Annotated in this window: 59 protein-coding genes and 1 pseudogene (2 of these 60 cut by a window edge); 28 read left to right on the top strand and 32 right to left on the bottom strand. The window is 62.9% G+C overall.

What is annotated here, in order from left to right; translation table 11 throughout:
- Nucleotides 1-1,185: the 5' portion of a histidine--tRNA ligase gene (gene hisS, locus X773_RS55970; RefSeq protein ID WP_023677126.1), read on the bottom strand. It extends 375 nt beyond the left edge of the window; only the first 1,185 of its 1,560 coding nucleotides appear in the window; it begins with the start codon at nt 1,183-1,185; the stop codon falls past the left edge of the window.
- Nucleotides 1,186-1,326: 141 nt separating this feature from the next.
- On the opposite strand from hisS, the gene X773_RS0138005 reads away from it, so the two are divergent.
- On the top strand, nt 1,327-1,851 hold the full coding sequence (locus X773_RS0138005) for a transposase (protein WP_198023559.1): 525 nt from the start codon (nt 1,327-1,329) through the stop codon (nt 1,849-1,851).
- Nucleotides 1,848-2,444: an IS5 family transposase gene (locus tag X773_RS77345; RefSeq protein ID WP_198023561.1), complete on the top strand. Its 597-nt coding sequence runs from the start codon at nt 1,848-1,850 to the stop codon at nt 2,442-2,444. The genes X773_RS0138005 and X773_RS77345 overlap by 4 nt, the downstream gene beginning before the upstream one ends.
- 325 nt (nt 2,445-2,769) lie before the next feature.
- Here the strand turns inward: X773_RS77345 and X773_RS55965 are convergent, their stop codons facing one another.
- The 5 genes from X773_RS55965 to X773_RS55945 form a co-directional block, all read right to left on the bottom strand.
- Nucleotides 2,770-3,615 (bottom strand): fumarylacetoacetate hydrolase family protein, encoded by an 846-nt coding sequence (locus X773_RS55965; protein ID WP_023677125.1) that lies wholly within the window; start codon nt 3,613-3,615, stop codon nt 2,770-2,772.
- Nucleotides 3,616-3,781: 166 nt separating this feature from the next.
- On the bottom strand, nt 3,782-4,513 hold the full coding sequence (locus tag X773_RS55960; RefSeq protein ID WP_023677124.1) for an SDR family oxidoreductase: 732 nt from the start codon (nt 4,511-4,513) through the stop codon (nt 3,782-3,784).
- 176 nt (nt 4,514-4,689) lie between these two features.
- Nucleotides 4,690-7,062 carry an aldehyde dehydrogenase family protein gene (locus X773_RS55955; RefSeq protein WP_023677123.1) on the bottom strand — a complete coding sequence of 791 codons (2,373 nt, stop codon included), beginning with the start codon at nt 7,060-7,062 and terminating at the stop codon, nt 4,690-4,692.
- 13 nt (nt 7,063-7,075) lie between these two features.
- A complete protein-coding gene (deoC, locus tag X773_RS55950) occupies nt 7,076-8,125 on the bottom strand; it encodes a deoxyribose-phosphate aldolase (protein ID WP_031211867.1) in 1,050 nt (349 codons plus the stop codon).
- Between the two features lie 162 nt (nt 8,126-8,287).
- A complete protein-coding gene (locus X773_RS55945; RefSeq protein WP_023677121.1) occupies nt 8,288-9,115 on the bottom strand; it encodes a ferredoxin--NADP reductase in 828 nt (275 codons plus the stop codon).
- Nucleotides 9,116-9,333: 218 nt separating this feature from the next.
- Here X773_RS55945 and X773_RS55940 point away from each other — a divergent pair, with 218 nt between their 5' ends.
- The 3 genes from X773_RS55940 to X773_RS76385 are packed head-to-tail and all read left to right on the top strand — an operon-like array spanning nt 9,334 to nt 13,476.
- Nucleotides 9,334-11,418 carry a hydantoinase/oxoprolinase family protein gene (locus X773_RS55940; protein ID WP_023677120.1) on the top strand — a complete coding sequence of 695 codons (2,085 nt, stop codon included), beginning with the start codon at nt 9,334-9,336 and terminating at the stop codon, nt 11,416-11,418.
- Nucleotide 11,419: 1 nt separating this feature from the next.
- Entirely contained in the window at nt 11,420-13,105 is a 1,686-nt protein-coding gene (locus tag X773_RS55935) for a hydantoinase B/oxoprolinase family protein (protein WP_023677119.1), read from the top strand.
- Nucleotides 13,102-13,476 (top strand): hypothetical protein, encoded by a 375-nt coding sequence (locus tag X773_RS76385; RefSeq protein WP_023677118.1) that lies wholly within the window; start codon nt 13,102-13,104, stop codon nt 13,474-13,476. The genes X773_RS55935 and X773_RS76385 overlap by 4 nt, the downstream gene beginning before the upstream one ends.
- 45 nt (nt 13,477-13,521) lie before the next feature.
- Here X773_RS76385 and X773_RS55930 read toward each other — a convergent pair whose 3' ends face one another.
- The 4 genes from X773_RS55930 to X773_RS55915 all read right to left on the bottom strand — a co-directional run bounded on the left by X773_RS55930 (nt 13,522) and on the right by X773_RS55915 (nt 16,850).
- Nucleotides 13,522-14,178: a methionine ABC transporter permease gene (locus X773_RS55930; protein ID WP_023677117.1), complete on the bottom strand. Its 657-nt coding sequence runs from the start codon at nt 14,176-14,178 to the stop codon at nt 13,522-13,524.
- Nucleotides 14,159-15,223, bottom strand: a complete 1,065-nt coding sequence (locus X773_RS55925) for a methionine ABC transporter ATP-binding protein (RefSeq protein ID WP_156937352.1) — start codon at nt 15,221-15,223, stop codon at nt 14,159-14,161. Before X773_RS55925 ends, X773_RS55930 begins: the two co-directional genes overlap by 20 nt.
- 133 nt (nt 15,224-15,356) lie before the next feature.
- A complete protein-coding gene (locus X773_RS55920) occupies nt 15,357-16,205 on the bottom strand; it encodes a MetQ/NlpA family lipoprotein (protein ID WP_023677115.1) in 849 nt (282 codons plus the stop codon).
- A 345-nt stretch (nt 16,206-16,550) separates the two neighbouring features.
- Entirely contained in the window at nt 16,551-16,850 is a 300-nt protein-coding gene (locus X773_RS55915) for a DUF1236 domain-containing protein (protein ID WP_023677114.1), read from the bottom strand.
- Nucleotides 16,851-17,054: 204 nt separating this feature from the next.
- On the opposite strand from X773_RS55915, the gene X773_RS55910 reads away from it, so the two are divergent.
- Nucleotides 17,055-17,771: a DUF1236 domain-containing protein gene (locus X773_RS55910; RefSeq protein ID WP_023677113.1), complete on the top strand. Its 717-nt coding sequence runs from the start codon at nt 17,055-17,057 to the stop codon at nt 17,769-17,771.
- A 105-nt stretch (nt 17,772-17,876) separates the two neighbouring features.
- On the opposite strand, the gene X773_RS55905 is transcribed toward X773_RS55910, so the two are convergent.
- On the bottom strand, nt 17,877-18,119 hold the full coding sequence (locus tag X773_RS55905; protein WP_023677112.1) for a hypothetical protein: 243 nt from the start codon (nt 18,117-18,119) through the stop codon (nt 17,877-17,879).
- 247 nt (nt 18,120-18,366) lie between these two features.
- On the bottom strand, nt 18,367-18,921 hold the full coding sequence (locus tag X773_RS55900; protein ID WP_023677111.1) for a DUF4142 domain-containing protein: 555 nt from the start codon (nt 18,919-18,921) through the stop codon (nt 18,367-18,369).
- 245 nt (nt 18,922-19,166) lie between these two features.
- Between X773_RS55900 and X773_RS55895 the strand changes: the two genes are divergently transcribed.
- Nucleotides 19,167-19,397 carry a hypothetical protein gene (locus X773_RS55895; RefSeq protein ID WP_156937349.1) on the top strand — a complete coding sequence of 77 codons (231 nt, stop codon included), beginning with the start codon at nt 19,167-19,169 and terminating at the stop codon, nt 19,395-19,397.
- Between the two features lie 75 nt (nt 19,398-19,472).
- On the opposite strand, the gene X773_RS55890 is transcribed toward X773_RS55895, so the two are convergent.
- The gene (locus X773_RS55890; RefSeq protein WP_023677109.1) at nt 19,473-19,784 is read right to left on the bottom strand and encodes a hypothetical protein; all 312 of its coding nucleotides are present in this window, start codon (nt 19,782-19,784) and stop codon (nt 19,473-19,475) included.
- Between the two features lie 309 nt (nt 19,785-20,093).
- Here X773_RS55890 and X773_RS74565 point away from each other — a divergent pair, with 309 nt between their 5' ends.
- Entirely contained in the window at nt 20,094-20,258 is a 165-nt protein-coding gene (locus X773_RS74565; protein ID WP_023677107.1) for a DUF3309 family protein, read from the top strand.
- 267 nt (nt 20,259-20,525) lie between these two features.
- Here the strand turns inward: X773_RS74565 and X773_RS55885 are convergent, their stop codons facing one another.
- Entirely contained in the window at nt 20,526-20,723 is a 198-nt protein-coding gene (locus X773_RS55885) for a hypothetical protein (RefSeq protein ID WP_023677106.1), read from the bottom strand.
- Between the two features lie 501 nt (nt 20,724-21,224).
- Here X773_RS55885 and X773_RS55880 point away from each other — a divergent pair.
- Together X773_RS55880 and X773_RS55875 are read left to right on the top strand one after the other, a co-directional pair.
- Nucleotides 21,225-21,956 (top strand): Crp/Fnr family transcriptional regulator, encoded by a 732-nt coding sequence (locus tag X773_RS55880; protein ID WP_023677105.1) that lies wholly within the window; start codon nt 21,225-21,227, stop codon nt 21,954-21,956.
- A gap of 169 nt (nt 21,957-22,125) precedes the next feature.
- The gene (locus X773_RS55875) at nt 22,126-22,653 is read left to right on the top strand and encodes a ferritin-like domain-containing protein (RefSeq protein WP_023677104.1); all 528 of its coding nucleotides are present in this window, start codon (nt 22,126-22,128) and stop codon (nt 22,651-22,653) included.
- 136 nt (nt 22,654-22,789) lie between these two features.
- Here X773_RS55875 and X773_RS55870 read toward each other — a convergent pair whose 3' ends face one another.
- On the bottom strand, nt 22,790-23,788 hold the full coding sequence (locus tag X773_RS55870) for an ATP-dependent DNA ligase (RefSeq protein ID WP_023677103.1): 999 nt from the start codon (nt 23,786-23,788) through the stop codon (nt 22,790-22,792).
- 30 nt (nt 23,789-23,818) lie between these two features.
- Complete coding sequence (locus X773_RS76380; protein WP_023677102.1) at nt 23,819-23,986, bottom strand: hypothetical protein; 168 nt, start codon at nt 23,984-23,986, stop codon at nt 23,819-23,821.
- A gap of 226 nt (nt 23,987-24,212) precedes the next feature.
- On the opposite strand from X773_RS76380, the gene X773_RS55865 reads away from it, so the two are divergent.
- On the top strand, nt 24,213-24,917 hold the full coding sequence (locus X773_RS55865) for an MgtC/SapB family protein (RefSeq protein WP_031194456.1): 705 nt from the start codon (nt 24,213-24,215) through the stop codon (nt 24,915-24,917).
- Between the two features lie 201 nt (nt 24,918-25,118).
- Entirely contained in the window at nt 25,119-26,381 is a 1,263-nt protein-coding gene (locus X773_RS55860) for a DUF763 domain-containing protein (protein ID WP_023677100.1), read from the top strand.
- A 10-nt stretch (nt 26,382-26,391) separates the two neighbouring features.
- Here the strand turns inward: X773_RS55860 and X773_RS55855 are convergent, their stop codons facing one another.
- From X773_RS55855 to X773_RS73670, 6 genes are all read right to left on the bottom strand, one after another.
- Complete coding sequence (locus tag X773_RS55855) at nt 26,392-26,835, bottom strand: PPC domain-containing DNA-binding protein (RefSeq protein ID WP_023677099.1); 444 nt, start codon at nt 26,833-26,835, stop codon at nt 26,392-26,394.
- A gap of 24 nt (nt 26,836-26,859) precedes the next feature.
- The gene (locus X773_RS55850; protein WP_023677098.1) at nt 26,860-27,012 is read right to left on the bottom strand and encodes a hypothetical protein; all 153 of its coding nucleotides are present in this window, start codon (nt 27,010-27,012) and stop codon (nt 26,860-26,862) included.
- A 201-nt stretch (nt 27,013-27,213) separates the two neighbouring features.
- Nucleotides 27,214-28,929, bottom strand: coding sequence for an HAD family hydrolase (locus X773_RS55845; RefSeq protein ID WP_023677097.1), 1,716 nt, complete (start codon nt 28,927-28,929; stop codon nt 27,214-27,216).
- Nucleotides 28,930-28,933: 4 nt separating this feature from the next.
- Nucleotides 28,934-29,905, bottom strand: a complete 972-nt coding sequence (locus X773_RS55840; RefSeq protein ID WP_023677096.1) for an SDR family oxidoreductase — start codon at nt 29,903-29,905, stop codon at nt 28,934-28,936.
- Between the two features lie 62 nt (nt 29,906-29,967).
- Nucleotides 29,968-31,065, bottom strand: a complete 1,098-nt coding sequence (locus X773_RS55835; RefSeq protein WP_023677095.1) for an NAD(P)/FAD-dependent oxidoreductase — start codon at nt 31,063-31,065, stop codon at nt 29,968-29,970.
- Between the two features lie 9 nt (nt 31,066-31,074).
- The gene (locus X773_RS73670; RefSeq protein ID WP_051406139.1) at nt 31,075-31,350 is read right to left on the bottom strand and encodes a hypothetical protein; all 276 of its coding nucleotides are present in this window, start codon (nt 31,348-31,350) and stop codon (nt 31,075-31,077) included.
- Between the two features lie 327 nt (nt 31,351-31,677).
- Between X773_RS73670 and X773_RS55830 the strand changes: the two genes are divergently transcribed.
- Genes X773_RS55830 through X773_RS55775 form a run of 12 tightly spaced genes read left to right on the top strand, consistent with a single transcriptional unit; the run spans nt 31,678 to nt 43,483 of the window.
- Complete coding sequence (locus tag X773_RS55830) at nt 31,678-32,268, top strand: cytochrome c3 family protein (protein ID WP_245274714.1); 591 nt, start codon at nt 31,678-31,680, stop codon at nt 32,266-32,268.
- Nucleotides 32,252-35,239: a TAT-variant-translocated molybdopterin oxidoreductase gene (locus X773_RS55825; protein WP_023677091.1), complete on the top strand. Its 2,988-nt coding sequence runs from the start codon at nt 32,252-32,254 to the stop codon at nt 35,237-35,239. The genes X773_RS55830 and X773_RS55825 overlap by 17 nt, the downstream gene beginning before the upstream one ends.
- Nucleotides 35,232-36,599, top strand: a complete 1,368-nt coding sequence (gene nrfD, locus X773_RS55820; RefSeq protein ID WP_023677090.1) for an NrfD/PsrC family molybdoenzyme membrane anchor subunit — start codon at nt 35,232-35,234, stop codon at nt 36,597-36,599. Before X773_RS55825 ends, nrfD begins: the two co-directional genes overlap by 8 nt.
- Nucleotides 36,596-37,123 (top strand): DUF3341 domain-containing protein, encoded by a 528-nt coding sequence (locus tag X773_RS55815; protein ID WP_023677089.1) that lies wholly within the window; start codon nt 36,596-36,598, stop codon nt 37,121-37,123. The genes nrfD and X773_RS55815 overlap by 4 nt, the downstream gene beginning before the upstream one ends.
- A 2-nt stretch (nt 37,124-37,125) precedes the next feature.
- Entirely contained in the window at nt 37,126-37,659 is a 534-nt protein-coding gene (locus X773_RS55810; RefSeq protein ID WP_023677088.1) for a cytochrome c, read from the top strand.
- The gene (locus tag X773_RS55805; protein WP_023677087.1) at nt 37,656-38,804 is read left to right on the top strand and encodes a hypothetical protein; all 1,149 of its coding nucleotides are present in this window, start codon (nt 37,656-37,658) and stop codon (nt 38,802-38,804) included. Before X773_RS55810 ends, X773_RS55805 begins: the two co-directional genes overlap by 4 nt.
- The gene (locus X773_RS55800) at nt 38,797-39,249 is read left to right on the top strand and encodes a hypothetical protein (RefSeq protein WP_023677086.1); all 453 of its coding nucleotides are present in this window, start codon (nt 38,797-38,799) and stop codon (nt 39,247-39,249) included. The genes X773_RS55805 and X773_RS55800 overlap by 8 nt, the downstream gene beginning before the upstream one ends.
- Nucleotides 39,246-39,995 (top strand): SCO family protein, encoded by a 750-nt coding sequence (locus tag X773_RS55795; RefSeq protein ID WP_051406138.1) that lies wholly within the window; start codon nt 39,246-39,248, stop codon nt 39,993-39,995. Before X773_RS55800 ends, X773_RS55795 begins: the two co-directional genes overlap by 4 nt.
- Nucleotides 39,992-40,963 carry a cytochrome c oxidase subunit II gene (coxB, locus tag X773_RS55790; RefSeq protein WP_023677084.1) on the top strand — a complete coding sequence of 324 codons (972 nt, stop codon included), beginning with the start codon at nt 39,992-39,994 and terminating at the stop codon, nt 40,961-40,963. The genes X773_RS55795 and coxB overlap by 4 nt, the downstream gene beginning before the upstream one ends.
- Nucleotides 40,960-42,597: a cytochrome c oxidase subunit I gene (gene ctaD / locus X773_RS55785; protein WP_023677083.1), complete on the top strand. Its 1,638-nt coding sequence runs from the start codon at nt 40,960-40,962 to the stop codon at nt 42,595-42,597. The genes coxB and ctaD overlap by 4 nt, the downstream gene beginning before the upstream one ends.
- Complete coding sequence (locus X773_RS55780; RefSeq protein ID WP_023677082.1) at nt 42,594-43,232, top strand: cytochrome c oxidase subunit 3; 639 nt, start codon at nt 42,594-42,596, stop codon at nt 43,230-43,232. Before ctaD ends, X773_RS55780 begins: the two co-directional genes overlap by 4 nt.
- Complete coding sequence (locus X773_RS55775; RefSeq protein ID WP_023677081.1) at nt 43,229-43,483, top strand: cytochrome C oxidase subunit IV family protein; 255 nt, start codon at nt 43,229-43,231, stop codon at nt 43,481-43,483. The genes X773_RS55780 and X773_RS55775 overlap by 4 nt, the downstream gene beginning before the upstream one ends.
- 47 nt (nt 43,484-43,530) lie before the next feature.
- On the opposite strand, the gene X773_RS55770 is transcribed toward X773_RS55775, so the two are convergent.
- The 3 genes from X773_RS55770 to X773_RS55750 all read right to left on the bottom strand — a co-directional run bounded on the left by X773_RS55770 (nt 43,531) and on the right by X773_RS55750 (nt 46,459).
- On the bottom strand, nt 43,531-43,818 hold the full coding sequence (locus tag X773_RS55770; protein WP_023677080.1) for a DUF768 domain-containing protein: 288 nt from the start codon (nt 43,816-43,818) through the stop codon (nt 43,531-43,533).
- Nucleotides 43,819-44,296: 478 nt separating this feature from the next.
- Nucleotides 44,297-45,697 (bottom strand): phospholipase D family protein, encoded by a 1,401-nt coding sequence (locus tag X773_RS55755; protein ID WP_023677077.1) that lies wholly within the window; start codon nt 45,695-45,697, stop codon nt 44,297-44,299.
- Nucleotides 45,698-45,760: 63 nt separating this feature from the next.
- Nucleotides 45,761-46,459 carry an endonuclease/exonuclease/phosphatase family protein gene (locus X773_RS55750; protein ID WP_245274713.1) on the bottom strand — a complete coding sequence of 233 codons (699 nt, stop codon included), beginning with the start codon at nt 46,457-46,459 and terminating at the stop codon, nt 45,761-45,763.
- A 368-nt stretch (nt 46,460-46,827) separates the two neighbouring features.
- Between X773_RS55750 and X773_RS55745 the strand changes: the two genes are divergently transcribed.
- A complete protein-coding gene (locus tag X773_RS55745; protein ID WP_245274712.1) occupies nt 46,828-47,169 on the top strand; it encodes a DUF427 domain-containing protein in 342 nt (113 codons plus the stop codon).
- Between the two features lie 31 nt (nt 47,170-47,200).
- On the opposite strand, the gene X773_RS55740 is transcribed toward X773_RS55745, so the two are convergent.
- From X773_RS55740 to X773_RS55725, 4 genes are all read right to left on the bottom strand, one after another.
- Nucleotides 47,201-47,617, bottom strand: coding sequence for an HD domain-containing protein (locus tag X773_RS55740; RefSeq protein ID WP_023677074.1), 417 nt, complete (start codon nt 47,615-47,617; stop codon nt 47,201-47,203).
- Nucleotides 47,618-47,743: 126 nt separating this feature from the next.
- Nucleotides 47,744-48,115 (bottom strand): avidin/streptavidin family protein, encoded by a 372-nt coding sequence (locus X773_RS55735; protein WP_023677073.1) that lies wholly within the window; start codon nt 48,113-48,115, stop codon nt 47,744-47,746.
- A gap of 75 nt (nt 48,116-48,190) precedes the next feature.
- Nucleotides 48,191-49,591 (bottom strand): PAS domain S-box protein, encoded by a 1,401-nt coding sequence (locus tag X773_RS55730; RefSeq protein ID WP_245274711.1) that lies wholly within the window; start codon nt 49,589-49,591, stop codon nt 48,191-48,193.
- A 93-nt stretch (nt 49,592-49,684) separates the two neighbouring features.
- Nucleotides 49,685-50,518, bottom strand: coding sequence for a Ku protein (locus X773_RS55725; protein WP_023677071.1), 834 nt, complete (start codon nt 50,516-50,518; stop codon nt 49,685-49,687).
- Nucleotides 50,519-50,628: 110 nt separating this feature from the next.
- Between X773_RS55725 and X773_RS55720 the strand changes: the two genes are divergently transcribed.
- Nucleotides 50,629-51,093 carry an NUDIX domain-containing protein gene (locus X773_RS55720; RefSeq protein ID WP_023677070.1) on the top strand — a complete coding sequence of 155 codons (465 nt, stop codon included), beginning with the start codon at nt 50,629-50,631 and terminating at the stop codon, nt 51,091-51,093.
- Nucleotides 51,094-51,147: 54 nt separating this feature from the next.
- Here the strand turns inward: X773_RS55720 and X773_RS55715 are convergent, their stop codons facing one another.
- Nucleotides 51,148-51,750 (bottom strand): alpha-ketoglutarate-dependent dioxygenase AlkB, encoded by a 603-nt coding sequence (locus X773_RS55715; RefSeq protein ID WP_023677069.1) that lies wholly within the window; start codon nt 51,748-51,750, stop codon nt 51,148-51,150.
- A gap of 129 nt (nt 51,751-51,879) precedes the next feature.
- On the opposite strand from X773_RS55715, the gene X773_RS55710 reads away from it, so the two are divergent.
- Complete coding sequence (locus X773_RS55710) at nt 51,880-52,095, top strand: KTSC domain-containing protein (protein ID WP_023677068.1); 216 nt, start codon at nt 51,880-51,882, stop codon at nt 52,093-52,095.
- A 161-nt stretch (nt 52,096-52,256) separates the two neighbouring features.
- A pseudogene (locus tag X773_RS78125) lies at nt 52,257-52,412 on the top strand (histidine kinase); the annotation flags it as partial.
- Nucleotides 52,413-52,449: 37 nt separating this feature from the next.
- Here X773_RS78125 and X773_RS55700 read toward each other — a convergent pair.
- Nucleotides 52,450-53,631: an acetate/propionate family kinase gene (locus tag X773_RS55700; protein ID WP_023677066.1), complete on the bottom strand. Its 1,182-nt coding sequence runs from the start codon at nt 53,629-53,631 to the stop codon at nt 52,450-52,452.
- Nucleotides 53,631-55,271 carry the 3' portion of a phosphoketolase family protein gene (locus X773_RS55695; RefSeq protein WP_023677065.1) on the bottom strand. The gene runs 771 nt beyond the window's last position, so the window shows 1,641 of its 2,412 coding nt (coding positions 772-2,412); its start codon lies beyond the right edge, outside the window; the stop codon is at nt 53,631-53,633. The genes X773_RS55700 and X773_RS55695 overlap by 1 nt, the downstream gene beginning before the upstream one ends.

The following is a 55,271-nucleotide window of genomic DNA, read 5'->3' as shown; positions in this document are numbered from 1 at the left end:
GATGACATCGGAAGTATCGAGCTTGCCGAGGTTCTTCAGCGCCGTCATCAGCCGCGAGACGCCGATCGAAAAACCGGTCGCCGGCACCGGCTCGCCGCGAAAGCGCGAGACGAGACCGTCATAACGGCCGCCGCCGCCAACCGAGCCGAAGCGCACGATCTGGCCGTCCTCATTGGGGATTTCGGCCAGCAGCTCGGCTTCGTAGACCGGGCCGGTGTAATATTCGAGGCCACGCACGACGGAGGGATCGATGCGGATGCGATCCTCACCGTAGCCGCTTTGTGCGACCATGGTTCTTATCTGCTCCAACTCTGCAAGACCCTCAACAAACGAGGCATTCGTTATGCCCAGATGTTCGAGTTTCCTTTCCTCGACAAGATTGCTGAGCCCTGGGGTGATAGATCCCAGTGTCTGGACAATTTGTTCGGGATCATGCTGCGCCATGACCGTGAAATAGCTGATCACAACATCGACTTGCGCGTTACCCAGCCCGGCACCTTTGGTAAAATCACCGCTCTCGTCCTTGCGCCCGGCGCCCAAAAGCAGACGAACCCCCTCGACGCCCAGCTTGTCCAGCTTGTCGATCGCCCGTAGCACCTGCAGCCGGCGGCCAGCGTTCTCGTCGCCGCCGAGGCCGATCGCCTCCAGCACGCCATCGAGCACTTTGCGGTTGTTGACGCGGACGACGTAATCGCCGCGCTTGATGCCGAGCGCCTCCATCACATCGGCCATCATCATCGCCATCTCGGCATCGGCCGCGACACCCGGCGTGCCGACCGTGTCGGCGTCGAACTGCATGAACTGGCGGAAGCGGCCGGGACCGGGCTTCTCGTTGCGGAACACCCAGCCGGAGCGATAGCTGCGATACGGCTTCGGCAGGCGCTCGAAATTCTCGGCGACGAAGCGCGCCATTGGCGCGGTCAGGTCGTAGCGCAGCGACAGCCACTGATCGTCATCGTCCTGAAACGAGAACACGCCCTCGTTCGGCCGGTCCTGGTCTGGCAGGAATTTGCCGAGCGCATCGGTGTATTCGATCAGCGGCTGGTCGACCGGCTCGAAACCGTAAAGCTCAAAGACCGAGCGTATCGTCGCCATCATCTTCTCGACAGCGCGGAGATCGTCGGCGCCGCGGTCGACAAAGCCACGCGGCAGGCGCGCTTTCATCTTTTCGGATTTGTCGGCCATGGGATGGGTACTTTGCTATGTAAACGGTGACTTATTTCGGGTCGGCGTGTCCTACCGATGCAGCCCGGAGAAGGCAAGGGTTTGCGGCTCTCCTTCTCCCCTTGTGAGACCTTTGCACAGAAGCCGATTGGTGATTCTGTGATGATGGTCGAAGCAGGGAGATTCGGGATGGCGGATCGTGTTCTGGGTCAGTTGAGTCTGGCGGACGGGCTGGCGGCGTCGGACGAGACGATTTTCGACCTGGTATCGAAGGAACTGGACTGGGCACCGATCCGAACATTGCTGGGTCAGCGCAGCGGTCCCGGCTCGGGCAACACCAGCTACCCGGCGGAGGCGCTGGTGCGCTGTCTTTTGCTGGGCGTGTGGCACGGGCTGAGCGATCCGGCATTGGAGGCTCAGATCCGTGACCGGCTGTCGTTTCGCCGCTTTGCCGGCTTCAGCCTTTCGGACCGTACGCCCGATCATTCGACACTGTGGCGCTTCCGCGAGGAACTGACGCGCGAGCGGCTGATCGACAAGGTGTTTGAGGAGATCAACCGCCAGCTGGAGACGAAGGGCCTGATCGTCAAGCGCGGCACCTTAGTCGATGCGACGTTCCTGCAGGCCCGTGGGCGGCCGCCCAAGCAGCCGAAGAAGGGCCACCAGGGCCCGGCCAAGCCGTCNTGATCGTCAAGCGCGGCACCTTAGTCGATGCGACGTTCCTGCAGGCCCGTGGGCGGCCGCCCAAGCAGCCGAAGAAGGGCCACCAGGGCCCGGCCAAGCCGTCGGCCGACAAGGACGCGCGCTGGGGCAAGAAGGGCAACAAGAGCACCTTCGGCTACAAGATGCACATCGGCGCCGACCAGGAGCACACCATGATCCGGCGTGTCGAGGTAAGCGACGCCTCGATCACCGACACCGAGGCGGCCGACAATCTGGTTTGCGGCGATGAGAAGGCGGCCTATGGCGATCAGGCCTACTACACCCATGCCAGGCATGATCGGCTGGCCAAGGCCGGGATCAAGGACCGGCTGATGCGGCGGCCCAACAAGCATCATCCCGAGTTGCCGGCGCGCCAGAAGCTGCGTAACCGGTTGATCGCCAAGGTGCGGGCGGCTGTGGAGCGGCCTTTTGCTGTGTTCAAGGAGCGCTACGGCATGCGGCGCCTGCGCTTCTTCAACCTCGCCGCCAACCGCACGCAATGCATACTAGCCGCCTGCGCCTACAATCTGCGGACCATGATCGGCGCCCTCTATCCACCTGGCGGAAAGCCGGCATGAGGAGGAGTCTGTCTAAAATCGGCGGATCGGCCGGTCATGCCGGTCGATGCCATACCAAGCCGTCGAAAACTGCTTTCCCGGCCTTCAAAAAAGCCCCATTAACTCACCAACCAGGATTTCGCTTCCCGTGCAAAGCCCTCCAGCGGGGAGAAGGTGGCCGAGCGAAGCTCGGTCGGATGAGGGGTGTTGGAAGGATCGCTGCCCTGAAAGCGTAGGTGCCTAAAATCCCCTGATGTTTTCACGCCTCGTTTCTTCCAGCACCCCTCATCCGTCTCGGCGCTGCGCGCCGATCCACCTTCTCCCACAAGGGGAGAAGGAAGAGCGCCTACAAATCCGCCTTGAACGTCTGCTTCTGGATGCCCAGCCCTTCGATACCGAGCTCGACCACGTCGCCGGGCTTCAGGAAGACCGGCGGCTTCATGCCGAGGCCGACGCCGGGCGGCGTGCCGGTCGAGATGATGTCGCCCGGGTGCAGCGACATGAACTGGCTGAGATAGGAGACGAGATAAGCGACGCCGAAGACCATGGTCTTGGTCGAGCCGTTCTGCATGGTCTTGCCGTTGACCGTCAGCCACATCGGGATGTTCTGCGGGTCCTTGATCTCGTCCTTGGTCACCAGCCACGGGCCGATCGGCCCGAACGTGTCGCAGGACTTGCCCTTGGTCCACTGGCCCTGGCGCTCGGCCTGGAAGGCGCGCTCGGAGACGTCGTGCGCGACGCAATAGCCGGCGACATAATCCAGCGCCTCGGCCTCGGTGACATACTTTGCAGTCTTGCCGATCACCACGCCGAGCTCGACCTCCCAGTCGGTCTTCACCGAGCCGCGCGGGATCAGCACGTCGTCATTCGGCCCGACAATAGCCGAGCTTGCCTTCATGAAGATGATCGGCTCCGGCGGCACGGTGGCGCCGGTTTCGGCGGCATGGTCGGAATAGTTGAGGCCGATGCAGATGAATTTGCCGGTGCCGGCGACGCAGGCGCCGATGCGCGGCTTGCCGGAAACCGCGGGCAGCGTTTTCGGATCGAGCTTCGACAATGTCTCGAGCGATGCCGGATCGAGCGTCTTGCCGGCAATGTCGGTGACATGGGCGGAGAGGTCACGGATCGTTCCATCCGCATCGAGCAGGCCGGGGCGTTCGCTCCCCGCCTCGCCATAGCGCAGCAGTTTCATGCAGTTTTCTCCCAGTTGCGACCAGAGGCCGTTTGCAAACTCGCTCCGCTGCGGCGAATGGCGTGGGTTTCGAGAACCGGAGCGGAGCGTACTTAAAGTACGTGAGCACCGGAAGCGCAGAAAGCCGCGTCAGGCGCCCGGCGGAGTAGGGTTTTCAAATGGCCTCTTAGATCGACCAGCCACCGTCGATATTATAAGCCTGCCCCGACGTATAGGTGGCGCCGGCGAGATAGACGGCGAGGTCGGCGATTTCCTCGGGCGTGCCGAGGCGGCCCATCGGCTGGCGGGCGATGAAGGCGGCGCGAGCTGCTTCGTAGTCGCCCTGCGCATGCATGCGGTCCTGCAGCGACGGGCTTTCGACCGTGCCCGGACAGATCGCATTGCAGCGTATGCCCTTGCCGACATAGTCGGCGGCGACCGATTTGGTCAGGCCGATGACGGCTGCCTTGGTCAGCCCGTAAACGAAGCGGTTCGGCACGCCCTTGGTCGAACTGGCCAGCGACGCCATGTTGATGATCGAGCCGTCGCCGCGCTCCAGCATGCCGGGCAGCACGGCGCGGATGGTGCGGATCATCGAGCGGACATTGAGATCATAGGCAAAGTCGAGATCGCCGTCCTTCATCTCGAGGATCGAGCCGGAATGGACGAAGCCGGCGCAATTGAACAGCACGTCGACGGCGCCGATCTCGGCAAAAGCGGCGTTCACCGCCTCGTCATTCAGCACGTCGAGCTTGCGGGTCTTGATACCGGGCGTCTTGCCGAGGTCGGCGAGCACCACCTCGTTAATGTCGGTGGCATGGACGACGGCGCCGACCTTGGCGAACGCCAGCGCGCTCGCCCGGCCGATGCCTTGCGCCGCCGCCGTGACGACAACGATTTTGCCTGTCAGATCCGCCATGCTTTTCTCCTCGCCCGTCTGTGGTCGTTCGGCTTTTACCGGCGCAAGGCCGGGACGCAATGTGCCAGCCGGGCACTACCATCCCGCCTGTTTCGATATTCGCCTGCCAGCCAAATGTTTTTTCTCGGTAAAGAACATTTGTTGGCCCGTCAAGCCCGGACGTCTCTCCGGGGCACTCAGTCGCCGTAGGGCACCCAGACGTTCTTGACCTCGATCGCTCGGCGCAGCAAGGCATCGCCGGCTGCTTCGTTCGACGCCCAGTCGAGGCTGTGGCCGTTGCCGGTCCAGACGCGTTTGAGATTGCCGATGGACTCGGCCTCGGCCTTGGCGCAAGTCTCGGCATCGGCGAACACCCAGAGCCCGTCGACATCGTCATGCTTGGCCAATACGCCGGCAAGCTCGGCGCTACTGCCGGTGACGATATTGATGGCGCCTGCCGGAACGTCGGAATATTCGACGACCTGGTAGAGGTCGGTGGCAAGCAGCGGGTATTTTTCGGACGGCACGGCGACCACGGTGTTGCCCATGGCGAGCGCCGGCGCCACCAGCGAGATCAAGCCAAGCAAAGGTGCGTTGTCCGACGCGACAATACCGACGACCCCGACCGGTTCGTGCAGTGCCAGCGTGACGGCGCGGGCCGGCGGCTGGTGGACGCGACCCTCGAATTTGTCGGCCAAGCCGGCATAGAGGAACAGCCGCTCGATCGACAGTTCGACCTCTTCACGCGCCGCCTTGGCGGTCGCGCCGGTAAGTTGGGTGAGGCGCACAGCAAACTCGTCGGCGCGGCCCGAAAGGTTTTCGGCCAGGTAATAGAGCACCTGGCTGCGGTTGTAGGCGGTCGCCTCCGGCCAGGCCTTGCAGGCGCGCGCGGCCGCGACGGCGTCGCGGATATCCTTGCGGTTGCCGAGACCAACCTCGCCGGCAAGCTTGCCCTTGGCGGTGGCGACGGCGAAGGAATAATTGCCGTCCGGCCGGACCTGCTTGCCGCCGATGAACAGCTTTGCCGTGCGGTCGATGGCGTCGCCTTCGGCCTGCTCGACAGGTTGCGCCGAAGACGTCGCCGGTTTGATAACCGGGCCGAGCGGCAGTTTTGCCGAGAGATATTCGAACATGCCCTCGCGCCCGCCTTCGCGGCCAAAGCCGCTCTCGCGGTAACCGCCAAAGCCGCAGGAGGCGTCGAACATATTGGTGCCGTTGACCCAGACGACGCCGGCCTTCAATTGCGGCGCGACGTGCAGGGCAAGATTGATGTTCTCGCTCCACACCGAAGCGGCCAGGCCATAGCGCGTGTTGTTGGCGAGCTCGACCGCTTCCTCGGTGTTGCGAAAGGTCATGGTGGCAAGCACCGGCCCGAACACCTCTTCCTGTGCCAGAATGTTAGCCGGCGAAACACCTGTCGCCAGCGTTGGCAGATGGTAATAGCCCGAGGAGGGGAGCGCCGAGTCCGGCTGCCAGCAGATTGCGCCCTGCTTGGCGCCCTCGGCGATCAGGCCCTTGACGCGATCGAGCTGGGTCAAATCGACCAGCGGGCCGATATCGGTGTTCTTGTCGAGCGGGCTGCCGACGCGCAGCCGGCTCATCCGCGTCTTGACCTTGGCGATGAAGGCATCGGCGATGCCCTCCTGCACCAGAAGGCGCGAGCCGGCACAGCAGACTTGGCCCTGGTTGAACCAGATGCCGTCGACCAGCCCCTCGACGGCGCTGTCGAGATCGGCATCCTCAAAGACGACAAAGGCCGACTTGCCGCCAAGCTCCAGCGACAGTTTCTTGCCCGAACCGGCGGTGGCTTTGCGGATGATCTTGCCGACCTCGGACGAACCGGTGAAGGCGATCTTCTGGATGCCGGGATGATTGACGATTGCCCCACCCGCTTCCGGCCCGCCCTGGACGATGTTGACGACGCCCTTCGGCACGCCTGATCGTTCACAGATCTCGGCGAACAGGATCGCGGTGAGCGGCGTGAATTCGGCTGGCTTCAGCACCACGGTGCAGCCGGCGGCGAGCGCCGGCGCGATCTTCCAGGCCAGCATCAAGAGCGGGAAGTTCCACGGGATGATCTGGCCGACGACGCCGACCCCCTTATGGCCTGAAAAATCCCTGTCCAGCGCCTGCGCCCAGCCGGCATGATGGATGAAATGGCGGATGGCCAGCGGCACGTCGATGTCGCGGCTTTCGCGGATCGGCTTGCCATTGTCGATCGATTCCAGCACCGCGAACAGGCGTTGGTGACGCTGCATGGCGCGGCCGATGGCGTAGAGCACTTTGGCGCGTTGATAACCGGTGCTGGCGCTCCATTTCGGCAGCGCTTTTGTGGCGGCCGAAACCGCCGCGTCGATATCGGCGGCACCGGCATCCGACACCTTGGCCAGCAGCTTTCCCGAGGACGGATCGCTGGTGTCGAAGGTTTTGCCTCCGCTGGCTGCCTTCCAGTCGCCGCCGATAAACAGCGCTTTGCCGAAATCCCGCGCGGCAAGCCACGCATCGGCCTCGTTGCGCGCCTCCGGCGCCGGGCCGTATTCCATGGCATGATAGCGTTCGAGAATGTTCATGGCGCGCTCCGAATCACGCCATCGCGTGGCGATGATTGGCCGAGTAGTGGCCGGTCAGATGATGCTCGAGCTGGCGCTCGATGTCGGTCAAAAGGCTCGATGCTCCGAAGCGGAACAGCTCCGGCTCCAGCCACGGCCGGCCCAGTTCTTCTTTCATCAGCACCAGCCAGTCGAGCGAGGCTTTTGCCGTGGAAATGCCACCGGCCGGCTTGAAGCCGATGAGATAGCCGGTTTCCTCGAAATAGGCGCGGATGGCGCGCACCATGGCAAGGCCGACCGGCAGCGTCGCGTTGACGCTTTCCTTGCCGGTCGAGGTCTTGATGAAATCTGCACCCGCCATCATCGCCACCATCGAGGCGAGCATGACGTTGCGCAGCGTCGCGAGGTCGCCGGTGCCGAGGATCACCTTCAGATGGGCCTCGCCGCAAGCGGCGCGCATCGAGACAATCTCGTTATAGAGCTCCTGCCATTTCGCCCCGAATACCAGGCCGCGCGGGATGACGACGTCGATCTCGTCGGCGCCGTCCCTTACCGATGCTTCGATCTCCTGCAGACGTGTCGAAAGCGGTGCAAGGCCGTGCGGGAAAGCCGTGGAAACGGCGGCGACATGGACGCCGCTGCCGCGCAGCGCTTCGACGGCAGTGGCGACGAAGGGCTGATAGACGCAGACCGCCGCCGGGCGGATCTTTTCACCAGTAATGCCGAGCCCCTCGGCAATGTCGCGACGGAACGGGTTGACCGCCTTGGCACAAAGCCGGCGCACGCGCTCTTCCGTGTCGTTCGAGTTCAGCGTCGTCAGGTCCATGCAGGCGACGGCGCGCAGCAGCCAGGCGGCCTGGTTATCGGCCTTGATCGAGCGTCTTTTGGTCAGGCTGGCGACGCGGCGTTCCAGCGCCGAGCGGTTGACGCCGCGCATCGATTCCATGAAGCCGAGATCGAGCCTCATGCCGGGATTGCGAGCAATGCCATGGGCTTGCGGGATTGGTGCATTGGCGGCGGCGCGTGCCGGCAGCGGCGTGACCTTCGATATGCCGACGTCGGTTTCGCGGATTGTGCTGCTCATCTCCTGCCCCTTGTTCAGCGACTTATGCCGAAGATAGACCGTGAAGCAGCGCTTCACGAGTCCTTCAAGCGGTCATAGCGGAAAAAGACAGTCAAGGCAGCCGATTTTTGACCGCATGATCAAAATCAGGGTCTCGAATCAGTGGACGCTGAACTGCGCGTCTCAGCCGACGAAGGCGCGCTCGACGACGAAGCTTGCCGGATGATGCAGCGAGCCTTCCTGGAAGCCGTGGCTTTCGGCCAGTTCCTTGACGTCCTTCAGCATATGCATCGAGCCGCAGATCATGATGCGGTCGGTTTCGGGATTGAGCCTGTCGATGCCGAGATCGGTGTAGAATTTGCCCGAGCCGATCAGCGCGGTGATGCGGCCCATGCGCTCGGAGGTCTCGCGCGTCGTCGAATTATACAGCGTGACGCGGCCGCCGGTCAGTTCGCCGATCAGCGGATCGTTCTCCAGTGCGGCCACCAGTTCCTGGCCGTAGGTGAGCTCGGCATTGTCGCGGCAGGTATGGGTCAGGATAACCTGCTCGAACTTCTCATAGGTATCGGGATCGCGCAGCAGGCTGGCGAATGGAGCAATGCCGGTGCCGGTCGAGATCATGAACAGGCGCTTGGCCGGCGTCAGCGCGTCGACCACCAGCGTGCCGGTCGACTTCTGCCGTATGATGACGGTATCGCCGATCTCGATTTTCTGCAGCTCCGAGGTAAGCGGGCCGTCCGGCACTTTGATCGAGAAGAATTCGAGTTCGTCGTCCCAGGCAGGGCTGGCGATCGAATAGGCGCGGAACACCGGCTTCTCGGCATTGGGCAGGCCGATCATGACGAACTCGCCGGAACGGAAGCGCAGCGATTGCGGCCGGGTGATGCGGAACGAAAACAGCCGGTCGGTATAATGCTTCACCGAGACGACGGTTTCGGCATAGACATTGGCCGGTATCGGGAACTGCAACGGCCGGGCGCCGGCAGTGTTGAACGCGGATATGGTGTTCATCAAACCTAACCTTCCGGGCCAGCTCAGCGCCCGCGCCAAATCTTCACCTGCGCGCCCGAACCGGTCAGGTTCCAGCGTGCCGTTTGCACACTCCGAAGCGGTAAGCTCTTGTGTCCGGAATTTATTAGTATACAAACGATATTTGCGTCAAGACGCCGCCGTAAAACAGCTTTCCAAACTGAGGCATGTAAGCAGTTCGGGCATTTCGGGTTTCGACAATGGAACAGAATTTTTCGGCGCAAGCTCTGGATTCGACGGGCAGCGTCGTCGCCGGTATCGATGTCGGCGGCACCTTTACCGACCTGCTTCTGATCGACGGCCGTGACGGCGGCCGGGTGCATATCGCCAAGACCCCGACGACGGTCGACAACCAGGCTTTCGGCGTCGTTGCAGCTCTTGGTGCCACCGGCTTTCCCGTCGACGGCATCGACCTCATCGTGCACGGCACGACGACCACCACCAACGCGGTGCTGGAGCGCCGGCTGGCCAAAACCGGCATGATCACCACGCGCGGCTTTCGTGACGTCATCGAGCTTGGCCGGCGGACACGGCCGCAAGCCTATGGCATGACAGGCACGTTCGTGCCGATCATTCCGCGCAATCTGCGGCTCGAAGTGTCGGAGCGGGTCGAGGCCTCGGGCGCGGTGCGCATACCGCTCGACGAGGCCGAGATGCGGGCAGCGATTTCACAACTGATCGCGGCCGGCTGCGAATCCCTCGTCATCCATTTCCTGCATTCCTACGCCAACCCGAGGCATGAGCGGCGTGCCGCCGAGATCGCGGCCGAGCTTTGGCCGAACGGCTACATCACGACAGGCCATGCGCTGCTTTCGGAAGCGCGCGAATTCGAGCGCGGCGTCACCGCTTCGGTCAACGCCTCGGTGCAACCGATCCTCGAACGCTATGTCGAGCGGCTGCGCAAGGAGCTGGCGTCAAAAGGCTACGCCCGCGACTTCCTGATCATGAACGGCAATGGCGGCATGATCTCGGCCCGCTTTGTCACACGTGAGTCGGCCAAGACCGTCATGTCCGGCCCCGCTTCCGGCGTCATTGCTGCCGCCTATACGGGAAAACGCGCCGGCTTCGAAAACCTGGTCACCTATGACATGGGCGGCACCTCGACCGACGTGGCGCTGATCCGCAACGCCGAGCCGGCGGTGTCGAACGAGATCGAGATCGAGTATGCGATGCCGATCCACGTGCCGATGGTGGCGGTGCATACGGTCGGCGCCGGCGGCGGCTCGATCGCCCGCGTCGATGCGGCCGGTCTGATCCAGATCGGCCCGGAAAGCGCCGGCGCCAATCCCGGCCCGATCTGCTACGGACGCGGCGGCTTGGAGCCGACCATTACCGACGCTAATCTGGTGCTCGGCAGGCTGGCGCCGAAGAAGCTGCTCGCGGTGGAAAACCCGGTCACCGTCGAACGGGTCACCGGCATATTCGAGGACAGGATCGGCCGCGCCACAGGCTTGTCCGGCGTCGAGGCGGCGGGTGCGGTGCTGCGGCTCGGCAACGTGAAGATGGCCGGCGCCATCCGCATGGTGTCGGTGTCGCGCGGCCACGACCCGCGCGATTTCGCGCTGTTCGCCTTCGGCGGCGCCGGGCCGCTGCATGCGACGGCACTGGCGCGCGAGCTCGGCCTGCCCAAGGTGCTGGTGCCGGCGCGGCCGGGCATCACCAATGCGCTCGGCTGCGTCGTCGCCGATCTGCGCCATGATTTCGTTAATACGGTCAACCAGCCGGTGGCCCGTCTCGATGAAATCCAACTCCACGAGACATTGGAACGGCACCGAAACGAAGGCGAGGAGCTGATCGGCAAGGAAGCGGTGAAGCCGGAAATGATCCGGGTCACGCATTCCGCCGACATGCAGTTCGTCGGCCAGACGCATATCATCAACGTGCCGCTGCCGTCGTCTGCGGTGACACGCCAGGTACTGCAGCAACTGTTCGAGAGTGCCTATTTCGCCCGCTTCAAGGTCGAGCTACCCGAGATCCGCGCCAATCTGGTCAACCTCAACACGTCGGTCACCGGCGTGCGGCCGGCAATCGATCTGTCCCGGCTGATCGACCCGGCTGGGCGCGCCAAAACGCTCGAAGAGGCGCGGCGCGAGATCCGGCCTGTCTGGTATGGCGGGCGCTGGTACGACACGCCGGTCTACAACAGAGAGAAGTTGCCGCTCGACGCAACAATCGAAGGTCCGGCGATCCTCGAACAGATGGACGCGACGACTGTGCTGGAGCCCGGCGACCGGGCGCGATCGGATGCCGACGGCAACATCATCATCGATATCGGCGAGGCCTGAGATGGAAAAACTCGACGCCATCACCCTTTCGGTCATCCAGGCGGCCCTGCAGCAGGTCTGCGACGAAATGGACCTGACGTTTTCGCGCGCCGCCTTTTCGCCTGTCATCGCCGAGGCCAATGACCGTTCGGATGGCATCTATTCGGCAGTCGATGGTTCGCTGATCGCGCAAGGCAGCCAGGGCCTGCCGGTGTTCGTCGGCGTCATGCAGTATTCGACCAAAACGGTGATCGAGATGATCGCCGACGGACGCTGCCTGCCGCCCGAGCCGGGCGATATCTACATCGTCAACGATCCCTATCTCGGCGGCACCCATTTGATGGATGTGCGCTTCGCCATGCCGGTCTACCGCGACGGCAAAATATTCTGCTGGCTGTCGAACACCGGTCACTGGCCCGACATCGGTGGTTCGGTGCCGGGCGGCTTCTCCGCCTCGGCAACGGCGGTGGAGCAGGAAGGCTTGCGGCTGCCGCCGGTGAAATTGTTCAAGAAGGGCGTGCTCGACCCTGAGATCTACGCCATCATCTGCTCCAACATCCGTGTCGCCGACCAGCGCATTGGGGACATCCGGGCGCAAGCGGCGGCACTGCTGATCGGTCAGGACCGACTGAACGGAATCCTGGATCGTTACGGAGATGAAACGGTCGTCGATGCGATCGCCGAACTGCGCCGCCGCGCCGCTGAACAGATGCGCGTCAACATATCGGCCATTCCCGACGGAATCTATCGCTCGCAGGCCTTCGTCGATTCAGACGGGGTGGTAAACGAGCCGCTGATCATCGCGCTGGCAGTCGAGAAAAAAGGCGACACGCTCAGCTTCGACTTCTCGGGCTCATCAAAGCCCTGCGCCGGGCCGATGAACAGCGTGCTGGCGACGACCTTGTCCTCGGTCTATCTCGCCATGCGGCACATTTTCCCCGACGTGCCGATCAGCGCCGGCGCCTTCGAGCCGCTGATCGTCAAGCGGCCGGAAGGCACCTTCCTCGACGCCAAATATCCGCGCCCGGTATCGGGCTGCGCGGCCGAGGTTTCGCAGCGCATTGCCGAGGCGGTGTTCGCTGCGATGGTGCAGGCGCTGCCGGACAAGGTGACGGCGGCTCCGGCCGGCTCCAGCGGCAATTTCGCGCTCGGCGGCAACGATCCGGCCCGCGGCCGCGATTATGTCATGTACCAGATCTCCGGCGGCGGCTATGGCGGCAATGCCGGTCACGACGGCCTGACCAATGGCTGCTCGACCATCGGCATTTCCAAGTCGCCACCGGTCGAAATCATGGAGCAGGCCTTCCCGGTGCTCTACCGCCACTACGCCCTGCGCGAAGGCTCGGGCGGCGCCGGCAAGCATCGCGGCGGTTTTGGCCTCGCCTATGAGGTCGAGATCCTGCGCGGCGACGCCCGCGCCTCTTTCGTCATGGATCACGGCCGCTTCGGCCCGCAAGGCGCGCTCGGCGGCAAGGACGGCGCGGTCAACACGGTCACCGTGTTCCGCGACGGCAAGGAACATGTGCCGCCGCACCTCTCCAAGGAACAGGACATCGCGCTGAAGGCAGGCGACCGCGTGCGCGTTAGCACGCCGGGCGGCGGCGGCTACGGCGATCCGTTGCAGCGGGATCCGGAATTGGTCGCTCGGGACGTCAGGCTAGAGTACTATACCGCCGAGCAAGCCAGGGACCTGTTCGGGATCAAATGAATCCACAAGACAAATTCAAATGCCGTGTCTGCGGCCTCGATCAATCTCCCGATCTGCCATGGGGCGAGAACGGCAAAGAACCCAGCTCCATCATATGTTCGTGCTGTGGAGTGGAGTTCGGCTACGAAGACGACGGCCTCGGCAATTGTTTGTCAATTCGCCGGCATTGGGTGGAGGTTCGGCGATGCAAGTGGTTCGCGCCGGAGGATCGGCCGCTCGATTGGGACATGCCCGCTCAAATCAGAGGTATTCCGTTAGCCTATAAAGGCGCAGAGGATGAGCAACTGATCCAACGATATCTGCAGGCCGGAGAGCCGCCGCTACAAGGCTTGGCGGCGCTGAGCGCGGTGGAGAAGCCGGACCGGCAGTGAGGGTTTTACCGGGTGCTGGCATATCGCCCAGACCGCTGCGCACCGCTATGCCCTGTGGTCCAGCCTCGCGACCAGCCGGTCGCCGGCCCACTGGATGCCGCAGACCAGGACGATCAGGACGATGACCACGGCGATCATGACGGACGTCTCGAAGCGCTGGTAGCCGTAGCGGATGGCGAGGTCGCCGAGCCCGCCGGCGCCGATGGCGCCAGCCATGGCCGAGGCGCCGATAAGCGTCACCAGCGTCACCGTGAAGCCGGCGACGATGCCGGGCAACGCTTCCGGCACCAGCACCTCTCGAATGATCGTCCAGCGGTTGCCGCCCATGGCGCGTGCTGCCTCGATCAGCCCGTGGTCGACCTCGCGCAGTGACACTTCGGCGATCCGGGCATAGTAGGGCGTCGCCGCGATCGACAGCGGCACAATCGCTGCCCAGGTGCCGATTGAGGTGCCGACGATCAGCCGCGTCACCGGGATCAGCGCAACCAGCAGGATGATGAAAGGCACCGAGCGGAAGCCGTTGATGACCGCTCCGAGCGCGCGGTTCATCCACAGGTTTTCGGCGATACCGCCGCGGTCGGTGGCGACCAGCGCCAGGCCGAGCGGCAGCCCGAAAACCAGCGAGATGAGGCCGGAGGCGGCCGTCATCAGGATCGTTTCCCAGATCGAACGGGCGAGAAGCTCAAACAGAACCGGCGACATGGCCAAGCACCTCCACCCGCGCTTGGCGGGCTTTCAAGAACGCGATCACCTCTGCCAGGTGAGCTTCATTGCTGCCGGCGACCGCCACGAACAGTGTACCGACAGGCTGCTGCTGGACGTGATCGATGCCGCCATGCACGAGGCGGAACGAGCCGGGAACTGCCGAGGCAAGATCGGACAAAAGCGGGCTTCGGGCGGCCTCACCCGCCACGTCGATCCTGAGGATCGCCTCCACGCCGGCGTTCTGCGTTAGCCGGCTTGCGATCTCCGCCGGCAATTGCGGCCGGATGCCGCCGAGCAGGCTTTGTGTGATCGCCGACTTCGGATCGGCAAACACCGACCACACCGGCCCTTGCTCGACGATCCGCCCAGCGTCGATCACCGCGACACGATCGGCGATCGAACGGATCACCTCCATCTCATGGGTGATGAGCAGGATGGTCAGGTCGAGCTGCCGGTTGATATCTCTGAGCAAGGCGAGGATGGAGCGCGTCGTCTCCGGGTCCAATGCCGAGGTCGCTTCGTCGGACAGCAGCAGCGCCGGGCGCGCCGCAAGCGCCCGGGCAATGCCGACGCGCTGCTTCTGCCCGCCCGACAGCGACGCCGGATAGGCTTTCGCCTTCTCCGACAGGCCGACGAGATCGAGCAGCTCGGCAGCGCGCGCCAGGCGTTCGGCCCTTGGCCGGCCTTCGATCTTGAGCGGCAGCGCTACATTGTCTTCGACCGTCTTGGCAGACAGCAGGTTGAAATGCTGGAAGATCATGCCGATACGCCGGCGCAGCGGTTGCAATTCGCGCTCGCCGAGCCGGCTGATGTCGCGGCCTTCGATGAAGACCTGTCCTGTATCCGGCCGCTCCAGGCCGTTCAGGCAGCGTATCAGCGTCGACTTGCCGGCGCCGCTCCGGCCGATGATGCCGAGGATCTCGCCCTGGCGCACGCTGAGCGATACGCCGTCCAGCGCCGCTGTCGCGCCGAAGCAGCGCTTCAGCTCGATGAGGCGCACGACATCGTTCGGTCCCGCGGAGCGGCCGCCGACGGGATGCATGACTTCGGTGACCGAGGCGAAATGCTGGTTCATGAAAGTTCCTGTATTCGTGCCCGCAAAACGCGATCGCGGTCCGCGTTGGAGCGCGGACCGCTTTATCATGCCGGGCTTCAGCGCCAAGTCGAGCTCGGTATCAATAGGCGCTGATGCCGGTTCCCTTGTAGACTCGGTCGAATTCGGCCTTCACCTTTTCGTTCTGGTAGGAGGCGACCAATGTCTTTACCCAGGGCTGGTTTTCATTGCCGGCCTTGACCGCGATGAAGTTGCGGTAGGGATTGTCGGCCACCGCCTCCTGGGCGATGCGGTTCTCCGGTGTGAGGCCGCTTTTAAGCGCCCAATCCGTGTTGACCACGGCCCCGTCGAGGTCTTCCACCGAGCGCCCGACAATCCCGGCGTCAAGCTCCTTGACGACCAATTTCTTCGGGTTTTCGGCAATGTCGGTCGTCGTAGCCAGAATGCCGGTGCCTTCCCTGAGCTTGATCAGACCTTCGCTCTGCAGAACGCGCAGTGCGCGGCCCTCGTTGGACGGGTCGTTCGGCACGCCAATGACGGCGCCTTCGGGCAGGTCGGCAATCTTCGTGTACTTCTTGGAATAGAGGCCGATCGGCCAGACCCCGGTATAGCCGACCGGGACGATGTGATAGCCCTGCGTCTTGATCTGGTTGTCGAGATAGGGCTTGTGCTGGAAGGCGTTGGCGTCGATTTCGCCACGCTCGAGTGCTTCATTCGGCTGGGTGTAGTCGTTGAACACCACGGTCTCGATCGTCAGCCCCCTCTCCGCCGCCTGGGCGGTGACGACGCGCCACACATCCTCGTCCTCGCCGCTCATGATGCCGACCTTGACCGCCGTCTTGTCTTCGGCGAACGACGGCGCAGCAAGGCCGACAATCCCAACCGCCGACGCGAAAAGTACAGCCAGACCGGCGCGCCGGTTTATACTTGCGGAGAGAAATGAGAGCAAAGTGTTGGTATTCCCAGACATGATCTATCCCGTCGGTTCTGAAGTCGTTGCGGCCAGGCGGAGTGCCAAGCCTTGCTGGCATCATCGGGAATGCTGACCGTCGGATCAAAGCACCGTATTTCCCGCGAAATGCGAAGCCAGGAATATTCTCTCAAAGTTTCGGGCCTGGCGAGCACAGGGCGTGCTGGGATCATGCGTTCTAAGCCAATGCTGGTTCAGAAATTGTCCGGACGTCGTCTCCGATATGAGGCCCGCCGTGCTTCGAAGCGGCGGGCCTTTCTGCGTCCGAATGCCCAACACGGGCAGCAGTGTGGGATGTCGACAATGCTGGACGCGCCGCATGTCCCTTCAAAGCGACGCGCTTGCTCACTCGATGACCTTTACAATCCTGCGCGTGCCAGGATCGACCAGGACGGTCCGATTGTCGACGACGACATAGCGGTATTTGACGTCGGGAACCTCATGAAGCTCGACGGTATCGGGCAGGGTCGAGCCGACATTGAGCTCCACGCCGGGAAGCTGCACGGACGCCAGAGGCTGCTTTTTCACATACTCGCGTACGATCGTCTCCTGCTGCGGTTCGATGACCACGTCCTGAGCGGCAGCGGCGCCAATACCCGCAAGCAGCAAGAACCCAGCCGCGGCTGCCGAAAGATGCATTCTCATGATCGTCTCCTTTCGTCGTGAGCCACCTCTGCGCTGCGCCGCGTCATGCTGTTCGCAGCGGGGTCGCTATAGGCCGGTAACGTCATCAGGTGGAGCTTGTTCCGCCACTCGGATCGCTTGCCGTTTCGCTCCATTAGTTTGGAACAAAGTTTTTTAGCCGCGGTTTTACGCGGTGAAGGGACGCGTTTTCCAAGGAGATCTCTCATGAAAGGCGTTCTGATCACCAGCATGCTAGCAATCAGCGTCAGCTGCGGGGCTGCACTTGCCCAGACGCAGCAGTCGACCGACGACCAGTCCGGCGCCAATTGTGCAGCCGGCACTGCCAATTGCCAGAACGGCGCCAAAATGGGCGAGCAGGCTCAGGGCAAGGCCAGCGCTGCAACTGATCAACAGGCGCAAGGCAACAAGAAGCTGAAGACCGATGAGCAAGCCCAGGGCAAGGCCGGCGCAACGACTGACCAGCAAGCCCAGGGCAAACCGAAACTGAAGACCAACGAGCAGGCTCAGGGCAAGGCCGGAACCACCACCACCGAGCAGGCCCAAGGCAACACGAAAATGAAGACCGAGGAGCAGGCTCAGGGCAAGACTGGGACCACGACCACCGAGCAGACTCAGGGCAATGCCTCGACGCAGACGCAAGACCAGAGTTCGACCGCTTCCATCAACAATGTGACCGTTGAACAGAAGACGGAGATCACGCAGGTCATCAAGGAGACGAACGTCCAACCGGTTTCCAGCGTCGATTTCGACATCTCTGTCGGTGTCGAGGTTCCGCGAAAGAAGGTCCGGCTGCATCGCCTGCCGGCGCGCATCGTCAAGATCATTCCGGCTTACGAAGGCTATGAGTATTTCGTGCTCGCCGACGGCCGGATCGTCATCGTCGACCCGAATACCTACGAGATCGTGATTATCCTGACCTAGTCGTGGCCAGACGGTCTACCGTGGGTTGATGCACCAAAAAAGCCCGCCGCGCAGCTCGGGCGGCGGGCTTTTCCGTACCCGGCTCCAGCGTCTGCAAATCGCAAATCAAGGTCCGTCCTCGGGGCGAGGAGTGAGCACGGTGTGATCGATGGTGTCGGGCAGGCAGGGACTGGGCACGCAGCTTGTTCGGACTGACGCGGTGGTCATGGCATCGATATCCGTAACCAGCACCATTCTCGCGTAGTGCCGCGGCCACAGCGGCTCTCCAAACAGGACGAAGACGCCGCCAATCATCAAGGCCAGCAACATGAGTGCCGTAACATTTGCAAATATCTCGCCGTAGCGCATGAAGGCAGCCTGTCCCGTTCGGAAAGCGATTTCAGCCTGTGACAGCGGCGACCAGGACGGCGCCGAAAGCCGGCGCTACTATCCTTGAGGCCCCGCGAATGCCGCCTTCCATTGGATCCTCCCCGAACAAGCCGGATAAATAACGGCACTCTCGGTGCTTTGTTCCCGGCCGTGTGGCCGGACGACAGCCGCGTCACACAGGCCGTGTGTGGGGCGGCCTTTCGTTTGCAAAAGGCACTCTTCGCTCTCATTGATGCGCGGCAGCGAGGTTCTTGACATGACGTTCGTGCATTTGCAGCACCGGCAGCGTCTTCTTGGCAAACTCCTTCATCGCCGGATCGTCGCCGGAATTCGCGTAAGCGGAAAACAGCGCCACCGCTTCCTTATGCGCCTGGGTCTGCATGTCGATATATTTCGATTGGAAGCTGTCCCCGCTGGCCTCCTTGAGTTGGTCGAGCAGCGCCTGGTGCTTGGTGTCCAGCGACGGGCCGGCTGGCGCGGTGGCCGAAGTCGTCTGACCCTTGCTGAGCGCCGCCTTGAAGTCCTCGCCGGCCTTGGTGTGGTCCGTGACCATTTGCGCCGCGAATGCCTTCACGTCGTCGGCAGTCGCCTGCGTCTGCGCAAGTCGGCTCGATTCGATTTCGAATGTATTGGCGATGGGCACGGTCTTGACGAACGTCGCGGTGTCAACCTTGCTCATGGTGTCGGTCGTTAGAGGCGTCAGCGTCGCCGATTGGGCAAAAGCAGCCAAAGGTGCGCCAGCCATCATCGCTGCCGCAGTGATGGATAGAAGGGTTTTCATGGGGGTTCTCCGAGGCTGATGTCATCCCTCCGATGGCTCAACGCGCAAGCTGCGGCGAGGTTGCCTGGTCGTGGCGGCCACAGCCGCCACCACGCCAGACAATGGTTTGGAAACGCAAAACAAAAGACGCCGGCTGCGTCCTGCAAAGTGCAACGCAAGCCACGAGATCGTACGGAATCGTACAAGCTCTTTCGCTTTGCGGCAGTCTTGCTATCGTTGGCTGGGAGAGATGGGTGGAGGCTTCCGTGGGGCAGATCAAGTCGCCGCTAGGAATCGGTATTGACACCGACGCTGCCGTTCATACCATCATGGCCGACTATCATTCCGGCGACATTCTCTCGACCACCGTCGTCATAGCCGATTTGCGCAAACGCTTTCCCTGGTTCCGGCAAACCGACGAGGAGCTGGTTGGCTTCATCGTTCGGGCGCTGGACGGTCGGGATATCGCGGTCAGCTTCGACCACCGCGGCCGCTAGGCTGATTTTACGGCAAAACCAGCCGGCCGCGGAGCTTAAGCTCCGCGGCCTCGTCAGGCTGTGATGACCGGGCGCTTACTTGCCGCAGTGGTTGTCGTTCACCGTCGGCGCCATCGTGCCCGGAGCCTTGCCGGTCGCATCGGGCAGAGCCCCTTGCGGGCCCGGCGGGCAATTCCGGTCGGCATTCGAATTCGTCGTTGAGAAATCGCGAATGCTATTGGTGATGGTCGAATCCGTGCCGGTGTCAGGGCCGCCATTATCCGGGACTACGATCGTCCGCCCGCTACCGTCGGCAGCGGCTCCGGAAGGGTCGCCGACGTTCTGCGCCATCGCTGACGTAGCCAGACCGATCGTAAGCGCCGAAGCTGCGAGAATTTTCGTGAGCATGATGCTTCTCCTTTTTACGAGGGTCGTCGCGTTGCGACTACGAAAACAACCGTTCGGGCGAGCGAAGGTTCCGACAAATTCCCCATGAAATTCAGCATGTTCTCAGGTGTTCAAGGCGGTCGCCATGTCATTCTCCGCGGGCATGCTTCTGTGGACTTTTCTAACGGCACAGCCCGGCATTTTGCTCGCCGCATGAGCGTACGCCTTACCGTTCCGCCGGAACAGGAATGCTTCTTGCGAGTTCATACCTTTGTACAATGCGACGCGCTGATGCGAATGGCGGCAGCGCAAACAAGGAGAGCAGACATCATGGGCCTTGGAACCATTCTCATCATAATCTTGGTCCTTGCCTTGCTTGGCGGCTTCAGCGGCTTGGGCGGCGGACCGTTCTACGGCACCGGCTATTACGGTGGTGGCGGCCTCGGCCTGGTGTTGCTTATCGTCATTATCCTGGTCCTGCTTGGACGCATTTAATGCATGTCGCGCAAAAGTGTGCAGCGGTTTTGTGATAGCGACATGCATAAAACAGGAACCTAAAGCGCATCGCATGAGGCCAGTCGAACGCGACGCGCCTTAGTGTCACGCTCGCGACAAAAACGCCTGCCGCTTGGCAACAAGCGCCGGGCGTTTTGTCGTGAAGAGACAAGATTTCCAAGATCCTTGGCCAACCAGGATCCCTGGCTAAAAAGGGCGACCCGGTGCCGAACCTTTCGGCACCGAGGACACCACCATAGCAGCAGCTTAGTGTTGGCGATCGGCGACCAGCGCTTCTTTCAGATCGGCGCTGAGCACACCCTCGTTGAACAGTGACATGATACGGGCGGCCAACCGCTCGCGGACAGGACTGTCGTCCGCAACGCCCAACTCACGGCAGCAGTCGTCGAGCGCTTTTTTCAGCACGCTCAGTTCGGCTGGAGTTGCTGCACCTTGCATCGACATGCCATCCTCCCTTGAAAAAGGGCGAAAGCGCGAAGCGTCTTTCAAGCGTCCACTCGCCATGTCTGTGTGGACGACTCCAATTCAATTAGCGCCGCTCTCGTCCAAACTCAATGTACGGAAATTACCAAACAGACAGTTTGGGAACGACTGCCTTGCACCTGCATTGTTGCTGCGATCCAACCCACCCCTCATTTGGATCATTGGGCGTAGCCCACGACGCCCGAATGGAGCCCGTTGCATCCCTCGCGACGGGCTCTTTCGCGTCCGGTGACCTCAATTGTCGTTTTCGTACCAAACCGTCTTTGGTACGTTTCCAACTCTAACGTTCAGTCGGATGTTTTCGTAGGCAAGCGGCAGGAGAAACTGTCGTGCATCGATTCATTTTTTTATTTAGTAGGCTCCATACCTTTCAGTGCTTATATGAGCGTTATCGTCCGCAGGTTATACCGGGCGCGGACGGCTGGGAGATAAAAAAGCTCTTGCCCTGTTTTGGGGCCAGCTATGTCTGATCCAGCAATTTCCAATAGAAATCTATACAGAAACAAGCTGTTGCGCCGGATGAGCGCCGGCGATTTCGCATCTCTCGAGCCGCACATCGAGCGCTGTTCACTGGAGTTACGGCAATCGCTCGAAGTGTCCGGATCGCCGATCGAGGCCATTTATTTCCTCGAGGACGGCATCGGTTCGGTGGTTGCGAAAATGCCGAACGGCAGCGATGCGGAAGTTGGCCTTGTCGGCTTGGAAGGTATGACCGGCTCGGCCCTGATAATGGGCGACGACCGTACGGTCCATGATTGCTATGTGCAGCTGGCGGGAGAAGCCGCCAGGATCGACGCCGAGCCGTTCAAGGCGGCGCTGACGCAAAGCCCGACGCTGCGGCTGTTCTTGCTGCGCTACGTGCAATACCTGCATGTCCAGACCGGCTATACGGCGCTGGTCAACGCGCGATCGAAACTTGAAGACCGGCTGGCGCGCTGGCTGCTCATGTGTGACGATCGGGTGGACGGCGGCCGGCTGACGATCACTCACGAATTCCTGTCGATCATGCTTGGCGTAAGGCGTCCGGGTGTCACGGTCGCGCTGCAGCTGCTCGAGGGGCGAGGGCTCATCCGGTCCCGCCGCGGCGAAATTATCATTCGCGATCGCGATGGTCTCGTCGCACTGGCGGATGGCGGCTACGGCCTGGCCGAGGCCGAATATACCCGCCTGGTCGAGCATATCGGCGAGCGCTGACGGCGCTTTCCTGGCCGATTGCTGCCGCAGGTCGAAGCCCCTTGCGACACTACACGGCGGGTCGGAAAAATTTTCAAAGCTCCCGGACCGTCAGGGAACTTGTTTCCCGTCGGAGGGTTATGGGACGCCTCTACTTTGCGAGGCGGCACCAACCATTCGGGAGAGGATCATGGCGACCACGAAAAAGGCCGCGAAGGCGGCAAGCAAGGGCCTTGAGGATCTGTTCCTCGACGGGCTCAAAGACCTCTACTACGCCGAGAAGAAGATACTGAAAGCGCTGCCTAAAATGGCCAAGGGCGCGGAGTCGGAAGAAGTGACCGCCGCCTTCGAGAAACACCGCATGGAAACCGAAGGACATGTCGACCGCCTGGAGGAGGTGTTCGAGAAGTTCGGCAAGCCGGCCCGTGGCAAGACCTGCCCGGCGATTGACGGCATTATCGAAGAGGGCTCGGAAGTGCTCGAGGAGTATAACGGTGCTCCCGCGCTCGACGCCGGGCTTGTCGGCGCGGCGCAGGCCGTCGAACATTACGAGATCGCTCGCTACGGCACTTTGATCGCGTGGGCGGAAGAACTCGGCAAGAGCGACGTTGTCGAGCTGCTCAGGGCAACTCTCAAGGAAGAGGTCGCGACCGACGAAGCGCTTTCCAAGCTCGGCGAAAGCGGTGTCAACGAACGCGCAATGCAAGAAGCCGCTTGATTTCAAAACCGCAACCGAGCCTCGGAAATGGTTGCCAAGGCTCGGTTGGCCGCGGGAAACCGGTGAATTCTGCATTGGTCCCTCATGAACGGTAGGGCGGGCAGCTAGAGCCTTGAAGCGGTGCCTCGGAGCGGATTCACTCGATCTGCTCGAACGTGCATTGCCGGGGCTCTTTGTCCGGCCGCCAGCGCAACAGCTTGGTTCCGTGCCGGAACCGGTCGCCTGTCACATGGTCGAACCGAACCTCGACCACCAGGTCAGGCTTTATCGGTTCCCATTGTCCGCTGCGCTCCGTGCTCCAGCGGCTTGGTCCGCCCGGCGCCTTGCCGGTGAAACCCGGTTTGGCCCGCAGTTTTTCCAGCCGCCTGGTCAGCGTCGCGCGGTCGTCCTTGCCGATGGTCGAGGTGAACCCGACATGGTCCAGCCTGCCTTCGTTGTTGTAGAGGCCGAGCAGCAGGGATCCGACTTCGTTGCTGCCGGCGAGATAGCGAAAGCCGCCGACCACACAATCCGCAGTGCGCAGCCGCTTGACCTTGACCATGGCGCGCTCGCCGGGCCGGTATGGCCCGGCGATCAGTTTTGCAACGACACCGTCGGTCGAGCCATGGCCGGCGCCTTGCAGCCAGCGCTCGGCGGCAGCGGCGTCATGCGTATATTTGGACAGGTGCAGTTCGGGCCGTGCCGCCGACGCGACAAAGGCCTCAATCGCCTGCCTCCTGGTGGTGAGAGGCTCTTCGATGATGATCCCGCCGCCGGGTTCGGCCAGCATGTCGAACAGGACCAGCATGGCAGGCGTCTCGAGGCTCAACTTGCGGATCCTGCTTTCGGCGGGATGAAGGCGCATTTGCAGGGCCTCGAACGAGGACGATCCGTCGACCTCGATGACGATTTCGCTGTCGGCAACAAACCGCCGCGACCTCACATCGCGCAGCACCGCGACCAGTTCGGGAAAATAGCGGCCAAGCGGCTTGCCCGATTTTGCACGCAGATCGACGGCATCGTCGCCCTTGAACACGAGGCAGCGAAACCCGTCCCATTTCGGTTCGTACTGCCAAAGCCCGTCGCCGCCAGGAATTGCGTCGGCGGCTTTGGCTTCCATCGGACGAAGGTCGAGCGGCAACGGAAATGCGGTCATGGCTGGTCCGCGCCGCCGCTGAGGCATTCGCTACCGCCGTCGGCCATTCCCCTGCGCCCCGCTTTCCCGCCTCGGCACCTTGCGGCCGGTTTGGTCGGGTGAAGGCGACCGCGGATCGACCTCGTCGGACCCACCGATCTCCTTGGTGATGCGATAGGCCAGATAAGCGACGGCTCCGGCAAGCAGCAAGCGGACCATGACTGCAAATCCTTCGTTGGCGTGAACCCACCAACCCGCAGGCCGAAGGTTTTGTTCCGCCGCGGCCCATCGCCGGGGTGGATCGTCGGCGGCGCAACCAAAATCCAAGCGCATCGTTTGTTGCTTATCGACGAAAAGAATTTGCGATGAAGACGCTCTCGCCCTTGTTCGCTTTGACCCTGGCGCTATTCTTGGCCAGCAGCGCTTGGCCTGACGGGTGACCGCGATGCTCCTCGTTGTTCCGGTCTGGCAGGACATCGCGGCACGACTGCTTCTGACCGCGCTCGCCGGCCTGTTGATAGGCCTCAACCGCGAGGCGCGCGGGCACGCGGCGGGGCTACGCACCACCGTGCTGGTCGGATTGGCCGCCGCCATCACAATGATCCAGGCCAGTATTCTGCTCGAGACCGTTGGCAAGCACCCGGATTCGTTTGCATCGATGGACGTCTTGCGCTTTCCGCTGGGCGTGTTGACCGGCGTCGGCTTTATCGGCGGTGGCGCCATTCTTCGCCGCGGCAATCTTGTCAGCGGCGTCACCACGGCGGCCACGTTGTGGGTGATGACGGCGATCGGATTGGCTTTCGGTGGTGGCCAATACGGCTTGGGCGCGGCCGGCACGGCGCTGACGCTGGCCACCTTGCTGGTCCTGAAATGGGTGGACCTTCGAATGTCGCGCGAACACCATGCCCAGTTGGCACTGACGTGGAAGGCCGCGGCTCGACAGGAGCTCGATGCGCTCATCGGGCCGCTTGGCTACCAGGCACGCCTCGTCGCAATAGAGAGGCGCCCAGATCTCAAGGACCCTGTGTTCTCGTTCGAGATCAGTTGGAGGCGGCCGGACACTGGCGCACCGCCAATGGATCTGCTGGCATCGGTGGGCGAGCATTGCGAGATCCAGAAGTTTGATCTCCTCAGCGAACCTGCCCGCTAGAGCGGTTCATCGTTTCACGGAAACGCCGAAACGCTCTATCTCTTTGTTTCTGCGCAATCCCGGACGGAAAACCGTTTCACACTTTTCCTGGAATTGCTCTAGCGGCTTGCAACGATCGCGGCCTGAATCAGGCCATAGCTTCTCCACACCCCTTTCGATACCTATCTGTCGAGGCAGGACTCAAGGAGCAAGCAAAAGAGCGTGGCACAGCGATCGGGAAGTGCTGATCTCCCACTTCACGGCGGACGCGTGCCGAAATGGCTCGGCGACCGCATGACGCGGCTTGGCGCGGTCATGTGCGAGGCGATCATCCACCATTACGGCCGCGATGAGTTGCTGCGCCGGCTGGCGCATCCGTTCTGGTTCCAGTCCTTTGGCGCCGTGATGGGGATGGACTGGCACTCTTCCGGCATCACCACCAGCGTCGTCGGTGCCTTGAAGCGCGGTCTGTCGCCGCTTTCCGGCGAACTCGGCATCCACGTTTGCGGCGGCCGCGGCGCGCATTCGCGCAAGACCCCGCACGAGCTTGCCCTGATCGGCGAGCGTGTCGGCCTCGACGGGCAAGGCCTCGCGACTGCCAGCCGGCTTGTCGCCAAGGTGGACAGCGCCGCGGTCCAGGACGGTTTCGATCTCTATCTGCACGGCTTTATCGTCACCGACGACGGCAAGTGGGTGGTGGTGCAGCAGGGCATGAACGGCGACAGCAAGGTGGCGCGCCGCTATCACTGGCTGTCCGAAGGCCTGAAGAGCTTTGTCGACCAGCCGCATGCTGCCATCGAGGGCGCCAACCAGGGCGAGATCGTCAACCTGACCGACCGGCGCGCTGAAGCGTCGCGCCAGGGACAACTGGACCTTCTGCACGACCTTGGACCGGATCGCATCGTGAGGGAGCTTGCCGCTTTGGAGCGGGGTTCGGCGCCAGCGCCGGAGCCGGCACAAAAGCTGCTGCCGCATCTGGTGATGCCGGCGCACCACGATGTGCGCGAAAGCGATGTCGTCATGCGCCGCCTGCACGGCAACATCGCCGCGGCGGCCGAGCGCGGTCCGACGGATTTCGCCGGGCTTCTCCTGGTGCCCAATGTCGGCGCGCACACGGTGCGGGCGCTGGCGCTGGTCGCCGAAGTCGTGCATGGCGCGCCGTGCCGTTTTTCCGATCCAGGCCGTTTCTCGCTGGCGCATGGCGGTAAGGACAGGCACCCGTTTCCGGTGCCGCTGAAGGTCTATGACGAGACGATCGGCGTGCTGAAGTCGGCTGTCCAGAAGGCCAGGCTCGGCCGTGACGAAGAGATCGGCGCGTTGCGGCGGCTGGACGACCAGTCGAGGCAGGTCGAGCGCTATGTCACCGGCCCAAGCCTGAAGGAAATCGTCGCCGGGGAGTTCGAGCAATCGCATCTGCTCGGCGGCCGCAGCGTCTTCGGTTGGGAGGTCGTACCCGAAACGGCCGCAGTCAAATCAACGAAGTGATCGGCTCGGATCAAGCCTCCAAGTCGATCAGGGCGACGCCGAGTTCGGGACGGTGCCTGCGGCGCAGATGGCCAGGCGTCTCCACCAATGTGACCTCGAGCGTCGGCCGCACGATGCCGTCCAGCAGATGACCGCCCCTCGTGGTGCCGTCACTCAATCCAAGGACTGCGTGGACGTGCAGGCTGGGCCTGCCGTCGTCGCCGATGGCAACATCGCCGATCGCGCTCAGCACTTCACACTGTTCCCGGACGGGGATTTTCCGGTAGGTCCTTTCTCCAGGGTCGAACCAGCCGACGGTTGCGCTTTCGAAAGCGCCGAGCGCGGTCAGCGACGCGCCGCCGACGCCACGGTCGACCGCAAACGAGGTCAGCTGCGCAAACGCCTCTTCGCCGGGATCAAGCACAACGACGAACGTTCTCTGTCCGGCGCTTTCGGCAACAAGCTGTGATTTCATGATTTCGCTCCAGCCGTCAGGAATTCAAATCCACCACACCAGCAATGCCAGCAAGACGAGACCCACTAGGCCGGCGATGAAAATGATCCGGCGCGCCCGCGTCCGCAGGATGATCTCGCCCTGCCGCGCCTGTTCCGCTGAAAAGACAGGACCATCCTTGTCCCAGTCGTTGCTCATCCATCGTCTCCTTTCGAGCAATTATTCAGCATTGAATAGATCTGGCGCCCGATAGAACACAATCTCGTTTGGCGGATGAGGTTCCACGATGGACCATCGACGGTTGGAACTGACTGGGACTCGGCCGTCTGCCGAGGTGGGACGGAGATCGACCACGAGGTGAACCCAGCCGGCTTGGGACCGGCTGGGCGCCGTTTGCATCTATTCCTTCGGCGCGGTCGCGGGCGCGGTATAGCGGCGGCGCACCGCGTCCAGGACGTGCTTGCGGCTCTCCTGCGCCGAAAGTGTGCCGTCTTTCTCCGCTTCGGCGGTTTCGCGCGCCAGTTCCTTGTCCCTGATCTGGTGGCGAAACCATTCGGAATAGTCGCCGGCGCGCAAATGATGTTCCCAGGTCCTGTCGTCGATGCCCTCGGCGATCTGGGCGAAAATCATCAGATTATGGGCGCGGAGGTTCATCGCATTGTCGGGGCCGCGGAAATAGAAGCTGCCCTTCTCGTCCAGCTGGCCCTCGGCATATTTGCGGCTGTGCCGCTTGAGCGACTGTCGCGGTTCGATCGGCTCGACCATGGCAGGTTTCTTGCGCGCCTGCGGCCGCCAGAACAGCACGCGCTCGTCTTTTGGAGAGTTCAGGTCCTTGTCCTTTGGCGGTTCGGTGCCGGTCTCGTGACAGAACGTCTTGATGACCTTTTTCGCCTTGGGGCCGAGTGCGATGACGGCGGTGACCAGCCGCAATGCCTCGGTTGAGATCGCGTCCGGATGAACCGTGATCAGGATCGTGCCCGGCAATTCCATGGCCAGCACCATTGGCGTGTCGTCGCGCCGCTTCGGCAAGAGGTGATGCGCCTCGTCGATGATCAGCCAGTGTGGTCGTGCCGTGCGGAAGCGAACACCGCCAAGGCCCGGCAGCAGGTCGGCAAAGAAGTCCGGCCGCTCGTTAACGCGCAGCGCCAGGCCATTGACGACCAGATTGTTGTCCGGCTTCTCCAGGAGATCGAGCAACTGCGTCTTCGTCGGCGCGTTCGAGCCGTCGCCCAGCCGGACGGCGCCTTCGAGACCGTCATAGTCGCCTTCCGGATCGAAGATGCAGAACTGGAACTTTCTCTCGACGAAGCGCTCCGTCAGTGCAGTCGCCAGGGTCGATTTGCCGATGCCGGAGCTGCCGGCGATCAGCACCGTATCGGTTGGCGACAGATACACCTCCTTGCCATCCTCCGAGCCAAGCAGAATGCCGTCGCGGTTCGGCACAAGCTCGCGATCGCGCTCGACCACCTTGGCGATCAGTTCCTCGACGCCTTTTCCGCGCGCGCCGCGTGTCACGAGATCCGCCGTATCCTTGACTGCCGGCAGTGCGTTGTCGACGGCCACGCTGAAGCCGCAGGCGCGCAGGAAGGCGTGGTCGTTTTCGGCGTCGCCGACACCGACGACGTTGTGCGGCGACAATCTGAGGTCCTGAAGCGCGGCTGTCAGCCCGGTCGCCTTGTTGATGCCACTGGGCAGGATCATCACCGCGCCCTTGTTGAAGATGATTTCCAGCTCCAGCCCCAATTTCTTGATGACCTCGAGCGCGGTAGCCTGATGCGGTTCCCAGGTTGCGACGATCGAGCGTCCGACCGAAAGCGGTTTGACACCGCGTTTCCTGAGTTTGGCGATGAACTCGGGGGCGGGCGGCGGGGATATCGTCCGCTCCTCCTCGCTGGCCGGCGTGTAGATCAGCGCCCCGTTTTCCGCGACCACCTTGTCGAAGATCGCGACTTCGGGAAAGACGCGTTTCAGGTCGGGCAGCTCGCGCCCGGTGACGAGAATGAGTTTGCGGCCGCTCTTCTTGAAGCGTTCAAGCGCCGCAAGCGTCTTCTCGGCAACGACCCCTTCATGCGCCAGCGTGCCGTCATAGTCAGTGGCCAGGGCAATGAAATACATGCCGTCAGTAGCCGCCCACGATCGGCAATATCTCGCCGGTGATGTAGCTCGAGCAGTGTGGCGAGGCGAGGAACACGTAGGCCGGCGCGATCTCCTCCGGCTGGGCCGGCCGTTTCATCGGCGTATCGGCGCCAAATTTCGAAACATCGCCGGCTTCCTTGTCCGAGGGGTTGAGCGGCGTCCAAACCGGGCCTGGCGCCACGGCGTTGACCCTTATGCCCTTGTCGACAAGGTTGCCTGAGAGCGCGCGGGTGAAGGCATGAATGCCGCCCTTGGTCATGGAGTAATCGACCAGTTGCTTCGAGCCCTCGATGCCGGTCACTGAACCGGTATTGATGATCGCCGAACCGGGTTTCATGTGCGGCACGGCCTCCTGCGCCATGTGGAAATAGCCGTAGAGGTTGGTCTTCAGCGTCGTGTCGAAATGCTCCTCGGTCAGCTCGCTGAAATCGCTGGAGTGGATCTGGAAAGCGGCGTTGTTGACCAGCACGTCGATCCGCCCAAACTCCTGCACGATCTCAGCCACCGCGTTGTGGCAGTGGTTGCGTTCGCTGACGTCGGCCTTGATCAGGATGCAGCGCCGGCCTTCCGCTTCGACGGCCCTTTTGGTATCTTTGGCGTCCCTATCCTCCGAGAGATAGACGATCGCCACATCGGCGCCTTCACGCGCATAGAGCACGGCCACCGCACGGCCGATGCCTGAATCGCCGCCGGTAATGACGGCCACTTTGCCGTCGAGCTTTTTCGATCCGATATAAAATGGCGCATCGTAAAGCGGCGCCGGCTCGATCGCCCATTCATGGCCCGGCTTCGGCTGGTGCTGCTCGGGGAAGGGCGGCTCCGGATATTTGCGGGCGCCGGCCTGCATGGCGCCTTTTTGCTTGCCATTGGATTTGGACTTGTCCTTCTCGTCGATACGGCGCTGGATATGCCGCTGCTTGGCGGCCTCGCCGGCGATTTCCGATTTTATCTGCATGGTCATCTCCCTGGCTTGAAACCCAACAACGCATGTCCAGCGAAAAGGTTGATGCGACCACGTCATTCCTTGAGCCCGGCGACACGCTCCAGCAGCGGCCGTTGCAGCAGCGGCAGATGGCCGACGACGCTGAAGGCCGCGTTCCTGACGCCTTGCATGATGCCGTTGTCCGATTGGGCCAGCGAGAGGATGCGCTCGCTGAGCGTGATCCACCGTTGCCCCACCGGGTGGCGTTCGCTTGTGTAGCCGGCAAGCGTGCCGTCGACGAAACGCCTGGCGAATGACGCGGCGTCCTCGATGCCGAGATTCATGCCGCGCGCGCCCAACGGCGAATTCACATGCGCGGCATCGCCTCCCAGGAAGACGCATGCGGTTTGATAACGCGGCGCCTGTCGTACCGGAATATGGAAGCGGTCGGTCCCCAACAACCGCGTGATCCGGTAATTGCCGGGGATGCGGGCCAGCGCATCCTCGGTGTTGGAGACCGCGCGATAGCGCTTCTCGCCGATCGGGATGATGAAACCGACGTCGCCGTTCCTGTGAAGAAATGCGTGGGCGGCCATCGGCTCATAGGGCCAATCGTCGATGTCGGCGTCGGCAATGCTCCATTGCCGCCGATGCGTGTAGCCATCGAAGCCGATGCTCATGGCATCACGCACCGTGCTTTGCGCACCGTCGGCTCCGAAGATAAGGTCGAAACTTGCCTCGTCACGGCCGTCTGGCGCCTCGATCCGCACCTCGGCCCGGCCTTTATGCTCGGCCATGCCGACAAATGTGCTTCGCCATTCGACGTCGATGCCAAATCCCTTGAGCGTATCGGTCATCAGCGATTCGGTGTCGCGCTGCGGCAGCGACAGCAGAAAATTATGGCGGTGCGGCAGGATCGAGAAATCGATCTCGCCGAGCGCTCGTCCTTCGAAGTAGAAACGGGCTCGGCGAATTTTCAATCCTTCGGCGAGCAATCGGGCAGCGACTTTGGACGGTTCAAGGATGTCGAGGCTGTGCGAACTGATGCCGACCGCCTTGGCGAGCGGCGTCGGGCCTTCCTTGCGGTCGATGATGCGAGGTGCAATGCCGCGCCTTGCCAGTTCGACTGCCGCCGTCAGCCCGGTCGGGCCGGCGCCGACGATCAGGATGGAAGCGTCCCGCGAAGCCGTCATCGTCTGGCGTCAGCTTTTAGGCAATGCGTAGGCAATGACGTCGGCAATGACGTCGTCGCCGATCCTGGTCTCCATGAAATGGTGTCCGCCGGGTGCAAGTGTCGCCAGCCAGGTCAGGACATAAAGCCATACACCGGCGGCATTGCCGGCAAGCAGCAGGCTGCCGGCGGCCAGCAGGGCGATCCCGGCGGGCAGATAGTACCAGGATCCGCCCAGCGCGATCAGCCAGGCACCGCCCCCTCCGATCGGCAGGCCGAGGATCGTCAGCAGCGCGCCGACGAACATCGTCCACCAGAAGGCAACGCCGGACCGGCGGCGAATGGGATGGGGTGGGGGATGGTCATGATGCTTATCCGGGTGAAACAGAACGTGACCTCATCCGAACGTATGGAGGGTTCGATGGTTTCCGGTCACCCCGACCTGATGGGCCAGGGCGGGGTAACCATTCTGTGATCTCCGCTGCTCCAGCCGGAACTTACCCACGCAGCCTTAGTTAGGCACTTTGGGGGGTGAATACGGTTTGCTGGATGCGAAATCGGCGAGTGGATGCCGCAGGTCTTTTCAAGGAGTGCCAACGGCATTTCACGCTTCGCTCTGTGGGGCGCGTGTTTCATGGCGATCTTTGCGGCTCTCGGCGGTACCGCCGTCTTGCGTTCGGACTTCGTCACCGGCGTTGGCCGGCCGTTGGCGCAACCAGTGCCGTTCAGCCACAGGCACCATGTCGGCGAGCTCGGCCTCGATTGCCGTTATTGCCATAGCGGCGCCGAGACTTCGTCATCGGCGGGTCTGCCGGCGACCGAGGTGTGCATGACCTGCCATTCGCAGCTGTTCACCAACGTGGACATGCTGGCGCCGATACGGGCAAGCCTTGCTTCCGGGCAGCCATTGCAGTGGCAGCGGGTGAACAGTGTCCCCGACTTCGTCTATTTCAATCATTCGATCCATATCGCTAAAGGCGTCGCCTGCGAGACGTGCCATGGCGAGGTCGACGACATGCCGCTGATGCGGCGGGCGCACGCACTATCGATGGAATGGTGCCTGGCATGCCATCGCGATCCCGAGCCTAATTTGCGTCCGCCGCAGGACGTGTTCCTGATGCACTGGAAGCCACCGGCCGGCATCGCCGAAATCCGCCGGTCACTCATCAGCCTTCTCGATATCCACCCCGAGACCATGACCGACTGTTATGTCTGCCACCGCTGACAAACCGATCGCGGCTCCAGACATGGCCGGCCTGCGCGAACGGCTTTCGCCCGGCCCGGAGCTGTGGCGAAGCCTCGACGAGCTCGCCGATACGCCGGAATTCCGCCGCTTCGTCGATGCCGAATTTCCCTCGATCGCCGAGCGCATCCCGCGGCTCGACCGGCGCACGCTGCTGAAGCTGATGGGTGCATCGCTGACGCTGGCCGGGCTTGCCGCCTGCAGCCGGGCCGAAGACATCCTGCCTTATATCCGCCAGCCGGAAAACATCGTTCCCGGCAAGCCGCTTTATTACGCGACCACGCTTTCGAGCGATGGCTACGGTATCGGTGCGGTGGTCGAAAGCCATGAGGGCCGGCCGACCAAGGTGGAAGGCAATCCCGACCATCCGGCCTCGCGCGGTGCGACGGACGCCATCATGCAGGCGGCGGTGCTGTCGCTTTTCGACCCCGATCGCTCGCGCATGCCGCTGAAACACGGCGAACCGGCGGCCTATGGCGACTTCCTTGCCGACATGGCCGAGCTCACCTCGCGGCTGGCCGGCTCAGGCGGTGCCGGCGCGGCGCTGCTGATCGAGGCGACGACCTCGCCCACCATGAAGGCGCAGCTCGAGGCGCTGCGCGCGCGCTACCCCAGGCTGAGGCTGTTCCAGCACGATCCCCTGGCAACGCCGTCCGGCGCCGAAGCCACGCAGACCCTTTTCGGCAGGGCGCTTGCACCGGTCTACCGGTTCGATCGCGCCGACGCGATTGTCAGTCTCGACGCGGATTTCCTGGGCGAGGGCCCCGGCCGTCTCGCTTACGCCCGTGACTTTGCCGCGCGGCGTCGCGTGCGCCGGGCGGACGATACGATGAGCCGGGTCTATGCGGTGGAATCGACGCCGACGATCACCGGCGCTGCCGCCGATCACCGCAGGCCGGTGCGGCCGAGCGAGGTCGAAGCCGTCGCCGCGGCGCTGAGCGCGGTGCTTGGCGGCGAAGCGGCGCCAAGCGCCTTGGCACTGGACCCGGCCTGGCTGGCTGCCACTGCGGACGATCTGAAGGCGGCCGGCCGCTCGGCGCTGATCGTGCCGGGCGTCCATCAAACACCGTTCGTCCATGCCGCGGCTCTTGCCATGAATGCGCGGCTTGGTGCGCTTGGCAACACCGTGGAACTGATCGAGCCGCCCGACGCGATGCCCATCGAGGGCGACCTCGCTGCACTTTGCCAGGCGATCGCCGCGCGAGATATCGACACCGTTGTCATACTCGGCGCCAATCCTCTCCACACCGCACCTGCGGGGTTCGATGTCCGCGACGTGTTTTCGCAGCTGAAGCTTCTTGTCCACTGGGGTCTCTACCGCGACGAAACCGCCTTCGCCGCACACTGGCATGTCCCTGCTGCGCATGATCTCGAAAGCTGGAGTGACCTGCGCGCCCATGACGGAACCGCGTCGATCGTGCAGCCGCTGATCAGGCCGCTTTACCAGGGGCGGGCGGTGCATGAAATCCTGGCCGTGCTTGGCGGTGAATTCGCTGTTTCTGCGCTGCCGCTCGTCCGCCGGACATGGGCACAAACGACTTGGGCGCAAGCACTGGACGATCCCGCGTGGCGAAAGGCGCTTCGCGACGGCTTTGTATCCGGAAGTGCCAGCACTCCAGTCGATGTTGCGATGCCGGCGGATTTGCGCGGCCTGAACCCGCGCGTCGAAGCGGCCAAAGGCGTCGAAATCCGTTTCGTCGCCGATCCCTGGCTGCGCGACGGACGCAATGCCAACTCGTCCTGGCTGCAGGAATTGCCGCGGCCACTGAGCAAGATCGTCTGGGGCAATGCAGCGCTGATATCGCCAGCGACGGCGGGGCGGCTTCAGGTGGAAAACGCCCGGGTCGTCAATATCGCCTCGAACGGCACGGACATCGATGCGCCGGTCTGGATCATGCCTGGCCATCCCGACGAGACCGTGACACTTGCTCTGGGCTTCGGCCGGAAGCTCGGTTCGGTGGCAGCACTCGCCGACGGCCACGACGCGTACAGGCTGCGAAGCCTCGAGGCTCCCTGGATCGTCTATGGCGCCACGGTCGCGCCGCGGGACGGCAGTGCGCGGGTCATCACCACGCAACACCATCAGGCGATGGAGGGCAGGGCGATCGTTCGCCATGCCTCGCTCGAGGCCTTCCGCAAAAATCCACACTTCGTGCGCGACGGCGCCCCGCCCGCGCCAACCGGATCGCTCTATCCCGACTGGCAATACAGCCAGGAAGCCTGGGGCATGTCGATCGACCAGTCGGCATGCATCGGCTGCATGGCTTGCGTTTCTGCCTGCCAGGCGGAAAACAACATCGCCACCGTCGGGCCGGACGAGTCGGCACTCGGCCATGAGATGCATTGGCTGCGGATCGACCGCTACTACTCCGGCCCGCTCGACGATCCCGACGTCTTTTTCCAGCCGGTGCCTTGCATGCATTGCGAGAAGGCGCCGTGCGAGGTCGTCTGTCCGGTCAACGCCACCACCCACACCCATGACGGGCTGAACGCGCAGGTCTACAACCGCTGCATCGGCACGCGCTACTGCTCGCAGAACTGCCCCTACAAGGTGCGGCGCTTCAACTTCCTGGACTTCCAGGAATTCGACAAGGATGCGGCCGGACCGGAACAGGCCGCGCACAATCCAGACGTCAGCGTCCGTTCGCGCGGTGTGATGGAAAAATGCACCTACTGCGTCCAGCGCATTTCCGAAAAACGCATCAAGGCGCAGATCGAAAACCGCCACATCGCCGACGGCGAAGTGGTGACCGCCTGTCAGCAGGCCTGCCCGACACAGGCGATCGTTTTCGGGGACCTCAACAGCAAGGGCGCCGCTGTCGTGCAGGAAAAAGCAGCGCCGCAACACTACGCCTTGCTCGAGGACCTCAACACGCGACCCCGCACCACCTATCTCGGCAAGATCAGGAATATCAACGGCCGTCTCTCGCCAGGCGGGAAAGCCGATGGCTGAGGCTATTGCTGGAAAACCGGGCGCACTGCCCGTTCTGCGCGGCCGGCACGACCTTCCGGAGATCAGCGGCCGTATCAGTGCGATCGTCCTCGACGGCAGGCTGCCGCGCTATTTCTGGACCGCGTTTTTCGCCTGCTTCGTCTTCGTCCTCATCTTTCTCTATTCGATTACCTATCTGATCTCGGTCGGCGTTGGCGCCTATGGCGTCAACATTCCGGTTGTCTGGGGCACGATGATTGGCAATTTCGTCTGGTGGATTGGCATCGGCCATGCCGGCACGCTGATCTCGGCGGTGCTTCTGCTTCTGCGCCAACCATGGCGCGCCTCGATCAACCGCTTTGCCGAGGCGATGACGCTGTTTGCCGTGGCAATGGCGGGGCTTTTCCCGATCCTGCATCTCGGCCGCCCGTGGTTCTTCTACTGGCTGCTGCCGCTACCCAACACGCATATGCATTGGCCGCAATGGCGCAGCCCACTGGTCTGGGATTTCGCGGCGATCGCCACCTATGCCAGCGTTTCGCTGATGTTCTGGTATATGGGCCTGCTGCCCGATCTCGCCGTCCTGCGCGACCGGGCGAAATCGCGCCCGGCGCAGCTGTTCTACGGGATACTGGCGCTCGGCTGGCGCGGTTCGGCCTTTCATTGGGCGCGCTACCAGACGGTCTATTTCCTGATGGCGGCACTGGCCACGCCGCTGGTCGTCTCGGTGCATTCGATCGTCTCGCTCGACTTCACCTTCGCCATCACGCCGGGCTTCCATTCGACTATCTTTCCTCCCTATTTCGTTGCCGGCGCGCTGCTGTCCGGCTTCGCCATGGTGCTTACCATCGCCATCCCGCTGCGCTGGGCGTTTTCGGTCCAGGATCTGATCACGCTGCGGCACATGGACAATGCCGCCAAGCTGATGATCGCCGCCGGCATGATCGTCATCTACGGCTATGCCTCCGAGGCTTTCTTCGCCTGGTATTCGGGCGAAACCTATGAGCGCACGATGATGTGGCAGCGCGCCTTCGGACCCTATGCGCCGCTGTTCTGGACCATGCTCGCCTGCAACGGCGCTGTTTTGCAATTGCTCTGGTTCCGGCGGGTGCGCCTCAACATGCCAGTGCTGTTCGCCATTGCCCTGATCATCAATGTCGGCATGTGGATCGAGCGCTACGTCATCGTCGTCACCGGGCCAAGCCGCGATTACCTGCCGTCGTCCTGGGGCGAACAATCACTGAGATGGCTCGACTTCGGCATCCTGTTCGGCTCGATCGGCACCTTCTTCGCATTGGTCTTCCTGTTCATCCGCGTCCTGCCGGCCATCACCATTTTCGAGGTCGAGGAGCTGGCCGGGGAGAGGGGCGGCGCAAGATGAGCCTTTACGGCGTCATTGCGGCTTTCGCCGATCCCGAAGCGCTGACCGAGGCGGTCCGCACCATGCGGGCGCGCGGCTACCGGCGCATGGACGCGTTCTCGCCGTTCCATGTGCATGGGCTGGCCGACATGCTCGGCATGCGCAAGACGCGCTTGCCATGGACCATCCTTGGCGGCGCCATCGTCGGCGCGGTGTTTGTCTATGGCCTGATCCTCTATTCGGTCGAGATCGATTTTCCGCTCAATGTCGGCGGCCGGCCGCTGCATTCCTGGCCGGCCTTTCTCGTCATCGCCTTCGAGGCCGCGATACTTGGCGCTGCGCTGGCCGCATTCTTCGGCATGCTGGCCGCCAATCGCCTGCCCGAATATTACCACCCGGTCTTCAACGCCACGAGCTTCACCTATGCGCGCGGCGGCAAGTTCTATCTGCTCGTCGAGGCCGCCGATCCGAAGTTCCGCAAGGGCGTGACCAAGGGCCAGCTGACACGGCTCGGCGCCGAAACCGTCGAGGAGGTGGAGGCGTGAACATGCGCACGATCCTGCTGTCGGCAGCCTTGCTGGTCGCCGGCTGCCGGCAGGACATGGAGGACCAGCCGCGCTACGATCCGCTCGAAAGCAGCAACCAGTTCGCCGACGGCATGTCGGCGCGGGCGCCGGTCGAGGACACGGTCGCACGCGATGCCGATCTTTCGCCGGTACCCGACACTTTTCCCTATCCGGTCACGATGATGCTGCTGCGGCGAGGCCAGCAACGCTTCGACATCTTCTGTTCGCCTTGCCACGGCCGCGCCGGCGACGGCCACGGCATGATCGTCGAGCGGGGCTTTCCGGCGCCGCCGACCTATCACCAGCACGCGTTGCGCAAGGCGAGCGACAGGCATTTCTACGACGTCATCAGCAACGGCTATGGCGCCATGTATTCCTACGCGGCGCGTGTCCCGCCTGCCGACCGCTGGGCGATCGTCGCCTATATCCGCGCCCTGCAATATTCGCGCGATGCACCAATTGCCGAGCTGCCGGAAAGCCTCCGTGCCGAGCTCAATGCGGAGCCGGATCGATGATGCGGGCGATGATGCGGCTTGCCACCGAACGTTTGATTTTGCCGGCGCTTGCCGTGGTCGCCGTCGGACTTGTGCTTTGCGCCACGGGATTGGCCTTCGACTTCAGAGCCATGTTGGCCGGCTGGCTGCCTGCGGCGCTCTTCCTGCTCGGCCTGCCGCTCGGCGCGCTGACCATCCTGATGGTGCATGGGCTGACCGGCGGCCGCTGGGGCGAGGCAATCCGCCAGCCGCTGCGCGCTCTCGTCGCGACGCTGCCGCTGGCGCTGCTTCTGCTGCTGCCGGTTCTGCTCAGGCTCGACCTGGTCTTTCCCTGGGCGAGTGCCGACGCGGCTGCATTGCCCGAGACGGTGCGCCAGAAATTCTCTTATCTGAACGTTCCGTTCTTTTTGCTGCGCTTTGCCGCCTGCGCCGCGATCTGGCTGGTGCTGGCGTGGCGCGTGCTTGACTGGACAACGACCGATAGCGGTCGTGGCAGCGCCGGCCGCGGCAAGGCCTATGCCGCTGGATTGATTGCGCATGGGCTGGCTGTGACGATTTTTGCCATCGACTGGATGCTCTCGCTGGAGCCGGAGTTCTCCTCGACCATCTATGCGTTGCTGGAAGCGTCGGCCGAAGTCGTCGGCGCTTACGCCCTGGCGATGACGGTACTGTGTGTTAACCGCTCGATCGAGGTCATGGCGGGCGGCGAGGAGGATGTCGCGCTCAGCGAGGATTTGGCCAACATGCTGTTCGGCTTCGTGCTGCTGTGGACCTACCTGTCGTTCATGCAATGGCTGGTGACCTGGGGCGGCGACCTGCCAAACGAGATCCGTTGGTACCTCATCCGCAGCAGCAATGGCTGGCAGTATCTGCTCTGGCTGCTGATTGCGCTGCAATTCGCGGTCCCCTTTGCCGGGCTGCTCAGCCGGGATCTGAAGCGCAGCCATGCCGGCCTGCTGTCGATCTGCGGCATCGTGCTGGCTGGCCACTACGTCGATGTCCTTTGGCGGATCAGACCGCCGTTGGCGGACGGCAATGTGATCGCATTCTGGTACGATCTTGCCGCGCTGGCAGGAGCTGGCGGCCTCTGGCTTGCGCTGCTGCTTTTCGTGCTTGGCCGGCCGGACCGGATCGCCCTCTGGTGCCGGAGGCCGGTCCATGGCTAGGGCAGCCCGCCATCCCGAAACGCGCGACGTCTGGCCGGGCGCGCTGCTTGCCTTCGCGGCCGGCCTGCTGCTGCTCCTGGCCGCAACAGTCATCGTCCTCGGGCTCGTCTTCGACACCAGGCCGTTCGGGCCGCTGCCGGGGCCATCATCGGTCGGCAACCGGGCCAGTCCAGCCTTGCAGCGCTTTCCAGAAGACGACCTCGCTGCCTTCCGCAAGGCGGAGGAGCAGGAGCTGAACAAGGTCGGCTGGGTCGACCGCACCGCCGGCATTGCCCGCATTCCGATCGAGGACGCCATGTGGGCGATCGTCAGCCATGGTTTGCCGAACTGGGGGCAGCCGGCGCCGGCCGCCGGCGCCGACTGCCGATTGGTCGAGGCCGAGATACCACGCGCGCCACAGGCCGCTCGCTGCCGGACCGCGCCAGGCCAGGGAGGCCGGCCGTGAAGGCCTGGCTAGCCGCTTTTTCCCTTCTCGCGGCACTGCCGGCCATGGCCTTCGCACGCCCGGCCTTCGATCCCGAGATCGGCGCGCAGCTCAGCCTCGACCGGGTGTTTCGCGATGCGTCCGGCGAGCAGCGCACGATCGGCCAAATGCTTGCCGGCCGGCCGGCGCTACTGATTTTCGGCTACGACAAATGCCCGAACCTTTGTGGTGTGACCCAACAGGCGGTCGCCTCGGATTTGAAAAAGACCTCGCTCGACCCCGACACCTATCGCGCTTTGTTCGTCTCGATCGATGCCGCCGACACGCCCGAAGATGCGGGCGATGCGCAAGCCACGGTCGCCGCGGCGGCCGACGCGAGGAACCTGTCGGCGTGGCGGTTCCTGACCAGTGCCGACGGCGCCGGCGGCGCCCTTGCCGCGGAAGCCGGCATCAGTTTCGACACCCGCGCCAGGATCGACCAATTCGCCCATCCGATCGCGGTCATCGCGCTGACGCCAAAAGGCCGGATAGCGCAGGTGCTGCCGGCGCTGAGCTTCACGCCGCGCGATCTTGAGCTTGCCCTTGTCGAGGCATCTTCCGGCAGGCTCGGCTCGATCGCCGATCATGTCTTCCTGCTCTGCGCCGGCTTCGATGCGTCCAAGGGGCGATATACGCCGGCGATCTGGGCTGCGTTGAAGCTCGCCAGCATCGTGATGGTGGTGGGGTTGGCGACGGCCATATTGCTGGCGCGCGGGAGGCGGGCGTGAGCTTCGGCATCCGGTTTTTCCCGCAGGAAGCCTCGTCCATCGCGGGCAGCGTCGATGCCTTGTTCTACACATTGCTGGCTTTCGCAGTCGCGCTCGGCCTGTTCCTGACCGTTCTCGTTGTCGGCTACGCCGTCAAATATCGTATCGGCTCCGCAGCCGACCGTACCGGGGCGCGTGCCCGCAGCCTGCCGCTGGAGATGGCGTGGACCATTGCCAGCCTGGTGATGGCCTTCATCTTCTTCGGCTGGGGCGCAGTCCTTTTTGTCCGGCGCGACCGTCCGCCACCGGACGCCGTCGAGATCGCCGGCCTCGGCAAGCAATGGATGTGGGAATTCCGCCATCCCGGCGGCCAGCGCGAGATCAACGAGTTGCACGTGCCGGTCGGCAAGGCGGTGGTGGTGTCGCTGGCATCACAGGACGTCATCCACTCCTTCTACGTGCCAGCCTTTCGGGTCAAGCAGGATGCCGTTCCCGGACGCACGGCCAATGTCTGGTTCATCGCCACGCAGCCGGGGCGTTATCACCTGTTCTGCGCCGAATATTGCGGCACGCAGCATTCCGAGATGGGCGGCTGGGTGACCGTGCTGGCGCCGGAGCAATATGCATCATGGCTCGGCAGTCAAGGTGAAGGCGAAAGCCTTGCCACGAGCGGCGGGAAACTGTTCCGCGCGCTCGGCTGCTCCGGCTGTCACGGCAATTTCAGCAAGGTGCGGGCGCCCGGCCTCGATGGGGTTTTCGGCCAGCCGGTGGCGTTGGCCAACCGGCAGACGGTCATCGCCGACGAACGCTATCTGCGCGATTCGATCCTTGTCCCGAACAAGGAAATCGCCGCCGGCTACCAGCCGGTGATGCCGAGCTTCGACGGTCTCGTTGACGAAGCCGAACTGCAGATGCTGATGGCCTATCTCAAATCCCTATCGCTCCAATCTCCCTCGTTCCCGGCGGCAAAAAACGAGGCGCCGCAATGAGCAGCGATTTGGCGTCGGCAAGCTATCTCGCAGAAGGTGCCGGGCCGCGCTCCTGGCTGCTGACAACAGACCACAAACGGGTGGCGTGGCTCTATTTCGTCTCGCTGACGGCCTTCTTCTTCCTCGGCGGAACCTTTGCCGTGCTGATGCGCATCGAGCTTGCGACGCCGGCCGGCGACCTGGTCTCCGACGATGTCTACAACCGGCTGTTTTCGCTGCACGGCATCATCATGGTGTGGTTCTTCCTGGTGCCGTCGATCCCGGCAACGCTCGGCAATTTCCTGCTGCCGCTGATGATCGGCGCGCGCGACCTCGCCTTTCCCCGGCTCAACCTGGCAAGCTGGTACGTCTTCATGTTCGGCAGCCTGTTCGCGCTCGCCTCGGTGGTTTTGGGCGGCGTCGACACCGGCTGGACCTTCTACACGCCGCTGTCGACGCTCTATGCCAACGGATTTGTCTCGACCGCGGCATTCGGCGTTTTCATCGTCGGCTTTTCGACGATCATGACCGGTATCAATTTCATCGTCACCGTCCACACCTTGCGAGCGCCTGGCCTCACCTGGTTCCGGCTGCCGATCTTCGTCTGGACGCTGTACGCCACCAGCCTGGTGATGGTGCTGGCGACGCCGGTGCTTGCAGCATCGCTGATCCTCATCGTGCTGGAGCGCGTCTTCGGCATCGGCATCTTCAATCCCGACCTCGGCGGCGATCCGCTGCTGTTCCAGCATCTGTTCTGGTTCTACTCGCACCCCGCCGTCTACATCATGATCCTGCCAGGCATGGGAGTGGTCTCGGAAGTGCTGCCTTGCTTTAGCCGCCGGCCGCTGTTCGGCTACAAGGCCGTCGCCCTGGCTTCGATGGCGATCGCCGTCTTCGGCTTTCTCGTCTGGGGCCACCACATGTTCGTCAGCGGGCAGTCGGCCTATGCCGGCGTGGTGTTTTCGTTCCTGTCCTTCTGCGTCGCGATCCCATCGGCGATAAAGGTCTTCAACTGGAGCCTGACGCTGCGCAAGGGCGAAATCAGCTTCGAGACGCCGATGCTTTATGCGCTGTTCTTCCTGGCATTGTTCACCTTCGGCGGGCTGGCCGGCCTTTTCCTTGCCGCGCTCGCCATCGACGTCCACGTTCACGACACCTATTTCGTCGTCGCCCATTTCCACTACATCATGGTAGGCGGCATGGTGACCGCCTACATGGCAGGGCTGCATTTCTGGTGGCCGAAACTCACCGGCCGAATGTATTCGGAGGTTTGGGGCCGTATAGCCGCGGCTGTCACCTTCATCGGCTTCAACCTGACCTTTTTTCCGCAATATGTGCTCGGCTTTCTGGGCATGCCGCGGCGCTACCATACCTATCCGCCGGAATTCGCTTTCTGGCACATCCTGTCGTCGGCTGGCGCCGTGGTGCTGGCGATTGGCTATCTGATGCCGCTCCTCTACTTGGCATGGTCGCTGTTTCGAGGCGCGCAGGCGCCGGCCAATCCGTGGCGAGCGACCGGGTTGGAATGGCAAACAAGCTCGCCGCCGCCCGCGCATAATTTCGATCGCATGCCGACCGTCACCAGACCAGCCTACGACTATCCGATGAAAGGCCTGACCGAGAAACGGTCGGACCCGGTGGAGGATCTGGTTTGAAGTCACCAACGACAAGTATCGCCTTCGACCGGCCGGCTCGCGAAACGGCAGCCGACAGCTTTGCCATGTGGGTGTTAATCGGCTCCGAGGTGATGCTGTTCGGCGCCATCCTGCTCGTCTTCATGTTTGCCCGGTTGAGTTATGGCGACGCCTTCGCCGGCGCTGCGAAGCATCTGTCGCTGCCGTTGGGCACGGCCAACACCGTCGTCCTGATCACCAGCAGTTTCGCTATGGCGCTCGCCCATATGTACACGGCCGCGCGGCGATGGCGCGCCGCTGGCTGGGCATTGGCTGCGACGGCGCTGCTCGGCGTCGTCTTCCTGGCGATCAAGGCGACGGAGTACGCCAGGGAATTCAGCGAAGGGCTGGCGCCGGTGCTCGGCGCACCTTTCATCTATAAGGGCCCGGATCCTGTTCATGCCGAATTCTTCTTCGGCCTCTATTTCGCGATGACGTCACTGCACGCCTTGCATCTGATTTGCGGCGTAATCGTCATCGGCGGCATCCTCGCGCTGTGGCCACGCACGATCGAGGCCAGCCGGTTCCGGCGCGTGCAGGCAATCGGCCTCTATTGGCATTTCGTCGATATCGTCTGGGTCTTCCTGTTCCCCGTCCTCTATCTGATCAACAGATGAGCGAGTTCCGCAAACTCACGCTTGCTTATATCGGGCTTTTAGCCTTGCTAGCCCTGACCGTCGGCTCGTCCTTCCTCGCGCTCGGCGGCTTCAATTCGGCACTCAATCTGGTGATCGCCGCGGCCAAGACCGCCGTCATCGCCATCCTGTTCATGCATCTGGCCAGCGACGGCGTCCTGCCGCGTCTTGCGGTCGCTGCTGCCGGGTTTTGGCTGATGATCCTGTTCGGGCTGACGCTGATCGGACAATAGGCCGAAGCGGCGCACCTCGTGATGCCTTGCCTGCGCTCGGACCGGCCTTACAGGGCCGGCTTTTGCTCGGCCGCCGACTTAGAAATCTTTTGGCCGTGGCCGTTGAGTTGCCTGGCCTCGTTCTCGGCTGCGTCTTCGAGCTTGGCGACGAGCAGATCCTTGAGGTCGCCAACCTCTTCCTCGATGTCTTCGATGGGTACGCCGGCATCGGCCGCCTCTTCCTTGCATTCCCTGGCGAGGATTTCCGCCTCCCTTTCAAGCTTGATCGGAGGCGGCGGCACATGAACGTTTTCGTGGATCCAGTCCTGCAAGAATTCTATCGCACTGTCACTCATGGCGCTCACCCATAGCGGCAACCCTGTAGTGCACATTAACGTACGTGCTGCAAAATGGATGCTTGGCAACGCCGGATTTCGGGTAGCGATACTTGACGATAGCGTGATCGCTAGGAACTGGAGCTTCTGCAGCCAAATGGAATCACTTGGCGTCGCGGAATTGCGTCTAACCAGACAGTTGGAGCGGGATCTAATTTGAAAGCATCCCGCCCTAAGACGTGTTGCGCCGACGCGCCGGTGTTGCTCGATTCGGATCGTTTGTCGGCCGACCATCGTCATCGGCAGCAGCCGGTCGTGTCGGCCGCTCAGCGGCGCGGTCGGCGCGCATTTTGCGTTTATGCGCCATCCAGAACGGCAAGAGCTCGGCAAGAAAACTGTATATCGTGGTCTTCATCGGCATGCTCCGGACAACGGTTACAACTCGTGGTCCCGCATTTTCGTTCCGACAAAGAGTTGCGTTCCGACAAATTCGTCGCTTCTATAATTGCGATTCGATCGGCAGGCAGCCAACCAGCGCTGCAACGATGCGCCGATAGAGACTGGCCTCCGGTTCACGCGAACATTGCCGCATCTCGCCATCCGCGATGCCGAGCCACCGCAAGGCGCCTTTGTCCAGGACCAGCTGGTAGCTCGTCTGCGGTGACTTTTCGTGCTCGAACAGCCGGCGCAACTCCATCACCAGATTGGCATCGTGGAAAAGCACGCCCATTTCCGCATTCAACGACACCGAACGCGGATCGAAATTGAAGGAACCGACAAACCCGAGCGTATCGTCGACCGTGAAGGCCTTGGTATGGAGGCTGGCTCCCTTTGAGCCGAAAACGGAGATGTTGGCCTGGCGGTTGAAGGGTTGCAATTCGAAAAGCTGGATACCTTTTTTAAGCAGCTTGCGGCGGTATTTGGCATAAGCGCCGTGCACTGCGGCGACGTCCGTCGCGGCGAGCGAGTTGGTGAGGATTGCAACCTCGGCGCCACGATCCACCAGCTTCGACAGGATGGCCAACCCGGTGCCGCCGGGGATGAAATAGGGCGAGACGATTTCGAGCCGCTGCCTCGTCGCCGCGATAGCGGGAAGCAGCTCCTTGGTCAGCCAGTTCCTGCGCCGCTTGCCGCGCACCTTTTCCGGCGGATCGGAAATGACGCGAACGCCTTTCGTCCAGCAGACCTCGCTGTGCGCTGCAATGAACTCCGTGATCGTGCGCCAGGCACTGAGGCTGTTCAAAAGCTGGCCGTCCGCGGTCGCATCGAGATTGTCGAGGAAATCGGCGCGCGAGCCCACCGCAGCCGGGTTGAGCAGCTGGATCGGCTTTGCCGCCTCGCAATTCCAGAACGCCTCGAAGATCTGCATCGTCTGCCCTACGGCAGGACCGAGAAGCAACAGGTCGAGATCACGGAAATTTGTCTCCGCGGCGTCGAAATAGGCATCGCCGATATTTCTTCCTCCGACGATGGCCAGGCTCCCGTCGGCGATCCAGGCCTTGTTGTGCATGCGGCGGGTCATCGCAAACAGCCGGGCGACCATCTCCAGCGAGCGAAAGATGCTGCCGTTCCTCATGCCGCTGGGGTTGAACAGCCTCAGCTCGATGTTCTTGTAGCTGTTGAGCGCCAGGTAAGCGGCGTCGCTGTTGCGCGGATTTATATCGTCCAGCAGCATGCGGACGCGGACACCGCGCTCCGCCGCCTTGACGACCTCCTGCATCAGCAGCCGGCCGCTATGGTCGTCGTGCCAGAGATAGTACATCAGGTCGAGGCTGCTGGTGGCACTGCGCGCGGCAAGGATTCGTGCGGCAAACGCGTCATAATTGTCGGCGATCAGCACCAGCCCGCTATTGCCGGCAGCGATCTTGTCCCGGGCAAACCGCGAAATGGCTGTATCCATAAAGTGCACCGACAAACATCAGCGAAGCAAACCGTCTGAAATCTGACTAACAACCCTTCAGGTTCATTCTGGTTGCAGTCGCGGCTGCCGTATCGCGTCCAGGTTCAGCCGGGCCTTGATCGGCAGATGATCGGAAGCCCGCTGCGCCAGCGGCGTCTTGTGCACCTCGATGCTGGAAATCAGGTGCGGCGGCCTGGCCAGGATGCGGTCGAGCGCAAACAGCGGAAAGCGCGACGGAAAGCTCGGCAGAACCGCATCGATCGGACCGAAATGCGGCAGCAGGGCCAGCAGCGAAGACCTGTTGCGGACGCGCCATTCGTTGAGGTCGCCAAGCAGGATTGTTGGCCGCAGAACCGGGTGCGTGGCTTCGACCAGCGCGTTGGCCTGCTGCGAGCGCGACCGCCGCAGCAAGCCGAAATGTGCGGCTATGATCCTGAGCGAGACGCCCTTCAGCTCCAGGTCCGCGATCACCGCGCCGCGCGGCTCCAGGCCGGGCAGCCGGATCTGGTTCACGCTTTCGACCACGCCGCGGCGTGCCAGGATCAGATTTCCATGCCAGCCATGGCTTCGGCGGTTTTCCGGGATATGTGTGGGGACGAGGTCGCTGTCGCGCTCGAGTGCTGCGAGATCCAGCAATCCCTGCCTGCTTCCGGTTCTTTCGTCGGCCTCCTGCAAAGCAATGATATCGGCGTCGAGTTCCTTGACCACGGCCGCGACCCGCTCCGGATCGAACCTGCCGTCGGTGCCGACGCATTTATGCACATTGTAGGATGCGACCGTAGTGCATGAAATTTCATTGCCGGGTGCCGCAAACCGCGGCACTTCCCTTCGCAGCGCAGCGCCAAGCGACCTTGGAAGGGTAGGCGATCGATCCAGCATGTTATCCATTTGCTGTTGAGTCGGTGAGTGGCGGCCATTGCGATTATGGCGCGTGCGGAGGTCTGAAACAACGACGACCTTGCAAAACCGTTCCACCACCCGGCCTCGGCGCGCCCGCGGTCTGGAACCCTGACGGGCAACAACACGTTTCGGGAAGGCAGCGCAGTCAACGGAGAAGTCGAATGCAGTCCTTAGCCGCAGATTCCGCCCCCCGCCCAGGCCCGCTCAGGATTGTCCCGTTTGATGGAACCGTGACCGTCCGGTTCTCCGATGCCATTATTGCGTCGAGCGAGCGGGCAAAGCTGCTCTATGAAGACGGCCATGATCCTGTTTTCTACATACCCTTCGAGGACATCTATTTCGACCTCTTGGAGAAGACGAACACGACGAGCCACGGCCCGCTGAAGGGCACGGCAAGCTATTGGCGTGTTCATGCGGTCGGTTCGTCGGCAGAAGACTTCATGTGGGCCTACGAGACGCCCGACACCCCGGCATTGGCGATCGCCCGCCATGGTGCGTTCGATCCCGGCAGGGCGCGGATCGACGCCGATCCCGCGGAAGACAAGCGGCACACGCCGCACGTCACCGAGTAGACCCACATCGGCGACAGCCGCCAGCTGTCCGTCAGCTCGCGAACTCTTCCCTGAGAATGCGCAGGCCGTCTTCGTATTTCGCTGTCGAGGCACCGATCTGCCGTGCCTGCCATAGATTGTCGGCGAGATCGGCGCGCTTGACTGGCAACGCCAACGGATTGGCCGCGGCCCTGCGAACGAAAGCGGCATCATCCTCGTTTGGCAGCCGCGTCATGGCGTCGACGGCAGACACGATGGACGGCCCGAACCCGGCCGCCTCAAGCCGGTCGCGGTTCCAGCCGTCACCTTTTTCGATGACGTCGTGAAGATAGGCGATGGCTTTCTGGTCGAGCGTTTCGACGGCATCGACGACCCGGCGGCAATGTTCGATATAAGGCCGCCCCGTCTTGTCCGTCTGCCCGGCATGAGCCTGTTCGGCGATTTTCGCTGCGCGATAAAGCACGCTCATTGGGTCGACCCCGTAACAGCGCATGTCCTGGCGCACCAACGTGCCATCGTCAGTGCGAGTTCCTACGCGCCGCCGGACCCTGCTGCCTCACTTGCGCGCTGAATGCCGCGGTGGCGGGCGCGATAGTCAGGAGACGCGTTCAAAACTGTCGAGGCTGGTTCCAAACGCGCGCCAGGCGGGGAGTTTCCTGGCTTGGGCCGGGGCACCTTCCTTTTCCGCCGACAAAGCAGCATCCGCAACGGTGTGCCACAGCATCTCCAGCTTCCCGTTCCTGAGGATGCCGGTATAGCTCACCGCCGCGGCTCCGACCCGCCCTTCGGCCGCGCAGGTGAAGCCGATGACGTCTCCATGGCAGGCTCCGAACAGCGGCACGGTCATGCCGAAGAAGGCGCTGTCCTCCAGCGCCGTCCTGAAGGTTCCGCTGATCCGTCCGCCCTCTTCGGTGGTCAGTTCGACGACCGACCCGTACTGATTCCGCCAGGTGCCCAGCCAACTCATCGCTGCTCCTCCTGATTGCTACCAAAGGGATTGCGTTGCCACACGGCCGCCAAGCCGCGGCCGGTGTAGCGGCCTTCAATCAGCCGCGATGCCAGCCATCGACATCTGAACGAAGCGCAGCGGCGCTTCCAGCGTCCAGGTGATGCCGTGCCTGGCGAATTCCAGGCGGCCGGTGCCGCTGAGCGCCTGCGGCGTGACGCGTTTGAGCACAACCGATCCGAAACCGCGTCGCGTGTTTTCATCCACCAATGGTCCGTCCAGTTCCCGCCAGACAAGGCGGAAGCCGTCGCTGCCATCGGCGGCTGGGGTCACGGTCCATTCGACCTCGACCCGTCCGTCATGGTGCGACAGCGCTCCGTGCTTTACCGAATTGGTGGCCAGCTCGTGAAAGGCGATGCCGAGATATTGCACCGCGTTCGGCTGCAGCATGATCGTCGGCCCGCTCATCGACAGACGGGCCTGTGTCGCGAAGGCCTTGGTCTGTGCATGGATCAATTCGCCGATGGTCGCGCCACGCCATTCCGCATCGACCAGGAGGTCGTGCGATTCCGAAAGGGCCATGATGCGTTCCCGGACCCGTGAAAGGAAGGCCTCTGGCGTACCCGCCAGCTTGCTGGTCTCGCGGATCATCGAGACGATCACCGAATACTGGTTTTTAACGCGATGGTTGACTTCGCGCATGAGTGTGCGGATGCGCCGTTCGCTTTCCTTGTGGGGGCTGATGTCGCGCGCGATCTTGGAGGCGCCGATGATACGTCCGATGCCGTCGCGTATCGGCGAGATGGTGAGCGAAACCGGAACCAGGGCGCCGTCCTTGCGCTGCCGGATAGTCTCGTATGAAGGAATCCGTTCGCCGGCGCGAATGCGGCTGATGATCATGGCTTCCTCATCCAGGTGGTCGGGCGGGATGAGGATCGTCACCGGGCGCCCGATCGCCTCGGCGGGCGTATAGCCGAACAGGCGTTGTGCCGCGTCGTTCCAGCTGGTGATAATGCCGTTCAGGTCTTTGGACACGATGGCGTCCATCGAGGATTCGACGATGGCGGCGAGCCTTATGCCGGCGTCGTCGGCCAGCGTCTGCATGCGCAGGTCGAGCAGGGTGTTGATGGCACCGACAACCTCGCCGGCTTCATTGCGAAGCAGGACCGGATGCGCACTGAACGGGATGAGTTGGCCGTCCGGCCGCTCGGCGATGGCTCGGCCCCCACGAACGTCCCGCTCCTCGAGCAAGGCAACGGCCATTGGACACTCGTCATGCGTCATCGGTCGCCCGTCGAGGTGGCGAAGCTTCCATGACCCGCACCAGCGATCCTGGCCGATAACCGGACGATATCCCCAGAGATCGGCAGCGGCTTCGTTGAAGAAGGTGATGTAGCCTTGTTTGTCGGTGGTGTAGACGGCCACAGGCAACGCCTGCATCAGATCGGCGGAGGAAACTTGCGGGATCCCGCCAGTCCTTAGTTCAACGACGTCCACCAGTCCCCCGCTCCGCTTGGCTTGCCGACGGATTGCTACGTCATCTAAATGCGCGCGAGCGTTTTCGGTTCCGTTCGATCCGCTTTCGGACATTCAGGCTGATTTGCGTTTCGGGGCCGTTCTCGGCTTTTTGCTGGGAGCCTTGCCGCCTTCCTGCGCCAGGCTTTTGCGCAGAACATCGGCGAGATTGATGACGTTCGTCTTGGGCTCAGGTGCCGGCTTGGGCGGTTTCTTGCCCTTGCGCTTGGCCTCGATCATTGCAACCAGCGCCTTTTCATAAGTATCGTCGAACTTCGACGGGTCGAATTTGGCGGGCTTCTTGTCGATCAGCAATTGCGCGATTTCCAGCATCTCGGGATCGACCTTGCGAGCCTTCAGCCCTTCGAACACCGCGTCCGCCGCGACCACTTCATTGTGGTTGCGTAATTCCGTCATCAGCATGCCCTTGCCCAGTGGCTGGATCAGCACCTCTCGGCCTCGCTGGTACAGCACGACGCAGGAGCGGGCTGCTACCTTTTTCCTGGCCATGGCGTCCCGGATCACCGCGAAAGCCTCCGTGGAGGGCGCGTCGGCCGGAACGAGATAGTAGGGTTTTTCGAGGTAGCGTGCATCGATTTCGGCGGCAGGCACGAACTCGCCGATCTCGAGCGTATGCTGCGATACCATCTTCAGTTTCTTGATTTCGTCCGGCTCTATATGGATGAACTCACCCTTTTCGACCTCATAGCCTTTTACCTGCTCCGCCGCCTCGACCGTGTCGCCGGTCTCCTCGTCTAGATAGGCGCTCTTGACCGGGAGACCGTCCTTGCGGTTCAGGATCCTGAAATGCACTTTCTCGGCCTCGCTGACGGCACCGATGATCTTGACGCCACAGGAAACCGATCCGACTTTCATAAAGCCCTTCCAGGCAGCTCGCGGCGTCGCCATGTCGATCACTCATTTGTCGAACGGACGGAACGGCTGCGCGCGGAAATCGTTCCGGCTGCTCCACATGCCGGCCCGGACGTTCGTTGCATTTTCGTCAGGGGAATAGCGGAATGGCCCAACGCAGCGCAGGGTTGCTGATTTATCGCCGAAGCGAAGGACATCTCCAGGTCTTGCTGGTGCATCCGGGCGGCCCATTCTGGGCGAAGAAGGACGACGGCGCATGGTCGATCCCGAAGGGCTTGGTCGACGAGAACGAGGACGAGCTGGCGGCAGCAAAACGCGAGGCCGAAGAGGAACTCGGCCTTGCCATCGACGGGGATTTCGAAAGCCTTGGCAGCTACAGGCAGCCGGGCGGCAAGCTCGTCATCGCATGGTGCGTCGAGACGGATTTCGACAGCGACGCCATCAGCAGCAACACCTTCGTCATGGAATGGCCGCCAAGGTCCGGCTCGATGAAGGAATTTGCCGAAGTCGACAAAGCGGGCTGGTTCTCCCTGCCTGAAGCCAACCTCAAGATACTGAAAGGCCAGCGCGCCATGTTGGCGGACTTTGCCGGCCGGCATGGCGACGGATGAATTTGTTTCAGCCCAGTTCTTAGGGCAGTGCTCGGGCTTCCTCACCGCTCTGCTTTAAGCGCGTTGCGGCCGCAGCGTGCGCAACGTGATCGAATAGCGGTGCTCCGCAACCGGCGGAATGCTGTGCTCCCATTCGCTGCGCGCGGCGCCCGTCATCAGATAGGCCGATCTTGGCTCGACGGTGACCGTCTTGCGGTCCCATCGCGTGCCGTTTTTCCGCCGCAGGCGAAAGCTGCAGGCGGCCAGCAGGGAAACACCGGCGACGGCCTCGAAATGAGGCTTGTCGCGGTGCCAGCCGATACCGGCGCCCGGCCGGTACTCGTTGATCAGCACCTGCACGAAGGTCTCGGCGGGCAGGCGGGCGAAGGCTGCAACCTTTTCCCTGAGCGGCAGCAGAAAGCCGGGTATCGGCGGTGCCTCGACGACTTCGCGCCGGTCGTAATCATAACGCAGCCCAAAACCGACCACCCGCCGGTTTGCCAGATGGCCGTGAAAGTCGAAGGCCTGAAAAGGCAGGCTTGCGAGCTGGCTCGCCAACGCTGCTTCTTCGTCCGGCGTGATCAGTTCGGGCCGGTAGCGGAATCCTTCCGGCAGGTCGTCGGCGGCGGCAAAGAGATCGCCCTGGCGGGCTGCAGCCGATGTCTTGGGCGATGGCATCAACCGTATTTGGTGAAGCCGGCCCGTAGCGGCAAGGCTGCTTCGGTAGCAAGGAACCTCGCTCTCCGTGCAGGGTTATTCACATGACGATATGGAATGGAGCACTGCCGAGCATTGGACCTGTCGAGGATGCCTTCAACTGCGATCAGAAGCATCGATTACCAACCGGCGACGAGGATCCTCTCCGTATGGTTCGCCCCGAGCGGAAGCCGCTATGATTACGAGGACGTGCCGCCGCAGGTCCACGCGGCATTCCGCAAAGCCTCGTCAAAGGGCCGGTTCTTCAACGAGCATATTCGCGACCGGTACAAATACCATCTGGTCGAGCAGAGCCATTCGAGCTGAGCCTTCAGCCGCTTCTCAACCACGATCTCGGCTCTCCGCCATGCCTGGCCGCGTGGTGGCAATGAGCGGACTTCGCAGTTGGCGAGCGACCTGATATTGATCATGGTCCCACCCAAAACATCGAAAGCTTGGAATGTCCGCCGAAGCCGAAAAAACCGAGCGAAGGCGAGACCTGGCCGAAACCCGGCAAGCTCGGAGCACTGATCGCTCAATCGCTGACCGAAAATGCCAAAGCCCGGTTCGAGGTGGATTCTGCCCCCGGCAAAGGAACGCGGGTGACCATCGTGTTCAACAGATCGGCCGCCCTCGCGACGTAGCCGGTCGAGCAAGCGCCGCCATTCGAGGCCATCCGCCTCAGCCGGGCCCCTCCATTACCTTGCGCGTGTGGCGGGCGATGACACCTTCTTCGTCGGTCGCCACGACGCGGACTTCCACCTTGCTCTCCGCCTGGCTCATCAGCGCGGCATGAGAGCGGTTGGCGGCCTCGTCGATCGCCACGCCAAGCCAGCCAAGCCTGTCGCAAATCGCTTTACGGGCCGTGGCCGAGTGCTCGCCGATGCCGGCGGTGAACACCAGGCATTCGAGGCCACCCAGCGTGTTGGCGAGGGCGGCAACTTCCCTGCCGGCGCGGAAGGCGAAAAGCTCCAGCGCTTCGCGCGCCCGACGGTCGTCGCTGGCCTCCAGCGAGCGCATGTCGCCGGAAATACCGGACACGCCGAGCAGGCCGGATTCCTCATAGAGCATGTGCTGCAGCGCCTCTCCCGAAAAGCCTCTTTCCAGCAGCAGGTACAAAAGCACGCCCGGATCGATGGCGCCGCAGCGCGTGCCCATGACCAGGCCGTCAAGCGCCGAAAAGCCCATCGTCGTATCGACGCTGCGCCCGGCGCGCATGGCGCACAGGCTCGCCCCATTGCCGAGATGGGCGACGATGGTTCTTTTCGCCGCCAGATCGGGCGATATCTGCTTGAGCCGGCCGGCGACATATTCGTAGGAAAGCCCGTGAAAGCCGTAGCGGTGGATGCCGTCTGCCTCATAGCGGCGCGGCAGCGCGAAACGGCTGACCAGAGGCTCGATGGTCCGATGGAAGGCGGTGTCGAAGCATCCGACCTGCGGCAGGTCGGGCCGCAACGCGGCAAGCGCCCGGATCGGCGCGAGGCTGCGCGGCTGGTGCAGTGGCGCAAGCGGCGTCAGCCTGTCGAGAGCCTCGACAATTGTCGGCGTCAGGCGGACAGGTTCGACGAAGTCGCGGCCGCCATGGACGATGCGATGGCCGGCGGTGATGAGTTTCCTTCCGCCAAGTTCGTTCTCGATCCATTGCAGCATCTGGCCGATGCCTAAATCGGGCGATGCGTCTGCTGCAAGTGGCCGATCGCACTGCACCGCCCCATCGGCGGCTTTTGCGGTCAGCCTTGGCGCATCGCCCAAATCCAGCGAACCGCGCGAGGCAAGATCCAGCTCAGCGGACACTCCAAGATCGTAAAGCCCGAACTTGATGCTCGACGAGCCGGCATTCAACGCAAGGATCGATCGTCGCATCAATCGCCGGCCCTCGTCGCGCCGTCCTGCGGCCAAGACCATTTCTGGATCTCGGGCATGTCCTCGCCATGTTCGCGGACATAGGCCGTGTGTTCAGCCAATTTCCCGTGCAACGCCGCGGCAAGATCCTTCGCCCGCTCGGCCAGCCCCGGCACACGCGCGATCGCGGCGAGCGCGAGATGGTAGCGGTCGAGCTGGTTGAGCACCACCATATCGAACGGCGTCGTCGTCGTGCCTTCCTCGCGAAAGCCGTGCACATGCATGTTGTCGTGGTTGGCGCGCCGGTAGGTCAGACGGTGAATGAGATAGGGATAGCCGTGATAGGCGAAGATGACCGGCTTGGCCCTGGTGAACAGCGCGTCGAACCTGTCATCGGCAAAGCCATGCGGATGCTCGGAATTCGACTGCAAAATCATCAGGTCGACGACATTGACGACGCGGATATTCAGGTCCGGAATGCCCGAGCGCAGGATATCGGCTGCAGCCAGCGTCTCCAGCGTCGGCACGTCGCCGGCGCAGGCCAGGACCACATCCGGATCTTCGCCCTTGGCAACCGTCCCGGCCCATTCCCAGATGCCGGCGCCGGCCTTGCAGTGTGCTTCCGCGTCTTCGGCGGACAGCCATTGCGGCGCCGGCTGCTTGCCGGCGACGATGACGTTGATGCGGTTGTAGGTTTTCAGGCAATGGTCGGTGATCCACAGCAGCGTGTTGGCGTCGGGCGGGAAATAGAGCCTGACCGTGTCGGCCTTCTTGTTGGCGACGAAATCGGCAAAGCCTGGGTCCTGATGGCTGAAGCCGTTGTGATCCTGTCGCCAGACATGCGAGGTCAGCAGGTAGTTGAGCGAGGCGATCGGCTTGCGCCAGGCAAGTTCGCCGGAGGTCTTCAGCCATTTGGCGTGCTGGTTGACCATGGAATCGATGATGTGGACGAACGCCTCGTAGCACGAGAACAGGCCGTGGCGGCCGGTCAGCAGATAGCCCTCCAGCCAGCCTTGGCAAAGATGCTCGCTGAGCACTTCCATGACGCGGCCGTCACGGGAAAGATGGACGTCGTAAGGCTCGATCCGCTCCATCCAGACCCGATCCGTAACCTCGAACACGTCGTCGAGGCGGTTGGAGGACGTCTCGTCGGGTCCCATCAGCCGGAAATTCCTGGCCTCGGCGTTCAAGCGGATCACATCGCGAAGATAGCTGCCGACGGTCCGCGTCGCCTCCCCGACAGTGCCGCCCGGACGCGGTACGTCGAGCGCGAGGCCTTTCCAATCGGGAAGCACGAGGTCTTGTTTCAGCAGGCCGCCATTGGCGTAGGGGATTGCGCCCATGCGTCTTGACCCTGTCGGTGCCAGCGCCGCGAGCTCCGCCAGGAGATGCCCGCGTTCGTCGAACAGCGTCTTCGGTTCGTAGCTGCGCATCCAGTCTTCGAGGATCTGCCGGTGCGCCGCATCGCCTCGTGCGTTCGACACCGGGACCTGGTGCGAGCGCCAGAAATCCTCGACCTTCTTGCCGTCGACCTCTTTCGGCCCGGTCCAGCCCTTTGGGCTGCGCAGCACGATCATCGGCCACAGCGGCCGCTCTCCCTTCCAGCCCGCGGCTCTTGCAGGCTCCTGGATGGAGTGGATCCGGTCGAGCACGGTATCGAG

This window comes from Mesorhizobium sp. LSJC280B00, assembly GCF_000502835.1.
In the GTDB taxonomy this organism is placed as follows: domain Bacteria; phylum Pseudomonadota; class Alphaproteobacteria; order Rhizobiales; family Rhizobiaceae; genus Mesorhizobium.
The sequence above is the reverse complement of the archived record's forward strand: the minus strand, read 5'-3'. Positions and strand labels throughout refer to the sequence as shown.

Excerpts from the sequence above, each read along its gene's own strand:
- X773_RS55805 (WP_023677087.1), top strand. The coding sequence starts at position 37,656 with ATGATGCGGGCGATGATGCGGCTTGCCACCGAACGTTTGATTTTGCCG.
- X773_RS55910 (WP_023677113.1), top strand. The coding sequence starts at position 17,055 with ATGAAAGGCGTTCTGATCACCAGCATGCTAGCAATCAGCGTCAGCTGC.
- X773_RS55955 (WP_023677123.1), bottom strand. The coding sequence starts at position 7,062 with ATGAACATTCTCGAACGCTATCATGCCATGGAATACGGCCCGGCGCCG.
- X773_RS55965 (WP_023677125.1), bottom strand. The coding sequence starts at position 3,615 with ATGAAACTGCTGCGCTATGGCGAGGCGGGGAGCGAACGCCCCGGCCTG.
- X773_RS55925 (WP_156937352.1), bottom strand. The coding sequence starts at position 15,223 with ATGCATCCCGTCGGCGGCCGCTCCGCGGGACCGAACGATGTCGTGCGC.
- X773_RS76385 (WP_023677118.1), top strand. The coding sequence starts at position 13,102 with ATGAATCCACAAGACAAATTCAAATGCCGTGTCTGCGGCCTCGATCAA.
- X773_RS55830 (WP_245274714.1), top strand. The coding sequence starts at position 31,678 with ATGGCGATCTTTGCGGCTCTCGGCGGTACCGCCGTCTTGCGTTCGGAC.
- X773_RS55770 (WP_023677080.1), bottom strand. The coding sequence starts at position 43,818 with ATGAGTGACAGTGCGATAGAATTCTTGCAGGACTGGATCCACGAAAAC.
- X773_RS55725 (WP_023677071.1), bottom strand. The coding sequence starts at position 50,518 with ATGGCGACGCCGCGAGCTGCCTGGAAGGGCTTTATGAAAGTCGGATCG.
- X773_RS55815 (WP_023677089.1), top strand. The coding sequence starts at position 36,596 with ATGAGCCTTTACGGCGTCATTGCGGCTTTCGCCGATCCCGAAGCGCTG.
- X773_RS55915 (WP_023677114.1), bottom strand. The coding sequence starts at position 16,850 with ATGAGAATGCATCTTTCGGCAGCCGCGGCTGGGTTCTTGCTGCTTGCG.
- ctaD (WP_023677083.1), top strand. The coding sequence starts at position 40,960 with ATGAGCAGCGATTTGGCGTCGGCAAGCTATCTCGCAGAAGGTGCCGGG.
- X773_RS55810 (WP_023677088.1), top strand. The coding sequence starts at position 37,126 with ATGCGCACGATCCTGCTGTCGGCAGCCTTGCTGGTCGCCGGCTGCCGG.
- X773_RS55840 (WP_023677096.1), bottom strand. The coding sequence starts at position 29,905 with ATGCAGATAAAATCGGAAATCGCCGGCGAGGCCGCCAAGCAGCGGCAT.
- X773_RS55740 (WP_023677074.1), bottom strand. The coding sequence starts at position 47,617 with ATGAGCGTGCTTTATCGCGCAGCGAAAATCGCCGAACAGGCTCATGCC.
- X773_RS55800 (WP_023677086.1), top strand. The coding sequence starts at position 38,797 with ATGGCTAGGGCAGCCCGCCATCCCGAAACGCGCGACGTCTGGCCGGGC.
- X773_RS55920 (WP_023677115.1), bottom strand. The coding sequence starts at position 16,205 with ATGTCTGGGAATACCAACACTTTGCTCTCATTTCTCTCCGCAAGTATA.
- X773_RS55900 (WP_023677111.1), bottom strand. The coding sequence starts at position 18,921 with ATGAAAACCCTTCTATCCATCACTGCGGCAGCGATGATGGCTGGCGCA.
- X773_RS55930 (WP_023677117.1), bottom strand. The coding sequence starts at position 14,178 with ATGTCGCCGGTTCTGTTTGAGCTTCTCGCCCGTTCGATCTGGGAAACG.
- X773_RS55700 (WP_023677066.1), bottom strand. The coding sequence starts at position 53,631 with ATGCGACGATCGATCCTTGCGTTGAATGCCGGCTCGTCGAGCATCAAG.
- X773_RS55940 (WP_023677120.1), top strand. The coding sequence starts at position 9,334 with ATGGAACAGAATTTTTCGGCGCAAGCTCTGGATTCGACGGGCAGCGTC.
- X773_RS55755 (WP_023677077.1), bottom strand. The coding sequence starts at position 45,697 with ATGGATACAGCCATTTCGCGGTTTGCCCGGGACAAGATCGCTGCCGGC.
- X773_RS55735 (WP_023677073.1), bottom strand. The coding sequence starts at position 48,115 with ATGAGTTGGCTGGGCACCTGGCGGAATCAGTACGGGTCGGTCGTCGAA.
- X773_RS55710 (WP_023677068.1), top strand. The coding sequence starts at position 51,880 with ATGCCTTCAACTGCGATCAGAAGCATCGATTACCAACCGGCGACGAGG.
- X773_RS55960 (WP_023677124.1), bottom strand. The coding sequence starts at position 4,513 with ATGGCGGATCTGACAGGCAAAATCGTTGTCGTCACGGCGGCGGCGCAA.
- X773_RS74565 (WP_023677107.1), top strand. The coding sequence starts at position 20,094 with ATGGGCCTTGGAACCATTCTCATCATAATCTTGGTCCTTGCCTTGCTT.
- X773_RS55870 (WP_023677103.1), bottom strand. The coding sequence starts at position 23,788 with ATGACCGCATTTCCGTTGCCGCTCGACCTTCGTCCGATGGAAGCCAAA.
- X773_RS73670 (WP_051406139.1), bottom strand. The coding sequence starts at position 31,350 with ATGTTCGTCGGCGCGCTGCTGACGATCCTCGGCCTGCCGATCGGAGGG.
- X773_RS55880 (WP_023677105.1), top strand. The coding sequence starts at position 21,225 with ATGTCTGATCCAGCAATTTCCAATAGAAATCTATACAGAAACAAGCTG.
- X773_RS55945 (WP_023677121.1), bottom strand. The coding sequence starts at position 9,115 with ATGAACACCATATCCGCGTTCAACACTGCCGGCGCCCGGCCGTTGCAG.
- X773_RS55715 (WP_023677069.1), bottom strand. The coding sequence starts at position 51,750 with ATGCCATCGCCCAAGACATCGGCTGCAGCCCGCCAGGGCGATCTCTTT.
- X773_RS55835 (WP_023677095.1), bottom strand. The coding sequence starts at position 31,065 with ATGACGGCTTCGCGGGACGCTTCCATCCTGATCGTCGGCGCCGGCCCG.
- X773_RS55845 (WP_023677097.1), bottom strand. The coding sequence starts at position 28,929 with ATGTATTTCATTGCCCTGGCCACTGACTATGACGGCACGCTGGCGCAT.
- deoC (WP_031211867.1), bottom strand. The coding sequence starts at position 8,125 with ATGAGCAGCACAATCCGCGAAACCGACGTCGGCATATCGAAGGTCACG.
- X773_RS55775 (WP_023677081.1), top strand. The coding sequence starts at position 43,229 with ATGAGCGAGTTCCGCAAACTCACGCTTGCTTATATCGGGCTTTTAGCC.
- X773_RS55720 (WP_023677070.1), top strand. The coding sequence starts at position 50,629 with ATGGCCCAACGCAGCGCAGGGTTGCTGATTTATCGCCGAAGCGAAGGA.
- X773_RS55885 (WP_023677106.1), bottom strand. The coding sequence starts at position 20,723 with ATGTCGATGCAAGGTGCAGCAACTCCAGCCGAACTGAGCGTGCTGAAA.
- X773_RS55850 (WP_023677098.1), bottom strand. The coding sequence starts at position 27,012 with ATGAGCAACGACTGGGACAAGGATGGTCCTGTCTTTTCAGCGGAACAG.
- X773_RS76380 (WP_023677102.1), bottom strand. The coding sequence starts at position 23,986 with ATGGTCCGCTTGCTGCTTGCCGGAGCCGTCGCTTATCTGGCCTATCGC.
- X773_RS55825 (WP_023677091.1), top strand. The coding sequence starts at position 32,252 with ATGTCTGCCACCGCTGACAAACCGATCGCGGCTCCAGACATGGCCGGC.
- X773_RS55905 (WP_023677112.1), bottom strand. The coding sequence starts at position 18,119 with ATGCGCTACGGCGAGATATTTGCAAATGTTACGGCACTCATGTTGCTG.
- X773_RS55935 (WP_023677119.1), top strand. The coding sequence starts at position 11,420 with ATGGAAAAACTCGACGCCATCACCCTTTCGGTCATCCAGGCGGCCCTG.
- X773_RS55855 (WP_023677099.1), bottom strand. The coding sequence starts at position 26,835 with ATGAAATCACAGCTTGTTGCCGAAAGCGCCGGACAGAGAACGTTCGTC.
- nrfD (WP_023677090.1), top strand. The coding sequence starts at position 35,232 with ATGGCTGAGGCTATTGCTGGAAAACCGGGCGCACTGCCCGTTCTGCGC.
- X773_RS55890 (WP_023677109.1), bottom strand. The coding sequence starts at position 19,784 with ATGCTCACGAAAATTCTCGCAGCTTCGGCGCTTACGATCGGTCTGGCT.
- X773_RS55875 (WP_023677104.1), top strand. The coding sequence starts at position 22,126 with ATGGCGACCACGAAAAAGGCCGCGAAGGCGGCAAGCAAGGGCCTTGAG.
- X773_RS55865 (WP_031194456.1), top strand. The coding sequence starts at position 24,213 with ATGCTCCTCGTTGTTCCGGTCTGGCAGGACATCGCGGCACGACTGCTT.